57 protein-coding genes and 1 tRNA gene (1 of these 58 running past the window's edge) are annotated in these 56018 nt (G+C 64.8%); 48 read left to right on the forward strand and 10 right to left on the reverse strand.

Annotated elements, in window-relative coordinates; translation table 11 throughout:
• From QB898_RS07405 to azu, 22 genes are all read left to right on the forward strand, one after another.
• The coding region (locus QB898_RS07405) for a YwqG family protein (protein ID WP_279524430.1) at window positions 1-807 on the forward strand (807 nt) is incomplete at its 5' end.
• A 57-nt stretch (window positions 808-864) separates the two neighbouring features.
• Window positions 865-2691, forward strand: a complete 1827-nt coding sequence (locus QB898_RS07410) for an ABC transporter ATP-binding protein (protein ID WP_279524431.1) — start codon at window positions 865-867, stop codon at window positions 2689-2691.
• A 179-nt stretch (window positions 2692-2870) separates the two neighbouring features.
• Window positions 2871-4181, forward strand: a complete 1311-nt coding sequence (locus tag QB898_RS07415) for a THUMP domain-containing class I SAM-dependent RNA methyltransferase (protein WP_279524432.1) — start codon at window positions 2871-2873, stop codon at window positions 4179-4181.
• On the forward strand, window positions 4178-4657 hold the full coding sequence (locus QB898_RS07420) for a putative toxin-antitoxin system toxin component, PIN family (protein WP_279524433.1): 480 nt from the start codon (window positions 4178-4180) through the stop codon (window positions 4655-4657). Before QB898_RS07415 ends, QB898_RS07420 begins: the two co-directional genes overlap by 4 nt.
• 214 nt (window positions 4658-4871) lie before the next feature.
• Complete coding sequence (locus QB898_RS07425) at window positions 4872-5828, forward strand: hypothetical protein (protein WP_279524434.1); 957 nt, start codon at window positions 4872-4874, stop codon at window positions 5826-5828.
• A 308-nt stretch (window positions 5829-6136) separates the two neighbouring features.
• Window positions 6137-7387: a type II secretion system protein GspL gene (gspL, locus tag QB898_RS07430; protein WP_279524435.1), complete on the forward strand. Its 1251-nt coding sequence runs from the start codon at window positions 6137-6139 to the stop codon at window positions 7385-7387.
• The gene (gene gspM / locus QB898_RS07435; protein ID WP_279524436.1) at window positions 7384-7914 is read left to right on the forward strand and encodes a type II secretion system protein GspM; all 531 of its coding nucleotides are present in this window, start codon (window positions 7384-7386) and stop codon (window positions 7912-7914) included. Before gspL ends, gspM begins: the two co-directional genes overlap by 4 nt.
• The gene (gspN, locus tag QB898_RS07440; RefSeq protein ID WP_102283147.1) at window positions 7911-8822 is read left to right on the forward strand and encodes a type II secretion system protein N; all 912 of its coding nucleotides are present in this window, start codon (window positions 7911-7913) and stop codon (window positions 8820-8822) included. Before gspM ends, gspN begins: the two co-directional genes overlap by 4 nt.
• Before the next feature lie 359 nt (window positions 8823-9181).
• A complete protein-coding gene (locus QB898_RS07445; protein ID WP_279524437.1) occupies window positions 9182-9898 on the forward strand; it encodes a Bax inhibitor-1 family protein in 717 nt (238 codons plus the stop codon).
• Window positions 9899-10037: 139 nt separating this feature from the next.
• Complete coding sequence (locus tag QB898_RS07450) at window positions 10038-11000, forward strand: LysR family transcriptional regulator (protein ID WP_050716537.1); 963 nt, start codon at window positions 10038-10040, stop codon at window positions 10998-11000.
• An 82-nt stretch (window positions 11001-11082) separates the two neighbouring features.
• The gene (gene leuC, locus QB898_RS07455; RefSeq protein ID WP_050715676.1) at window positions 11083-12588 is read left to right on the forward strand and encodes a 3-isopropylmalate dehydratase large subunit; all 1506 of its coding nucleotides are present in this window, start codon (window positions 11083-11085) and stop codon (window positions 12586-12588) included.
• A 218-nt stretch (window positions 12589-12806) separates the two neighbouring features.
• A complete protein-coding gene (locus QB898_RS07460; protein ID WP_082203227.1) occupies window positions 12807-12944 on the forward strand; it encodes an entericidin A/B family lipoprotein in 138 nt (45 codons plus the stop codon).
• A 190-nt stretch (window positions 12945-13134) separates the two neighbouring features.
• The gene (locus tag QB898_RS07465; protein ID WP_279524438.1) at window positions 13135-13608 is read left to right on the forward strand and encodes a GNAT family N-acetyltransferase; all 474 of its coding nucleotides are present in this window, start codon (window positions 13135-13137) and stop codon (window positions 13606-13608) included.
• A 30-nt stretch (window positions 13609-13638) separates the two neighbouring features.
• Window positions 13639-14043, forward strand: a complete 405-nt coding sequence (locus QB898_RS07470; RefSeq protein ID WP_279524439.1) for a hypothetical protein — start codon at window positions 13639-13641, stop codon at window positions 14041-14043.
• 55 nt (window positions 14044-14098) lie between these two features.
• A complete protein-coding gene (gene leuD / locus QB898_RS07475; protein WP_279524440.1) occupies window positions 14099-14743 on the forward strand; it encodes a 3-isopropylmalate dehydratase small subunit in 645 nt (214 codons plus the stop codon).
• 208 nt (window positions 14744-14951) lie between these two features.
• Window positions 14952-16022 carry a 3-isopropylmalate dehydrogenase gene (leuB, locus tag QB898_RS07480; RefSeq protein ID WP_279524441.1) on the forward strand — a complete coding sequence of 357 codons (1071 nt, stop codon included), beginning with the start codon at window positions 14952-14954 and terminating at the stop codon, window positions 16020-16022.
• A gap of 8 nt (window positions 16023-16030) precedes the next feature.
• Complete coding sequence (locus QB898_RS07485; RefSeq protein ID WP_428982764.1) at window positions 16031-17089, forward strand: aldo/keto reductase; 1059 nt, start codon at window positions 16031-16033, stop codon at window positions 17087-17089.
• A 326-nt stretch (window positions 17090-17415) separates the two neighbouring features.
• Entirely contained in the window at window positions 17416-17913 is a 498-nt protein-coding gene (locus tag QB898_RS07490; RefSeq protein WP_050715681.1) for an aminoacyl-tRNA deacylase, read from the forward strand.
• 58 nt (window positions 17914-17971) lie between these two features.
• Entirely contained in the window at window positions 17972-18682 is a 711-nt protein-coding gene (locus QB898_RS07495; protein ID WP_279524443.1) for an AzlC family ABC transporter permease, read from the forward strand.
• Entirely contained in the window at window positions 18679-18978 is a 300-nt protein-coding gene (locus QB898_RS07500; protein ID WP_279524444.1) for an AzlD family protein, read from the forward strand. Before QB898_RS07495 ends, QB898_RS07500 begins: the two co-directional genes overlap by 4 nt.
• 116 nt (window positions 18979-19094) lie before the next feature.
• On the forward strand, window positions 19095-20474 hold the full coding sequence (locus QB898_RS07505; protein ID WP_279524445.1) for an NnrS family protein: 1380 nt from the start codon (window positions 19095-19097) through the stop codon (window positions 20472-20474).
• A gap of 160 nt (window positions 20475-20634) precedes the next feature.
• Entirely contained in the window at window positions 20635-21084 is a 450-nt protein-coding gene (azu, locus tag QB898_RS07510; protein ID WP_279524446.1) for an azurin, read from the forward strand.
• 317 nt (window positions 21085-21401) lie between these two features.
• On the opposite strand, the gene QB898_RS07515 is transcribed toward azu, so the two are convergent.
• Window positions 21402-22352, reverse strand: a complete 951-nt coding sequence (locus QB898_RS07515; protein WP_050715685.1) for a S49 family peptidase — start codon at window positions 22350-22352, stop codon at window positions 21402-21404.
• A gap of 355 nt (window positions 22353-22707) precedes the next feature.
• Here QB898_RS07515 and QB898_RS07520 point away from each other — a divergent pair.
• From QB898_RS07520 to ligA, 5 genes are all read left to right on the forward strand, one after another.
• Window positions 22708-22782: transfer RNA gene (locus QB898_RS07520), tRNA-Val, on the forward strand.
• A 72-nt stretch (window positions 22783-22854) separates the two neighbouring features.
• Window positions 22855-23511, forward strand: coding sequence for an HAD family hydrolase (locus QB898_RS07525; RefSeq protein ID WP_050716539.1), 657 nt, complete (start codon window positions 22855-22857; stop codon window positions 23509-23511).
• A 409-nt stretch (window positions 23512-23920) separates the two neighbouring features.
• The gene (gene hslV, locus QB898_RS07530; RefSeq protein WP_050716540.1) at window positions 23921-24466 is read left to right on the forward strand and encodes an ATP-dependent protease subunit HslV; all 546 of its coding nucleotides are present in this window, start codon (window positions 23921-23923) and stop codon (window positions 24464-24466) included.
• A gap of 128 nt (window positions 24467-24594) precedes the next feature.
• Window positions 24595-25944: an ATP-dependent protease ATPase subunit HslU gene (gene hslU / locus QB898_RS07535; protein WP_102283136.1), complete on the forward strand. Its 1350-nt coding sequence runs from the start codon at window positions 24595-24597 to the stop codon at window positions 25942-25944.
• A 206-nt stretch (window positions 25945-26150) separates the two neighbouring features.
• Complete coding sequence (gene ligA / locus QB898_RS07545; protein WP_279524447.1) at window positions 26151-28232, forward strand: NAD-dependent DNA ligase LigA; 2082 nt, start codon at window positions 26151-26153, stop codon at window positions 28230-28232.
• A 190-nt stretch (window positions 28233-28422) separates the two neighbouring features.
• On the opposite strand, the gene QB898_RS07550 is transcribed toward ligA, so the two are convergent.
• Complete coding sequence (locus QB898_RS07550; protein ID WP_279524448.1) at window positions 28423-30000, reverse strand: cobyric acid synthase; 1578 nt, start codon at window positions 29998-30000, stop codon at window positions 28423-28425.
• Window positions 30001-30552: 552 nt separating this feature from the next.
• On the opposite strand from QB898_RS07550, the gene QB898_RS07555 reads away from it, so the two are divergent.
• Entirely contained in the window at window positions 30553-31131 is a 579-nt protein-coding gene (locus QB898_RS07555; RefSeq protein WP_156304112.1) for a hypothetical protein, read from the forward strand.
• Here the strand turns inward: QB898_RS07555 and QB898_RS07560 are convergent.
• Entirely contained in the window at window positions 31106-31447 is a 342-nt protein-coding gene (locus tag QB898_RS07560; protein ID WP_082203229.1) for a flagellar biosynthetic protein FliO, read from the reverse strand. The two genes, QB898_RS07555 and QB898_RS07560, sit on opposite strands and share 26 nt — an antisense overlap.
• 596 nt (window positions 31448-32043) lie before the next feature.
• On the reverse strand, window positions 32044-33285 hold the full coding sequence (sctU, locus tag QB898_RS07565) for a type III secretion system export apparatus subunit SctU (protein WP_279524449.1): 1242 nt from the start codon (window positions 33283-33285) through the stop codon (window positions 32044-32046).
• Window positions 33286-33681: 396 nt separating this feature from the next.
• Between sctU and QB898_RS07570 the strand changes: the two genes are divergently transcribed.
• The 13 genes from QB898_RS07570 to coaD all read left to right on the forward strand — a co-directional run bounded on the left by QB898_RS07570 (window position 33682) and on the right by coaD (window position 46042).
• Window positions 33682-34422: a lytic transglycosylase domain-containing protein gene (locus QB898_RS07570; RefSeq protein ID WP_279524450.1), complete on the forward strand. Its 741-nt coding sequence runs from the start codon at window positions 33682-33684 to the stop codon at window positions 34420-34422.
• 17 nt (window positions 34423-34439) lie between these two features.
• Window positions 34440-36425, forward strand: coding sequence for an FHIPEP family type III secretion protein (locus tag QB898_RS07575; protein ID WP_279524451.1), 1986 nt, complete (start codon window positions 34440-34442; stop codon window positions 36423-36425).
• Window positions 36426-36490: 65 nt separating this feature from the next.
• On the forward strand, window positions 36491-38410 hold the full coding sequence (sctC, locus tag QB898_RS07580; RefSeq protein ID WP_172674049.1) for a type III secretion system outer membrane ring subunit SctC: 1920 nt from the start codon (window positions 36491-36493) through the stop codon (window positions 38408-38410).
• A 27-nt stretch (window positions 38411-38437) separates the two neighbouring features.
• A complete protein-coding gene (locus QB898_RS07585; protein WP_279524452.1) occupies window positions 38438-39547 on the forward strand; it encodes a SctD/MshK family protein in 1110 nt (369 codons plus the stop codon).
• 94 nt (window positions 39548-39641) lie between these two features.
• A complete protein-coding gene (locus tag QB898_RS07590) occupies window positions 39642-39944 on the forward strand; it encodes a hypothetical protein (protein WP_050715693.1) in 303 nt (100 codons plus the stop codon).
• A 20-nt stretch (window positions 39945-39964) separates the two neighbouring features.
• Window positions 39965-40375, forward strand: coding sequence for a hypothetical protein (locus tag QB898_RS07595; protein ID WP_279524453.1), 411 nt, complete (start codon window positions 39965-39967; stop codon window positions 40373-40375).
• A 65-nt stretch (window positions 40376-40440) separates the two neighbouring features.
• Window positions 40441-41214 (forward strand): type III secretion system inner membrane ring lipoprotein SctJ, encoded by a 774-nt coding sequence (gene sctJ / locus QB898_RS07600; protein WP_050715695.1) that lies wholly within the window; start codon window positions 40441-40443, stop codon window positions 41212-41214.
• 307 nt (window positions 41215-41521) lie between these two features.
• Window positions 41522-42151: a hypothetical protein gene (locus QB898_RS07605; RefSeq protein ID WP_279524454.1), complete on the forward strand. Its 630-nt coding sequence runs from the start codon at window positions 41522-41524 to the stop codon at window positions 42149-42151.
• 81 nt (window positions 42152-42232) lie between these two features.
• A complete protein-coding gene (locus QB898_RS07610; RefSeq protein ID WP_102283127.1) occupies window positions 42233-42886 on the forward strand; it encodes a FliH/SctL family protein in 654 nt (217 codons plus the stop codon).
• A 56-nt stretch (window positions 42887-42942) separates the two neighbouring features.
• Window positions 42943-44250: a FliI/YscN family ATPase gene (locus QB898_RS07615; RefSeq protein ID WP_102284457.1), complete on the forward strand. Its 1308-nt coding sequence runs from the start codon at window positions 42943-42945 to the stop codon at window positions 44248-44250.
• A gap of 4 nt (window positions 44251-44254) precedes the next feature.
• Window positions 44255-44770 (forward strand): hypothetical protein, encoded by a 516-nt coding sequence (locus tag QB898_RS07620; protein ID WP_050715698.1) that lies wholly within the window; start codon window positions 44255-44257, stop codon window positions 44768-44770.
• Between the two features lie 193 nt (window positions 44771-44963).
• Complete coding sequence (gene rsmD / locus QB898_RS07625) at window positions 44964-45545, forward strand: 16S rRNA (guanine(966)-N(2))-methyltransferase RsmD (protein WP_279524456.1); 582 nt, start codon at window positions 44964-44966, stop codon at window positions 45543-45545.
• Window positions 45542-46042, forward strand: a complete 501-nt coding sequence (coaD, locus tag QB898_RS07630) for a pantetheine-phosphate adenylyltransferase (RefSeq protein ID WP_102283125.1) — start codon at window positions 45542-45544, stop codon at window positions 46040-46042. The genes rsmD and coaD overlap by 4 nt, the downstream gene beginning before the upstream one ends.
• Before the next feature lie 93 nt (window positions 46043-46135).
• Here the strand turns inward: coaD and QB898_RS07635 are convergent, their stop codons facing one another.
• Window positions 46136-46897 (reverse strand): hypothetical protein, encoded by a 762-nt coding sequence (locus QB898_RS07635; RefSeq protein ID WP_279524457.1) that lies wholly within the window; start codon window positions 46895-46897, stop codon window positions 46136-46138.
• A 685-nt stretch (window positions 46898-47582) separates the two neighbouring features.
• Between QB898_RS07635 and QB898_RS07640 the strand changes: the two genes are divergently transcribed.
• From QB898_RS07640 to nqrM, 7 genes are all read left to right on the forward strand, one after another.
• Window positions 47583-47792: a hypothetical protein gene (locus tag QB898_RS07640; protein WP_279524458.1), complete on the forward strand. Its 210-nt coding sequence runs from the start codon at window positions 47583-47585 to the stop codon at window positions 47790-47792.
• A 183-nt stretch (window positions 47793-47975) separates the two neighbouring features.
• Window positions 47976-48542: a dCTP deaminase gene (gene dcd / locus QB898_RS07645; protein ID WP_279524459.1), complete on the forward strand. Its 567-nt coding sequence runs from the start codon at window positions 47976-47978 to the stop codon at window positions 48540-48542.
• A 122-nt stretch (window positions 48543-48664) separates the two neighbouring features.
• Window positions 48665-48979 (forward strand): energy transducer TonB family protein, encoded by a 315-nt coding sequence (locus QB898_RS07650; RefSeq protein WP_279524460.1) that lies wholly within the window; start codon window positions 48665-48667, stop codon window positions 48977-48979.
• Window positions 48980-49093: 114 nt separating this feature from the next.
• Complete coding sequence (locus tag QB898_RS07655) at window positions 49094-49723, forward strand: FecR family protein (RefSeq protein WP_279524461.1); 630 nt, start codon at window positions 49094-49096, stop codon at window positions 49721-49723.
• Window positions 49720-50322, forward strand: a complete 603-nt coding sequence (locus tag QB898_RS07660; protein ID WP_082203235.1) for an OmpA family protein — start codon at window positions 49720-49722, stop codon at window positions 50320-50322. The genes QB898_RS07655 and QB898_RS07660 overlap by 4 nt, the downstream gene beginning before the upstream one ends.
• Before the next feature lie 418 nt (window positions 50323-50740).
• A complete protein-coding gene (locus QB898_RS07665; RefSeq protein WP_279524462.1) occupies window positions 50741-51808 on the forward strand; it encodes an FAD:protein FMN transferase in 1068 nt (355 codons plus the stop codon).
• The gene (gene nqrM, locus QB898_RS07670; RefSeq protein WP_279524463.1) at window positions 51805-52017 is read left to right on the forward strand and encodes a (Na+)-NQR maturation NqrM; all 213 of its coding nucleotides are present in this window, start codon (window positions 51805-51807) and stop codon (window positions 52015-52017) included. The genes QB898_RS07665 and nqrM overlap by 4 nt, the downstream gene beginning before the upstream one ends.
• Before the next feature lie 694 nt (window positions 52018-52711).
• Here nqrM and QB898_RS07675 read toward each other — a convergent pair.
• The 5 genes from QB898_RS07675 to QB898_RS07695 all read right to left on the reverse strand — a co-directional run.
• Window positions 52712-53572: a pirin family protein gene (locus QB898_RS07675; RefSeq protein WP_279524464.1), complete on the reverse strand. Its 861-nt coding sequence runs from the start codon at window positions 53570-53572 to the stop codon at window positions 52712-52714.
• Window positions 53573-53630: 58 nt separating this feature from the next.
• Entirely contained in the window at window positions 53631-54332 is a 702-nt protein-coding gene (locus QB898_RS07680) for a nitrous oxide reductase accessory protein NosL (RefSeq protein ID WP_082203236.1), read from the reverse strand.
• Window positions 54333-54510: 178 nt separating this feature from the next.
• Window positions 54511-55011, reverse strand: coding sequence for a nitrous oxide reductase accessory protein NosL (locus QB898_RS07685; protein WP_233199999.1), 501 nt, complete (start codon window positions 55009-55011; stop codon window positions 54511-54513).
• Window positions 55012-55112: 101 nt separating this feature from the next.
• A complete protein-coding gene (locus tag QB898_RS07690; protein ID WP_199170939.1) occupies window positions 55113-55931 on the reverse strand; it encodes an ABC transporter permease in 819 nt (272 codons plus the stop codon).
• On the reverse strand, window positions 55928-56018 hold the final stretch of the coding sequence (locus QB898_RS07695; RefSeq protein WP_279524465.1) for an ABC transporter ATP-binding protein. The gene runs 929 nt beyond the window's last position; 91 of the gene's 1020 nt are visible here — the last part of the coding sequence; its start codon lies off the right edge, out of view — the gene reads right to left on this strand; the stop codon is at window positions 55928-55930. Before QB898_RS07695 ends, QB898_RS07690 begins: the two co-directional genes overlap by 4 nt.

Here is a 56018-nt window from a genome sequence, read left to right on the forward strand (position 1 = left end):
TGCGCGGAAATCACCCTGCTGCCTGCTGAACATTTGACGGTTTGGCAAAGCAAACTGGGCGGACAGCCCTATTGGCCGAAAGACATGGAATACCCGCGCAATGCGAAAGGCCGCCCGCTGCATTTACTGGCGCAAATCAATTTTGCCGAAACGCCGCCTTTGCCGGATTTTCCGGAAGAGGGGATTTTGCAGTTTTTCATCGTCCCCAATCCTGAAATACCGGATATGTGGGGCATGAACATTGACGATCCGGCCCGGCCGGACGGGTTTCGCGTCATCTATCACCCGGCTCCTTTGCTGGAAGCCGCCGGGCTGAGTCATGATTTCGGTTTTTTGAATGACCAACCCAAACCCGAATCAAAAAGCTGGTTCAGGAGATTGTTTGCGCCTTCTGAAATACAGTTTCAAATGCCATTCACAAGCCCTTGCGCCATGCGCTTTGATTTGCAGCAGAAATTTGCTTCGCTGGATGAACCCGGCCTGGAATTCACTGGTCAGGGAGTGCCGGAGGTGAATGAAAATTTCTTGCAGGATGCTTCCCGCGCAGCATCACTCAAGGATTTCCATGATATTTTCAATAGGACGCTTGAATGGGACGGCCACAGGCTTGGAGGTTATGGCAATTGTATTCAATATGATGAACGCAGAAATGGTTACTGCGATTACGTGTTGCTTCTGCAAATTGACGGCGATGATAAAAATGGCGTGATATGGGGAGATTGCGGCGCCTGCCATTTTTATATCCACCCGCGCGATTTGCGTCAGCGCGATTTTTCAAGAGTGCTTTATGAATGGCAGTGCTATTGAATGAGGCAGAGAAACAATGCTTTTCAGAACTGACATCTCCAATGCAAGGAAAACGCCATGAACGTCACTGAATCCGTGGACACGGCCGCCGAATCCGTCACGCCCCTGCGCCAGACCTGGCAGCGGCTCATGCGCAGCGCCGGGCCGCATGCGGCGGCCTTGCGGCGCAGCATCGCCGGGCTGGGGCTGGCGGCTGCGCTTCAGGGGCTGGCGCTGGCGTGCATGGCGCCGCTGTTTGTGGCGCTGCTGCCGGAAGCGGGCGATATGCCAAGTCGTGTGGCCAGCAGTGCGGCAGATGCCCGCTGGCGGCAGGCGCTGCCCTGGCTGTGGGCGCTGACGGCGCTGGGGCTGGCCGCGCATGTGCTGCGCTGGCGCGCGCAAGGCTTTGACTACACGGGGCAAATGGCCGAAGTGGGCCACCGCCTGCGCCTGCGCCTGGGCGAGCAGCTGCGGCGCATGCCCCTGTTGCAGTTGCAGGACAAGCGCACGGGCGAAGTCAATGCCGTGGTGCTGGGCAATGTGGACGAGCACCTGAACCACGCGCTCATCGTGTTCAACCTGCTGGCGCAAGCCGTCATCACGCCGCTGGCGGCGGGGCTGGCGCTGCTGGCCTGGGACTGGCGGCTGGGGCTGGCCATGCTGCTGGTGTTTCCGGCGCTGGCGCCGCTGTACCGCTGGCGCAGGCGGGCCTACGCGCGCGGCATGCGGGCGCTGGCCCAGGCCAATGCCCGTTGCAGCGGCGATGTGCTGGAGTACACGCAGGGCCTGCCCGTGCTGCGCGCCGCGCGCAGCGCCGGTGCGCGCGCGGCGCATTTGCAGCAAAGCTTCGCGCGGCTGGAGCAATTGCAAGCCGAAAGCCAGCGCAAGGGCAGCCAGCCCAATGTGCTGATTGCCAGCGTGGTGGAAGTGGGCCTGCTGCTGGTCATGGCCGCCGGCGTGAGCTGGGCCGTGCAGGGCAGCCTGAACGTGGCCGTGCTGGCCGCCGTGGCCGTGATGCTGGCGCGCTTTGCCGAGCCGCTTTCCAGCTTCATCAGCTTCACTTCCACGCTGGACTTGATGGAAACCGCGCTGGAGCGCATCGAAACCCTGCTGGCCGTGCCGCCGCTGCCCCAGCTTTCGCCCGGGCAAACGCCGTTGCGCTTTGACATCGCCTTTGAAGGCATTGACTTTGCCTACGCCAGCGGCGGCCCCAAAGTGCTTTCCGGCTTTAGCGCCACGCTGCCCGCGCACAGCATGACCGCCTTCGTCGGCCCCTCGGGCGGGGGCAAAACCACCGTCACCCGCCTGCTCATGCGCCACGCCGACGCGCAGGCGGGCAGCGTGCGCATTGGCGGCGTGGACGTGCGCCACATCGCGCCCGAAACGCTCAACCGCCTGATCTCCGTCGTCTTTCAGGACGTTTACCTGTTTGACGACACCGTGCTGGCCAACATCCGCATGGCCCGCCCCGAAGCCAGCGACGAAGAAGTCAGGCAGGCCGCCCGCGCCGCCCAGTGCCTGGACTTCATCGAGCGCCTGCCGCAAGGCTGGCACACGCGCATCGGCGAAGCAGGCGGGCGCTTGTCGGGCGGCGAGCGCCAGCGCATCAGCATCGCACGCGCCCTGCTCAAAAACGCGCCCATCGTCGTGCTGGATGAGCCGACGGCGGCGCTGGACACCGAAAGCGAATGCGCCGTGCAGCGCGCCATTGAAACCCTGGTGCAAGAGCGCACCGTCATCGTCATCGCGCACCGCCTGTCCACCATCGTGGGCGCGCGGCAAATCATCGTGATCGACCAGGGCCGCGCGCTGGAAGCGGGCGCGCACGAAGAGCTGCTGCAAAAAAACGGCCGCTACGCCGCCCTGTGGCGCGCCCAGCAGCAAGCCAAGCAGTGGCGGGCGTAGCTTTCAGGATGGGCCGTATCAGCTCCTGTATCCATAGCATGAGGTCCTAGTGGAATGTGCGCAAGGCAGGTTTAAGACCTACCTGAATTTGCTCCTGTTTTTGATAAAAAACGCGCCACGGCAATCCAGCCCGCCCGGCTGCCCGCGCGGCAGGCGGGGCTTGGCCTACCATGCCTTGCATGAGCGATGAAGCATTGACCCTCTTTCTGCCCTGCGCAGCAGGCGTGCAAGACTTTCTGGCCGATGAAGTGCACGGCCTGACCGGCCTGGCCGGGCAAGACCTGCTGATCGAGCGCGGCGGCATTTATGCGCGCGGCCGCTGGCGCGACGTGATGCGGCTGAACCTGCACAGCCGCCTGGCGCAGCGCGTGCTGCTGGAGCTGGCCCACGCGCCGTGCGAAAGCGAAGACGCGCTCTACGCGCTGGCGCGGCGCGTGCCCTGGGAAGACTGGTTTGGCACGCGCCACACCTTCCGCGTGGACGTCACCGCGCGCGGCAGCGCCTTCAAAAGCCTGCAATTTGCCGCCCTGCGCGTCAAAGACGCCGTTGCCGACCGCTTTCGCGAGCGCAGCGGCGCGCGCCCCAGCGTGCAAACGCAGCAGCCCGACGTGCGCATTCACCTGCACCTGGACGGCGCACACGCCAGCTTGCTGCTGGACACCAGCGGCGAGCCGCTTTTCAAACGCGGCTGGCGGCAAGACAAAGGCGACGCCCCGCTCAAGGAAACCCTGGCCGCCGCCATGCTGGCCGCCAGCGGCTGGTGGCAGCCCGCCCGGCGTGCAGTCGCCGCCCAGCCGCTGTATGACCCCTGCTGCGGCAGCGGCACCATCGTCATCGAAGCGGCGCAACTGGCGCTGGGCCTGCCGCCCGGCGGCCAGCGGCGCTTCGCCTTCGAGCGCCTGCCGCTTTTCAAACGCGACGAATGGCAAGCCATGAAAGACGAAGCCGAAGCCGCCGCCCGGCCCGCGCCTGCCGCGCCGCGCATCTTCGGCAGCGACGTGTCGCACCGCATGGTGGACTTCGCCCAGCGCAACGCCGAACGCGCCGGCGTGGCGCAAGCCGTGCAACTGCGCGGCGGCGACGCGCTCCAGCGCCAGCCGCCATGCGCCGAGCCGGGCCTCATCCTCATGAACCCGCCCTACGGCGAGCGCATCGCCGTCGCCGGCAAAGCTGGCGCCGGAAAAGAAACGGGCTGGAAAACAGGCCAGGGGCGCGAAACCTTCCAAACCGCCACCTTGCGCCGGGGCGATGAAAACAGCCCCGGCCAAGAAAGTGCCCACGACTTTTTCGAGCAACTCAGCCAGCACTGGAAAACCCACTTTGGCGGCTGGACCGCCTGGCTGCTCACGCCCGACACCCGCCTGAGCGCGCGCCTGCGCCTGAAAGAAAGCCGCCGCGTGCCCCTGTTCAACGGCCCCATCGAATGCCGCCTGCTGCGCTTTGAACTCACCGCCCGCCGCCCGGCCAACGCCCCCGGCCCCGCCGCATGAACCTGGTCATCGACACCAACTGGGCGCTGGACCTGCTGCTGTTTGACGAACCGGCCGCCGCCAGCGTGCGCGCCGCCTTGCAAACCGGGCAAGCGCGCTGGCTGGCCACGCAAGGCATGCGCAGCGAACTGGCCCGCGTGCTTACCTACGCCGCCTTGCAAAAGCAACTCGCCGCCCGCCACTGCGCCGCCGAACAAGTGCTGGCCGCCTTCGACAACCTGGCCCGCCTGCTGCCCGCCGCCCCGCGCGCGCCCGTGCTGTGCAGCGACGCCGACGACCAGCCCTTCATCGACCTGGCCCTGGCCCACCAGGCCACGCTGCTGACCAAAGACCGCCGCGTGCTCGCCACCGCCCGCCGCCTGGCCCCGCTGGGCGCACGCGTGGCGCAGCGGTGGAATGCGGTGAATGAAGCGCGAGGCCAAACGGCAAACAAATGCTTCCATTCGCAACAAATCTTGAAAAGCGGCGGCGTCTGACTGCCTGCCCGCATGCGGCGTCCAGCGCCTGCCTTCCCCCATTGCGCATGCCCTGGCAGGCGCCGTGTGCGCAGCTTTGGTCATGCCGGAACCAGGGTAAGTATGTGGCTGTATGCATGCACAGCCTGGTAACCGCACCAGCTTGCCATGCCAGCAGGAGAAGTCATCCAATCGGCTGCTTCAACTCTCTTGAACTTTCACGAAAGGAAACATCATGGCAGGCGGAAAAGGTGGATCGGGCGGCGCGGGTGGCGCAGGCGGCGGACGTGGCGCAGGCGGCAGCCGTGGCGCGGGCCGTGGACATTCTTCCGGTCATTCTTCGGGCGCCAGCCGGGGCAAGGCGGCCCGGTCGGCATCAAGGACGGCGGCGCGCAGCCCGGCCTCGCGAATCGGCGCTGCTTTCTCGCACGTGGCCAGCGCCGTCAAGGCCGCATTCAATTCAGTTGCGGACAGAGTTGCGCCCAAAGGCTCCTTTGCTGGCAGCCTGCTGGGGCGGCTTGCCACCAGGCTGGGGGTTCCCAGTTCCGTTGTTCACAGCCGGTTCGCCGATGTCGCCTACACCGCGCTGACCGCTGCCAGCCCGGCGTTGGCGCTGGCTGACGGTCTGGCCAGCACCCAAAAGAGCACGTTCGCCGGCGCCTTTTCCACAGGCGTGGCGCAATTGGCGGCCAGCAAAGGACTGCCCGGCTTTGCCGCCAGGGCGCTGGGCGATCTGGCGGCAGGCCAGCTGTCGCGCGCCCAAACGGGCCTGTCGCGCGGCGCGCTGGATGTGGCTCGCTCCATTCAGGAAGGCTTCGGCAGCGTGTTGCATGACGCCACGCGCTCCCTGGGCCACAGCTTTGCCAGCCACGTGGCTTCCAAGGTGGAAAGCGCCGTGCCCGGCGCCACCCAGGGGCTGGCCCGCGCAGGCACATCCGTCTGGCGCGCGGCCATGAGAGACGGCATGGAGCAAGTCCTTGGCAAGCAAGGGCGGCAGACCATGCAGGAAGAGCTTCCCATCCTGTTTGGCAACAGCGACATGAACCAGGTCACGCAAGCCCTGGCAGGCACGGGCGTGCCTGAAAACGACAAGGAGGCCCAGGCCATCAATGACCCGAATGCCTATGTGCAGCAGGAAATCGAACGCTTCCTGAGCGAGTTCATCGCGCAAATGGATGCCGCGCTGCGCTGAGCACGGCCTCGTCTTTTGTCCCCCGCACACAAGCCCCGCTGGCGCTGCATGGCCCGGCGGGGCTTGCCGGTTTCCGGGCCGGCGCAACCGGGTCGCCAGGCGGGAGGAAAGAAGGTTCTTGCTACTTCATCAATAGCAAACTTTTCCGGTAAATAAAGCGGCACAAGGCATTTTTCATGCCGTTGATTTGCTCCTTTTTTTTGATGTAAGGCGGCAAGCGGCTTCTCCTGCAAATGGCCAGGTTCATCCGCCGCTTGCGCCGTGCGCGGACTGTTGCTGGCATGGCCCCTCAATAGAATCGCCCGCCCATGAGCCTGCTTCTAGTCATGCTGCCGCCTGGCCCGCCGGGCGTTTATGCCTACGTCACCTCGCAAGACGGCCTGACGGTGGCCCGCCACGGCAGCGGCGTGGCCGCCACGCTGCTGCCGCCGGCCGGGCGCGGCGTGGAGGTGGTGGCCATCGCGCCTGCTGCGCGGCTGGCCTGGCAGCGCGTGGCGCTGCCCAAGGGCGTCGGCCCCGGATCGGCCCGCCTGCGCCCTGCGCTGGAAGGGTTGCTGGAAGACCGTTTGCTGGAAGACGCGGCGCGCCTGCATTTCGCGCTGGAGCCTTCGGCGCGCGGCGGCGGCGGCGAGTGCTGGGTGGCGCTGTGCGACCGCGCCTGGCTCAAGGCGCATTTGAGCGCGCTGGAAGCGGCGCAGCGCCCCGTCAGCCGCATCGTGCCCGAGGCCGCGCCGCAAGACGGCCCTGTTTCGCTGCTGATCACCGGCACGGCAGACCAGCCCCAGGCGCTGATCACGGGCGAGGGCGTGGAAGCTGGCGTGCAGGCGCTGCCTTTCACACCCGCCGCCCTGGCGCTGCTGCCGCAGGATGATGCGGGCCGCTTGCCTGAAGACGCCGCCGTGCAGGCCGAGCCTGCCGTGGCGCAAATGGCCGAGCGCCTGCTGGGCGGGGGCGTGGCGCTGCTGCCGCAGCCCGAGCGCCTGCTGCTGGCGGGCCGCAGCGCCTGGGACCTGGCCCAGCTCGATCTGGCGCAGAACACCCGCGCGCGCGCGGGCAAGCGGCTGGCTTCCTTGTGGCGCGCCTGGCTGCATGAGCGCGTGTGGCGGCCTGCCCGCTGGGGCCTGGCGCTGGCGCTGCTGGCCAATCTGGCCGGCCTGAACGCCTGGGCGTGGAACGAGCGCGCCAGCCTGCGCGACTTGCGCGCGCGCATCGACGCCGTGCTCACCGATACCTTCCCCCAGGTGCGGGCCGTGGTGGATGCGCCCGTGCAAATGGAGCGCGAAGTGGCCGCGCTGCGCCAGGCCACCGGCGCGCCTTCTGCGCGCGACATGGAGCCGATGCTGGCCGCGCTGGGCCAGGCCCTGCTGGCCCGTCCAGAGGCGGGCAGCCCCGCCGCCATTGAATACGACACGGGCGAACTCACCCTCAAGGGCCTGCAACTGGACGGCGCGGCTTTGCAGGATGCCGCCGCCCACCTGCGCCCGCTGGGCTATCAGGCCGAAGCCGTGGAAGGCGGCTTGCGCGTGAGTCAAGCCGCATCCGCCGGAGCGCAGCCATGAGCCGCAGCGGGAAGGCATCTGCCTTTGCGGCGCTGGCCGCATCCGCTGCGGCGGGCTGGGCCAGGCTGCACGCGCGCGAGCGCCGTCTGGTGCTGCTGGCTGCCGCCGTGGTTTTGGGCGCGCTGCTGTGGCAGCTGGCGCTGGCGCCTGCCGCGCGCACGCTGCGGCAGGCCGAAGGCGAGCGCGCTGCGCTTCAGGCGCGCTGGCAGCAGATGCAGCTGCTCAAGAGCGAGGCCGAAGCCTTGCAGGCCATGCCCCGGCTGGCCCCGGGCCAGGCCCAGCGCGCCTTGCAGGAATCGGTTGAGCAAACGCTGGGCGCGGCCGCGCGCCTGAGCATCACGGGCGACCGCGCCACGCTCACCCTCAAGGCCGCGCCCGCCGCCGCGCTGGCGCAGTGGCTGCAGCAGGCACGCGCCAACGCCCGCGCCGTGCCCACCCAGGCCCGCCTGACGCGCCCGGCGGGCAGCCCGCCCGGCAGCGCCGCCGTGTGGGACGGCTCCATCACCCTCGCCCTGCCGCCGGCATGAGCCGCCGCAAGCCGCGCTTCGCAGACTTTGCCCCGTCCGGGCATTCCGGCTTTGGGCATTCCGAATTTCCTTCGGGCTTCAGCCCCAGCCAGCTGGGCGCGGGCCGCGCCCGCCCGGCCTTGGCCCGCCCGCGCCCGCGCGCGCCGTGGCGCTCGGCCCTGGCCGGGGCTTTCATCGGGCTGGCCGTCACCCTCGTCTGGCAGGCGCCCGCCCGCTGGCTGGCTGCCGCCGTGCGCGCAGGCAGCGGCGGCATGGTGCAGCTGGCCGAGCCTTATGGCACCGTCTGGCGCGGCTCGGCCCGCCTCATGCTCGCAGGCGGCGAGGGCAGCCGTGGCCGCGTGGCGCTGCCAGGCCGCGTGCAGTGGCAGCTTTCTCCCGGCTGGCTGGCCGCCAGCGTGCGCCTTCAGGCCGATTGCTGCACGCCCCAGGGGCCGCTGGCCGCGCGCGTGCGCTGGCAGTGGGGCGGCGTGCAGGTGGCCGTGGAAGATGGCCAGTCCGCCTGGCCCGCCGCCCTCCTTGCCGGCCTGGGCACGCTGTGGAACACCGTGCAGCTGCAAGGCGACATCACGCTGCGCACGCACGGGCTTTCTTTTGGCTGGGTGCAGGGCCGCCTGCATCTGCAAGGGCAGGCCGGGGCCACGGCGCGGCAGGTGGCTTCGCGCCTTTCGCCCCTGAAGCCGCTAGGCTCCTACAGCGTCACCCTCACGGGCGGCGAAACGCCCTCGCTGAGCCTGTCCAGCCTGCCCGGCAGCGCGCTGCTGCTGTCTGGCAGCGGGCAGTGGGTCGGCCAGCGCCTGCGCTTTACCGGCCAGGCTGAAGCCACGCCGGGCACCGAGGCGCAGCTGCTCAACCTGCTCAACATCCTGGGCCGCCGCCAGGACAACAAGGCCGTCATCACCTTCGGGTAGCGCGGCGCGCGCGGCAAGGCTGGCCTGTGCTGTGCAGCCCAACCCGCCGCCTTTCATGGCCGCGCTTTGAACCGGCGCTGGCCGCGAATGAACGGGGCCAAGCCAGCAAGGGAGCGTGAAACGCGCCCCGTTATTCTTGCTCCTTTATCCATAGCAATATGTCCTAGTGGAAACTGCGCGGGACGGCATTTTGATACCCTTGAATTTGCTCCTGTTTCTGATGTAGCCTGGCAGGCTGCGGGGCCATCCGCAAGCCTGGCGCTTCCACCAGCCGCGCGCCGCCGCTGCGCGGCAGGGCGCAGGCGGCTGCATACAATGCCGCTCCCCTTTTGTTACCCCCTTTTTTGAGGAGATTGCGCATGAGCCTGAACGACCGATTTCTGAACGATTACGCCGCTGGCTCCGCTGGCGCGGATTTCGCCGCGCAGCGCAACCGCGTGCTGCGCAACACCTATTGGCTGCTGGCGCTGTCGCTCGTGCCGACGGTGCTGGGCGCGTGGCTGGGCATGGCCACGGGCATTGGCTATGTGTTCACGGGCTGGCTGCGGCTGGTGGTGTTTCTGGGCGGCGCGTTCGCCTTCATGTGGGCCATTCAGAAAAACCGCAATTCGGGCGCGGGCGTGGCGCTGCTGCTGGGCTTTACGTTCTTCATGGGCGTGATGCTCTCGAGCCTGCTGGGCTTTGTGCTGGGCATGAAAAACGGCGAGGCGGTGGTGATGACGGCCGTGGGCGGCACCGCCGGCGTGTTCGCCGTGATGGCGACGCTGGCCAGCGTGATCAAGCGCGATTTGTCCGGCCTGGGGCGCTGGCTGGCGGTGGGCGCTGCCATCACGTTTGTGGGCTTCATCGCCTGCGCGCTGCTGGCGGCGTTTTCCAGCAGCGCTTCGCTGCCCTTGCTGATGGGGCTGTGCGCGCTGTCCATCATCGTGTTCAGCCTGTACATGCTCTATGACATCAAGCGGATCATCGACGGCGGCGAGACGAACTACGTGATGGCCACGCTGGAGCTGTATCTGGACATCTACAACGTGTTCCAGTCCCTGCTGGTGCTGCTGGGCGTGGCGAACAACGACTGATTCGCCCCGGTCTGCAAAGCTGCGAAAGCCCGCTTCGGCGGGCTTTTTCTCGTCCCGTGCAAGGCATCGCGTAGCAAGATGGCTTTTTTATATCTAACAAAGAAATGTAGAATTGCCATCTCGTTTCGAGATGAATTCCATGACCGCCGTGCCCGATTCCGCCGCCGCGCATGACTTTGCCCGCCGCCTGGACTTCACCACGCTGCAACTGTTTGTGGCCGTGGGGGAGACGGGCAGCATCGGCCGCGCCGCCGCGCGCGAGGCGCTGGCCGCGTCAGCCGTGAGCAAGCGGCTTTCGGAGCTGGAGGCGCTGGCGGGCGTGCCGCTGCTGCTGCGCCACGCGCGCGGCGTGGCGCTCACGCCAGCGGGGCAAAGCCTGCTGCGCCACGCGCAAGAAGCGCTGTTCGGGCTGGAGAAGATGCAGGCGGCGCTGGGCGAATACGCCAGCGGCGCGCGCGGGCCGGTGCGCGTGCACGCCAGCATCTCGGCGGTGGTGCAGTTTCTGCCCGACGACCTGGGGCGCTTCGTGCGCGAAAACGCGGACGTGAAGATCGAGCTGCAAGAGCACTTGTCCGCCGACGTGGTGCGCGCCGTGCAGGAAGGCGCGGCGGACGTGGGCATCTGCAACGCCAGCGCCTTGCCGCCCGCGCCGGGCCGCGCCGCGCCGCTGCAATCGCGCCCCTACCGGCAAGACCGCCTGCTGCTGGCCGTGCCGCAGGGCCACCCGCTGGCCGGGCGCGATGAAGTGGCTTTTGCCGACACGCTGGCCTTTGACCACGTGGGGCTGCAAGCGGGCAGCTCCATCAGCCAGGCCATGCAGCAGGCGGCCCGCCGCGCCGGGCGGCCCGTGCGGCTGCGCGTGCGCGTCACGGGCCTGGCCGCCATGTGCCGCATGATTGACAACGGCCTGGGCGTGGGCCTGATGCCCGGGCGCGCCTTCGCGCTGCTGCGCGGCGTGGGCCAGGGCCGCCTGCTGGGCGTGCCGCTGGCTGACGCCTGGGCGCTGCGCCAGATTGCCCTGATTGCCCGCGACTTCGACAGCCTGCCCGCCCCCGCCCGCGCGCTGGTGGCGCACCTGGCGGCGGATGCGCCGCCCGCCTGAAAGCCTTTGCGCAAGCCCTTCAAGCCTTTCCTTCAAGCCTTTGCTTCCCCCGTTTTTTTGACACGCAAGAGAAAGAAAAACCATGACCCACGCCGCCCCCCGCACCCTGTATGACAAGCTCTGGGACGAGCACGTCGTCTCCACCGAAGAAGACGGCACCGCCATCCTCTACATCGACCGCCACCTGGTACACGAAGTCACCAGCCCGCAAGCCTTCGAGGGCCTGCGCGAGGCGGGGCGCAAGGTGTGGCGCATCAGCTCCATCGTCGCCACGGCCGACCACAACACGCCCACCACCGGCTGGGAAAAGGGCCTGGCCGGCATTGAAGACCCCATCAGCCGCGAGCAGGTCATGACGCTGGACGCCAACGTGCGCGCCAGCGGCGCGGCGGCCTACTTTCCCTTCCTGAGCCAGCGCCAGGGCATCGTGCACGTCATCGGCCCCGAAAACGGCGCCACGCTGCCGGGCATGACCGTGGTTTGCGGCGACAGCCACACCAGCACCCACGGCGCATTCGGCGCGCTGGCGCACGGCATCGGCACCAGCGAAGTCGAGCACGTCATGGCCACGCAAACGCTGCTGGCCAAAAAGGCCAAAAACATGCTCATCCGCGTGGAAGGCCAGGCCGCCCCCGGCATCACCGCCAAAGACATCGTGCTGGCCATCATCGGCAAGATCGGCACCGCAGGCGGCACGGGCTACACCATCGAATTTGCGGGCAGCGCCATCCGCGCCCTGAGCATGGAAGGGCGCATGACCGTGTGCAACATGGCCATTGAAGCGGGCGCGCGCGCCGGGCTGGTGGCCGTGGACGAAAAAACCATCGACTACTTCAAGGGCCGCTTGCTGGCCCCCGGCACCGACGCGGCCACCGGCCAGTTCACGGGCGGCCCTGAATGGGAGCAGGCCGTGGCCTACTGGCGCACCCTGCACTCCGACCCCGGCGCGCACTTTGACGCCGTGGTGGAGCTGGACGCCGCGCAAATCGTCCCGCAAGTCACCTGGGGCACCAGCCCCGAAATGGTGCTGGGCATAGACGGCTGCGTGCCCGACCCCGCGCAAGAAGCCAACGCCTCGCGGCGCGGCGCCATCGAGCGCGCGCTTGCCTACATGGGTCTGACGCCCGGCAAGGCGCTGCGCGACATCGCCATCGACAAAGTCTTCATTGGCAGCTGCACCAACAGCCGCATTGAAGACATGCGCGAAGCCGCCGCCGTCATCCGCCGCCTGGGCCGCAAGCTCGCGCCCAACGTCAAGCTGGCGATGGTTGTGCCCGGCTCCGGCCTGGTCAAAAGGCAGGCCGAAGCCGAAGGGCTGGACAAAGTGTTCACCGAAGCGGGCTTCGAGTGGCGCGAACCCGGATGCAGCATGTGCCTGGCCATGAACGCCGACCGCCTGGAGCCGGGCGAGCGCTGCGCCTCCACCAGCAACCGCAACTTTGAAGGCCGCCAGGGCGCGGGCGGGCGCACCCACCTCGTCAGCCCCGCCATGGCCGCCGCCGCCGCGCTGCACGGGCACTTCGTGGACATCCGCGAGCTGGGCGCAGACGACGCGCGCGCCGCGCCTCATGCCAGTGAAACGGTTTAAAAAGCAGAGCAAATTCAGGAGCCAGAAAACGGCGTCCGCGCACTGTTCACCAGGACATCACGCTATGGAAGCAGGAGCGAAATCAGCGCCAAAACCAGCGCGCCGGCCCAGCCCGGCCCAAAGGCACAATGCCCATGCCGCCGCACGAGAAGAAAGCTCCACGCAAGCCTCGCGCGCTCCCCGCGCGGCGGCACATCCACTCACCAAAGGAGAGAACCATGAAGAAAGCCACCCTCGCCCTCTTTGCCGCCCTGCTGGCCGCCCTCACGCTGGCCGGCTGCAACACCGTGCACGGCCTTGGCCAGGACGTGCAGGCGGGCGGCCGCGCCATCGAACGCGCCGCCGACCGCCACTGAACGGCGCGGCCTCTTGCCCGCGCCTCCTGGCGCAGCACGCAGGGCAAGGGGCCGTTTCTGTTCTTCGTTTCCGCTCTTCATTCCATAGCATGATGTCCTGGTGGACAGTGCGCGAGCGCCGTTTTCCCCTCTTTGGATTTGCTCCTTTTTTTAAGTCTTTCATGCGCAGTCCGGACCGAAGGAAACGCCCATGACCATCCGCCGCGCCCAAGCCCAAGACCAAAAACGCATAGGCGAGCTGCTGGATCAGGTGCACGATATTCACGCCCGGGCGCGGCCCGACATTTTCAAAATTGGCCGGAGAAAATATCCGGACGCCGAACTTGAAAAACGGCTGGCCGACGCGCAAAACCCCGTTTTTGTTTATGAAGACGAAAATGGCGCCGTGCAAGGCTATGCCTTTTGCGAACTGCAGGAAACGCAAGGCCACCCTTCACTGGCCAGCCGGCGGGTTTTGTATCTGGATGATTTGTGCGTGAACGCCGCCTGCCGTGGCCAGCATATTGGCAAAAGGCTTTATGAATATGTTCTTGAATATGCCCGCCGCGAGCAATGCGACAGTCTGACGCTGAATGTATGGCAGGCCAATGAAAGCGCGTCCGGGTTTTATCGCAAGCTGGGCCTTGCGCCGCTCAAAACGCTGATGGAGCAGCGCCTTTCCTGATTTTTTTTGATTTTCTGACGGAGTTTTCTCATGCGTTTTCATTTTCTGGTTTCAGCCGCCTTGCTGGCCGCCGCCCTGCCTTTGCAGGCCCAGGCCCAAAGCGGGCGCGCCTGCATGATCGAGTCGCCCATCCAGACGCTGGGCGCGCCCACGGTCATTACCGATTGCCTGCAAGGCCGCAAGGGCACAAGCCGCTCCGCCATCAAGGACCGCTGCGAAGGCGTGGCCTGGAACAACGCGGGCGGCATGGGCCGCAGTAACAGCGTCAATCTCACCTGGCTGCCCCAATGCCCCCGGCGCGATGCCGACGCCGTGTGCCGGGGCGCGTATGAAGGCGAATTCGACACCTGGCACTATGGCCGCAACGAGGGCCAGCTGGCCTCGCTGGCCGAAGAATGCGAGGCCGGCGGCGGCCAGTGGGAGGAGTTTGAATAAGGCCGGCCTGCCGCCTTTTGCCGTTTTTTTCCGTCTTCCGCACACTGCAAATCTCATGGACAAATTCACCCTTCACACCGGCATCGTCGCGCCCATGGACCGCGAAAACGTGGATACCGACGCCATCATCCCGAAGCAGTTTCTCAAGTCCATCAAGCGCACGGGCTTCGGCCCCAACCTGTTTGACGAATGGCGCTATCTGGACAAGGGCGAGCCGGGCATGGACCCCGCCAGCCGCCAGCCCAATCCTGACTTCGTGCTCAACCAGCCGCGCTACGCAGGCGCTTCCATCCTGCTGGCGCGGCGCAACTTCGGCTGCGGCTCCAGCCGCGAGCACGCGCCCTGGGCCATTGCGCAATACGGCTTTCGCGCGCTCATTGCCCCCAGCTATGCCGACATCTTCTTCAACAACTGCTTCAAAAACGGCCTGCTGCCCATCGTGCAACCCGAAGAAGTGGTCAGCCAGCTTTTTGCCGAAGTGGCCGCTACGCCCGGCTACCGCCTCACCATCGATCTGGAGCGCCAGCGCATCGTCAAGCCCGACGGCAGCGAAATCGCCTTTGACGTGCAGCCCTTCCGCAAATATTGCCTGCTGGGCGGGCTGGACGACATCGGCCTGACGCTGCGCCATCAAGACGACATCCGCGCCTTCGAGGCCCGCCGCCTGGCCGCCAAGCCCTGGCTGGCGCACACGCTCTGAAAGCCTGCCAGCAGAGTCATTTGCTCCCGGAACCATAGCGGCCTACGCTGATTTCACAAGGGCTGGAAAGGCGTGATGCCTTTTTTGCCCCTTTTTTTGAAGGCGTATCCGCCGCCAGCGCCCGCCAAATCAGCGCCAGCAGCTATGAAATCGGAAGCAAATGGCTTTCTTTCCCCTTTCCTCCACTCCTGAAAAGCGAAAGCGCCCCATGAAAATCGCCCTTCTGCCTGGCGACGGCATTGGCCCCGAAATCGTGGCCGAGGCTGTCAAAGTTCTCAAAGCCCTGGCCCTGCCCCTTGAAATGCAGGAAGCTGCCGTGGGCGGCGCGGCCTACGCCGCCTGCGGCCACCCGCTGCCCGAAGCCACGCTCAGGCTCGCGCAAGAGGCTGACGCCGTGCTCTTTGGCGCCGTGGGCGACCCCCGATACGACCAGCTGGAGCGCCATCTGCGGCCCGAGCAGGCCATCCTGGGCCTGCGCAAGGCGCTGGGGCTGTTTGCCAACCTGCGCCCGGCCATGTGCCACGCGCCGCTCACGCACGCCTCCAGCCTCAAGCCCGAACTCGTGGCGGGGCTGGACATCCTCATCATCCGCGAGCTGACGGGCGACATCTACTTCGGCCAGCCGCGCGGGCGCCGCAGCGCCCCCGACGGCCCCTTTGCCGGCAGCGAAGAAGCCTTTGACACCATGCGCTACAGCCGCCCCGAAATCGAGCGCATCGCCCACGTGGCCTTCCAGGCCGCGCAAAAGCGCCAGGGCCGCGTGACCAGCGTGGACAAGGCCAACGTGCTGGAAACCTCGCAACTGTGGCGCGACGTGGTGTGCGACGTGCACCGCCAATACCCCGGCGTGCAGCTCGATCACATGTACGTGGACAACGCCGCCATGCAGCTGGCGCGCGCGCCCCGGCAGTTTGACGTCATCGTCACCGGCAACCTCTTTGGCGACATCCTTAGCGACGAGGCCGCCATGCTCACCGGCAGCATCGGCATGCTGCCCTCGGCCAGCCTCAACGACAAAAAGCAGGGCCTGTACGAACCCAGCCACGGCAGCGCCCCCGACATTGCCGGCCAGGGCATCGCCAACCCGCTGGCCACCATCCTCAGCGCGGCCATGATGCTGCGCTTCAGCCTGAACCAGCCCGAAGCCGCCGCCCGCATTGAAGCGGCCGTGCAGTCCGTGCTCGCCCAGGGCCTGCGCACGCCCGACATTGCCAGCGAAGGCACGCGCAAAGTGGGCACGCGCGAAATGGGCGACGCCGTGGCGGCGGCGCTGGCATGAGCCGGCCCATGAAACCCCTGACGCCCATCGCCCTCGGCCCGCTGCGCGTGACCCCCATCTGCCTGGGCACCATGACCTTTGGCGAACAGGTGGGCGAGGCGGACGCGCATGCCATACTGGACCGCGCCGTGGAGCGCGGCGTGACCTTTCTCGACACGGCGGAGATGTACCCCGTGCCCCCCAGCGCCGCCACCGCCGGGGCGACGGAAACCTTCATGGGCCGCTGGCTGCGCCAGCGCCCCGGCATGCGCCAGCGCGTGACCCTGGCCACCAAAGTGGCCGGCCCCGCGCGGGACATGCCCTGGCTGCGCCCTGGCAAGGGCATGACGGCCGCCGACATCATCGCCTCCTGCGAAGGCTCGCTGCGCCGCCTGCAAACCGAAGTCATCGACCTCTACCAGATTCACTGGCCGGAGCGTCACGCGCCCCGCTTCGGGCAGATGTATTACGACCCGGCGCAAGAGAGCGCGCAAACGCCCATCCTGGAGCAGCTTCAGGCCCTGCAAAAGCTGGTGCAGGCGGGCAAAGTGCGGGCCATCGGCCTGTCCAACGAAACGCCCTACGGCGTGCACGAATTCGTGCGCCTGGCCGAGGCCCACGGCCTGCCCCGGCCCGTGAGCGTGCAAAACCCCTACTGCCTCACCAGCCGCGCCTACGACAACGGGCTGGACGAAACCTGCCACCGCCTGGGCGTGGGGCTGCTGGCCTACTCGCCGCTGGCCTTCGGCCTGCTGACGGGCAAATACGACGCCACCGGCTTTGGCGTGCCGCAAGCGCCCGCTGGCCGCATGAACGGCGAGCGCGCCAAAAGCCAGCGCTGGGGCCGCCCGCAGGCTTTTGAAGCCGCCCGCCGCTACAACCGCCTGGCGCGCGAAAACGGCCTCACGCCCACGCAAATGGCGCTGGCCTTCTGCTACCGCTCCTGGCGCGTGGCCAGCACCATCATCGGCGTGACCTCGCTGGCGCAACTGGACGAAGACCTCGACGCCTGGAGCGTGACGTTGCCGCCTGACCTGCTGCAAGCCATCGACGCCATCCGCCTTGAAATGCGCGACCCCGCCAGCTGAGAGACTGCCCGCCATCTGTCCGCAGGCGCAAAAGCGCGGACTCAAGGCGCTTTGCGGCGCGGCCAATCCTCGCCGGGCTGCCAGACCCGTCTGCGCCTTGCTGCCCATCCCGGCCTGCACTGTCGCCCCTCGCGGCAGGCCCCCTTCCACTGCATGGCATCAAAAACAAGAGCAAATTCAGAGGGGTAAAAAAACCGTTTCACGCAGATTCCACTAGGACCTCATGCTATGGATGAAATAGCAAAATACGCCTGCTTGCCCGCTGCTGCCAGCCCCCGCCCATTCCGCGCCGCGCGCCCCTTGCGGCCAGGCCATGAACCAGCGCCATGAAAAAAGAACGCCACGTCAGCCAGACGCCCGCCACCGTCTGGCTGCGCCAGCACGGCGTGCCCTACACCGGCCACGCCTATGACTACCAGCCCCACGGCGGCGCCCTGCAAGGCGCGGCGGCGCTGGGGCTGAGCGCGCACGCCGTGATCAAAACCCTCGTCATGCAAGACGAGCACGCCCGCCCGCTCATCGTCCTCATGCACGGCGACCGCAAAGTCTCCACCCGGCAGCTGGCGCGGCAAATTGGCGTCAAAACCGTGCAGCCATGCGAGCCTGCCGTGGCCGAACGCCACAGCGGCTACCAGGTTGGCGGCACTTCGCCTTTTGGCACGCGCCGCGCCATGCCTGTGTATGTCGAGCAAAGCATCCTGGAGCTGCCCCAAATCGCCATCAACGGCGGCCGCCGTGGCTTTATCGTGCAAATCAACCCGCAGGCCTGCGTGCAGGCGCTGGGCGCGCGGCCCGTGCATTGCGCCATCAGCCTGGACGAATGAGCCTGTTTTTGAATTTCATTTTCTTTGCATTTATTTTTCGCATTTCTTCGCATCGCATATGACTGAAAATGAATCATCCCGCCTGGAGTTTTTTCGCGGCGCGCGGGAAAGCGCGCCCATGCTGATTGGCCTGCTGCCTTTTGCCATGATTCTGGGCGTGCAAGGCGGGCAAAAAGGCATGAGCTGGCTGGAAATGCTGCTGATGACGGGAATGAATTTTGCCGGCGGCTCCGAATTTGCCGCCGTGAATTTATGGGCGCATCCGCAGCCCATATGGCTGATCGCCACCGTCACATTCATGATCAATTCGCGCCACATACTCATGGGCGCGGCGCTGGCGCCTTTTCTGCGCGATATGCCATTGAAAAAAGCGCTACCCGCCCTGTTTTTCATGTGCGATGAAAGCTGGGCAATGGGCCTGGCGGAAGTGCGGCGGCGGCAGGCGCTGGGGCTGCCTTCGTTCAATTTGCCGTTTTACGCGGGCGTTTGCGCCATTTTGTATTCCACCTGGATTGTTTTTGCGACCCTGGGCGCGGCGGTGGGGCCGCTGTTTGGCGACGTGGCGGCCTGGGGCTTTGGCATGGCGTTTCCCGCTGTTTTTCTGGTTTTGCTTCGCGGCATGTGGAAAGGATTTTCAGCGGCGCTTCCCTGGCTGGTGAGTCTGCTCGTGGCGGCGCTGACTTACCGGCTGGCGCCGGGCGCGTGGTATGTGCCGGCGGGGGCCTTGTCGGGCCTGGCGGTGGCGTATTTCCGCAGCGGTTCAAAATGATTTCGCTCGAATCCTTTCTGGTTTTTCTCAGCATGCTGGGCGTGACTTATTCCACGCGGCTGATGGGTTTTTTCGCCTTGCGCAATCGCACATTGAGCCAGCGCGCCGCCAGCGTCATGCAAGCCGCGCCCGGCTGCGTGCTGATTGCGGTGATCGCCCCTTATTTCGTTTCCGACAAGCCGCACGAGCTGATTGCCATTGCGCTGACGGCGGCGGCCGCCAGCCGCCTGCCCATGCTGCCCACGGTTTTGCTGGGCGTGGCTTCATCCGGCCTGCTGGGGCATTGGATGAAATAGCGTTTGAAAGCGCGGCAGAGCAGCCCGCCGCCCGACAATGCGGGGGTGATGGCGCGCGGGTTCGTGATTGCGCCTGCCGCGCTTGCCGGTTTCTTTGACTGTTGCTTTTTGCCACGATGCCTGCCGCTTCCCCAAACGTTTCTTCTGCGCTGCTTTCCCAAGGCGCCCGCCCGGCCCGTTTTTCAGCCCGCTTCTGGCAGCTGGCGCATCCTTTGTGGCTGTGCCCGTTCAGGCCGATGTTCGCGCTGGCGATGCTCTCCGGCTGGGGGCTGATGGCGGCCTGGGGGGCTTTTCTGTTTTGGGGCTGGCCGCTGCCTGCGGTGGCGGGCGGGCCGTTTGTGTGGCACGCACACGAGTTGCTGCTGGGTTTTACGCTGGCGGCGGCGGCGGGTTTTGCGTTGACAGGCGTGCCTGAATTCACGGATACGCCCGCCTTTGCCGCCGCGCCGGTGCGCTGGCTGGCGGGGCTGTGGCTGGCGGGGCGGGTGGCCTTTTGGTGCAGCGGCTGGTGGCCCGTGGCGGCCCTGGCGGCCTCGGCGTTGGCGCATTTGGCTTTCATGGCACTGCTGCTGGCGCTGCTGACGCCCCGGCTGTGGCGCGCGCCGGAGCGCAGGCATCTTTCATTCGCCTGGACGCTGGCGCTGATGATGGCGGCCACGGCCGGCTTTTATGCCGATGCCTTGCGCGGCGAGCCGCCCATGCGCTGGCTGCATGGGCTGCTGGGGGCGCTGATGGTGCTGATCATCGTGGCGATGAGCCGCATTTCCATGAGCATCGTCAATGCCAGCATTGACGACAGCGAGGCGGCGCGGCGCGCCGTGGAAAGCCGCCAGCAAGACCCGGAATACGAGGCCACGCGCGAAACGCGCCGCTACCTGGCCCGGCCGCCGCGCCGCAATCTGGCCATGCTGGCCATTGCCCTGTTTACCGCCGCCCAGTGGTGGGAGCCGGGCGCGCGCACCAGCGCCTGGCTGGCCCTGGCCGCCGCCTGCGCCGTGCTGAACCTGATGGGCGACTGGCACGTAGGCCGCCCGCTGCTGCGCCCCTGGCCGCTGATGCTGTATGCGGCTTACGCCTTCATGGCGGCGGGCTACGCGCTGACGGGTGTGGGGTTGCTGACGGGGCTGCCGCCGAATGCGGGGCTGCATTTGCTCACGGCAGGGGCGCTGGGGCTGTCGGTTTTTGTGGTGATGTGCATTGCGGGCTACACGCACAGCGGGCTGGAAAAAAACGGCCGCCCCTGGGTGCTGGCGGGCGCGGCCCTGGTGGCGGCCAGCGCCGTGCTGCGCGCCTGCGCCTACGCGCTGGATGCCACGGCGCTGCTGATGGGCGCGGCCGCCCTGCTGTGGTGCGCCGCCTTCGCGCTGATGAGCTGGCGCATGCTGCCCGTTTTCTGGCGCCCGCGCGCCGACGGGCAAGGCAGCTGCGATGGCGTGCTGGACACGCCGCAAGAGGCCGCTTTTGCGTCTGCGGGTTCAGCGCCGCAATCTCCATGATGGAGTCACGGGTTTTGGCGCGCCGCTCTCTGTATGGCGCGCGATGTTGCGAGACAGTCGCATCTGCGGCAAGGCAAATGATGCGCATGCGCCATAGAATGGGCGCTGAAACCGGGCCTGTCTGTCCGGTTTCGTTTTTCCACAGAAAGGACTATTCATCATGACCAAAACCGCCTTGCGCGCTCTCGCTGCCGCTGCTTTGATGGCAACCGCCGGCTTCGCCCATGCTGCCTGCGACGTCACCGTTGAAGCTGGCGACAACATGAAATACAACACGAAGGAAATTGCAGTCGATAAAAGCTGCAAGGAATTCAAGGTGCACCTCAAGCACGTGGGCAAGATGAACAAAGGCTCCATGGGCCACAACCTGGTCATCACCAAGACCGAAGACATGAAGGGCGTGATCGGCGACGGCATCAAGGCCGGCGCTCCTGAATACGTCAAGCCCAACGACGAACGCATCGTGGCCCACACCAAGATGCTGGGCGGCGGCGAAGAAGACACCATCACCGTGGACATATCCAAGGTCAAGACCGATGGCGACTACTCCTTCTTCTGCTCCTTCCCCGGCCACAGCAGCGTGATGAAGGGCAAGCTCAAGTTCTCCTGATCGCAGGCTGAGCTTTCCATCTCGCTCCCGATGAAAAACGCCCGGCTTCATGCCGGGCGTTTTTGTTGGCGCAAGCGGAGCGTCTGGCTGCGGGGCAGGGCGGCCTCCTCGTTCTGGTTCACTTTTGCCTCCCCCGCTTTTTCTGCACCCCTTTGCTGGCGGGCAAGCTCTGATCAGGATTCTAAAAACAGGAGCAAATTCAAACCCTTGAAAATGGCTTCAGCGCCCGCTCCACTAGGACATCATGCTATGGAACAAAGAGCAAAAACGGCCTCTGCTGAACCCATTCACGTCCAGGGCGCGCGCTGACAGCGCCTTCAGCGCAAAGCCACGCTGCGCAGGGCCGAGACGGCGCCTTGCCCGATGGCCGCACCCAGGCGGCGCGTCAGGCGCTCGAACACCTTTTCTTCCGGCGTGTAGTCCACCAGCTCCTCGGCCTTGACCACTTCGCGCGCCACGCCGTCCACGCTGCCCAGGCTGTCGGCCAGGCCCATGTCCACCGCCTGCTCGCCTGTCCAGAACAGGCCGCTGAAGGTGTCGGCCGTTTCCTTCAGGCGCTCGCCCCGGCCCTGCTTGACGGCGGCGATGAACTGCCGGTGTATCTGGTCCAGCAAGGTTTGCGCGTGCTGGCGCTGGGCGTCGCTCATGGGGCTGAAAGGGTCGAGAAAGCCCTTGTTGCCGCCCGCCGTCAAAAGCCGCCGCTCGATGCCCAGCTTTTCAAGGCTGCCAGTGAAGCCAAAGCCGTCCATCAGCACGCCAATGCTGCCCACCACGCTGGCCTTGTTCACGTAAATCTTGTCGGCGGCCGAGGCAATGTAGTAGGCGGCAGAAGCGCAGGTGTCTTCCACCACCGCGTAAACCGGCTTGTCATGCAATTCGCGCAGGCGGCGGATTTCGTCGTACACCAGCCCGGCCTGCACCGGGCTGCCGCCGGGCGAATCAATTTGCAGAACCAGCGCCTGCGCGCTTTCATCTTCCATCGCGCTGCGCAGTGCGGGCAGCAGCTGTTCGGCATTGTTTTCGCTGTCGCTGGAAATTTCGCCCCGGATGGAAATGACCGCCGTGTGCGGCCCCGCAGGCGCAGCGTTTTGCGACTGGCTGATCATCACGGCCGCCAATCCCGCGACAAGCAGCATCCATAGCAGCGTTTTGATCACGCGCCAGCGCCGCGCGGCCCGGCGCTCACGCGCGTCAGCCAGCAGCAGCTTCTCCAGCGCCCGCCTCTCCCATTCCGGTGAACGCGAGAGGATTTCGGTATCCGTTTTCATTGAAAGCCTTGAGAGTGAGCGAAAGCGCGGCAGTATGCCAGCCCGCCCGGCTGGCAAAAGCGGGGGCCGAGCTGCCTGCTTTTTTCAGGACCTGTTCATGATCTAGCCGTGAGAGGCAAAAGTGCTGAATCGGAATGGGCCGCAAGGCGCAAACGGCAGAAGAGCTTCGTGGCCCATTGAGAGATTCGCAATGTCCACGAACGTTTGTGGTTACGCTTTTTTCTCCGGGTCGTTTTCAAGGGGCCTGAATGCGCGCCTTCTTCTTGTTTGATGCGGCAGCCCGCCATGCCAGAGCGTGAAGCCTGGAGAAATCCGCTACAATCTCGCGCTTTACTGCCTACGCTGCAAGGCAGACGGGTGATTAGCTCAGCGGTAGAGCACTGCCTTCACACGGCAGGGGTCACATGTTCGATCCATGTATCACCCACCACATCACTCAGGCGCCTGGCTTTGCGGCCAGGCGCTTTTTTTGTGGCCCAGCGCCTGCTCTTTCAAGCTGCCCATGCCCCGCCGCTTTGACCTCATCTGCTTCGACTGGGACGGCACCCTGTTCGACTCCACCGCCCTCATCGTCCGCGCCATCCAGCAGGCCGTGGCGGATGTGGGCGGACAGCAGCCCAGCCGCGAAACCGCCGCCTACGTCATCGGCATGGCGCTGGCGCCCGCGCTGGCCCATGCCGCGCCTGATGTGCCGCCCGAAAAACACCCGCTGCTGGCCGAGCGCTACCGCCAGCACTACCTGGCGTGCCAAAACGACATCAGCCTCTTTGACGGCGTGCGCCCTCTTCTGGCCGAACTGAAGGCGCGCCACCACTGGCTGGCCGTGGCCACCGGCAAAAGCCGCCGGGGGCTGGATGGCGCGCTGCGCCTGGCCGGGCTGCAAGCGGCCTTCGACGGCTCCCGCACCGCTGACGAAACCGCAGGCAAGCCCAGCCCGCTCATGCTGCACGAGCTGATGCGCGAATTCGGCTGCGACCCCGGGCGCACGCTGATGATTGGCGATACCACGCACGATCTGCAAATGGCCCGCAACGCCGGCTGCTGCGCCGTGGCGGTGAGCTATGGCGCGCACGACAGCCCGGCTCTGGCCGCATTGGAGCCGCTGCATATCGCCCATTCCGTCTCCGGCCTGCGCCGCTGGCTGAGCCAAAACGCCTGACGCCGCCTCATGAAAAGCGGAGAGCGCTGCCTAATTCAGCTCCTATATCAATAGCGTTATGTCCTAGAGGACAATGCGCTAAACGGCATTTTGGCCCCTTTGAATTCGCTCTCTTTTTTAATGCTTTTCAGCCTGCGCGGCCAGCTGTTCCAACCGGGCCTGCGCTTGGGCAGTGAGAACCTGTTCAAAGTCTGTCTGTAGGCGCGAAAAATGCGGCTCCGGGTGGCCTGCCGCGTTGCAAATCTTCGCTGGGCCACAAGGCTCATCTGCACCTTGCAGCCCATCTCGAACCACACTTTTGCCCCTGACGGCCGGACTCCGAACAGGTTCTGAAAACGGGTTTCACGCTTGAATTGCCGCCTTCGCGCCTTCCCTTGTGAAATGCCTGCCTGCCCCCATTTCGCGCGGCATGCAACAGTTTCACGGCACCACCATTCTCAGCGTGCGCCGCCAGACTCCCGAAGGCTGGCAGGTCGCCCTCGGCGGCGACGGCCAGGTCACGCTCGGCAACATCGTCATCAAAGGCTCCGCCCGCAAAGTGCGCAAGCTCCATCACGGCAAAGTGCTGGCCGGCTTTGCCGGCGCCACGGCAGACGCCTTCACGCTGTTCGAGCGCTTTGAGGCCAAGCTGGAAAAACACCAGGGGCACCTCACCCGCGCCGCCATCGAACTCACCAAAGACTGGCGCACCGACCGCGTGCTGCGCCGCCTGGAGGCCATGCTGGCCGTGGCCGACCGCGAAGCCTCGCTCATCATCACCGGCAATGGCGACGTGCTCGAACCCGAGCAAGGCATCGTCGCCATCGGCTCCGGCGGCCCCTATGCCCACTCCGCCGCCAAGGCGCTGCTGAACAACACCGATCTGGGCGCAGAAGACATCGTGCGCAAATCGCTGGCCATTGCGGGCGAGCTTTGCATCTACACCAACATGCAGCACACCATCGAAACGCTTTGAATTCGCTCCTGGTTCCATAGCGATATACCCAATAGACACGTGCGCCAGAGGCTCTTTTCAGCCTCTGGATCTGCTCTTCTTTCTGAACCGAAGCCGCTGCGCTTCACCTCTTGTCCACAAGCTTTGCCATGTCTTCCATGACCCCGCAGGAAATCGTCTCCGAGCTGGACCGCCACATCGTCGGCCAGCAAGATGCCAAACGCGCCGTCGCCATTGCCTTGCGCAACCGCTGGCGCAGGCAGCAAGTGCCTGAAAAGCTGCGCGCCGAAATCACGCCCAAGAACATTCTCATGATCGGCCCCACCGGCGTGGGCAAAACCGAAATCGCCCGCCGCCTGGCGCGCCTGGCCAATGCGCCCTTCATCAAGGTGGAAGCCACCAAATTCACTGAAGTGGGCTACGTGGGCAAAGACGTGGACTCCATCATCCGCGACCTGGCCGAAATGGCCGTCAAGCAAACCCGCGAGCAGGCCATGCGCCAGCACCAGGCCCGCGCGCAAGACCTGGCCGAAGAGCGCGTGCTCGATGCCCTGCTGCCCGCCGCCCGCCCGGCTGACGGCGACGCCGCCAGCGAAAGCCACGCCGGCAGCCGCCCCGACAGCGCCACGCGCCAAATCTTTCGCAAAAAACTGCGCGAAGGCCAGCTTGACGACAAGGAAATCGAGCTGGAACTGGCCCAGCCCGGCCAAATGCTCGAAGTCGTCGGCCCGCCCGGCATGGAAGAAATGGCCGAGCAAATCCGCTCCGTCATGAGCCAGATGGGTGCGCCGCGCCTGAAAAAGCGCCGCGTGCGCATTGCCGAAGCCATGCGCCTGCTCACCGAAGAAGAAGCGCAAAAACTGCTGAACGAAGAAGACATCCGCGCCGAAGCCGTGCGCAACCTGGAGCAAAACGGCATCGTCTTCATCGACGAAATCGACAAAGTCGCCTCGCGCGGCGAAGGCGGCGGCACGGCCGACGTCTCGCGCCAGGGCGTGCAGCGTGATCTGCTGCCGCTGGTGGAAGGCGCCACCGTCAGCACCAAATACGGCATGGTCAAAACCGACCACATCCTCTTCATCGCCTCCGGCGCCTTTCACCTGGCCAAGCCCAGCGACCTGATCCCCGAGCTGCAAGGGCGCTTTCCCATCCGCGTGGAGCTTGGCTCGCTCACCGTGCAGGACTTTGAAGCCATCCTCACTCAAACCCACGCCAGCCTCGTGCGCCAATACCAGGCCCTGCTGGAAACCGAAGGCGTCACGCTCGACTTCCGGCCCGAAGGCATCGCCCGCCTCGCACAAATCGCCTGCGACGTCAATGAATCCACCGAAAACATCGGCGCACGCCGCCTGGCCACCGTGATGGAGCGCCTGCTCGACGAAGTCAGCTTCGCCGCCACCAGCTTGCAAGGCCAGACCATCACCATCGACGCCGCCTACGTGAACGAGCGCCTGGCCGCCCTGAGCAAAGACGAAGACCTCTCGCGCTTCATCCTTTGACCGCGCCCAGGGCGCGCGCCGCTCTGATATCAGGCTGTTCATGCACTTTGGGCAGTGCGTCTTCAAGGTATGCCCCAAGCGCTGGATTGAGGAGAGGGCTTTTGCCTGGCTGAATTGCTCACGCAGGCTTTCCATGGACTATGGAGTTGTGTTGCTTCTGATGAGCGCCCGCACAATCCAGCGCTTTCAGTCCATCTCCCCGTTCCATGCCCCAGCCTTCCGACATGCCCGCTGCCCAGGCCGCCGCCCTGCGCGAGCAGCTCAACCGCGCCGCCTGGCAGTACTACACGCTGGATGCGCCGCAAATTCCCGACGCCGAGTACGACCGCCTGTTTCGCGCGCTCCAGGCGCTGGAGGCAGCCCACCCCGAATTGCGCACGCCCGATTCGCCCACCCAGCGCGTGGGCGGCGCCGTGCTGGAAGGCTTTGCGCCCGTGCCGCACCGCGTGCCCATGCTCAGCATCCGCACCGAAACCGACACCAGCCCCGCCGGCGCGACCGCGTTTGACGCCCGCGTGCGCCGCGAGCTGAAGCTGGCCGACAACCTGCCGCCCGTGGCCTACGTGGCCGAGCCGAAGTTCGACGGCCTGGCCATCAGCCTGCGCTACGAAAACGGCGTGCTGGTGCAAGCGGCCACGCGCGGCGACGGCGCCACGGGCGAAGACGTCACGCAAAACATCCGCACCATCAGCCAAATCCCGCTGCGCCTGCTGGGCAGCGCCCCGCCCGTGCTGGAAGTGCGCGGCGAGGTGTACATGCGGCGCGATGACTTCGAGGCGCTTAACGAACGCCAGCGCGCGCGCATGGCCGCTGGCGAAAAAACAGCCAAGCCCTTCGCCAACCCGCGCAACGCCGCCGCCGGCGCGGTGCGCCAGCTGGACCCGCGCATTGCCGCGCAGCGCCCCTTGAGCTTTTACGCCTACGGCCTGGGCGAAATCACGCCGCCCGAAGCTGGCGGCCCCGCCTTTGAAACCCACTGGCAAGTGCTTGAGCAACTCAAAGCCTGGGGCTTGCCGGTGTCAGAGCTGGCGCGGCAGGCGCGCGGCGCTGCCGATCTGGCCGCCTTTCATGCCGAAGTGGCCGCGCAGCGCGACAGCCTGCCGTTTGACATTGACGGCGTGGTCTACAAAGTGGACTCGCTCGCGCAGCAGCGCCAACTGGGCTTTGTCACGCGCGAGCCGCGCTGGGCCGTGGCGCACAAATACCCCGCGCAAGAGCAAATGACCACCGTGCTGGCCATCGACGTGCAAGTGGGCCGCACCGGCAAGCTCACCCCCGTGGCCAAACTGGCCCCCGTCTTCGTCGGCGGCGTCACCGTCACCAACGCCACCTTGCACAACGAACTGGAAGCGCGCCGCAAAGACGTGCGCGTGGGCGACACCGTCATCGTCCGCCGCGCAGGCGACGTCATCCCCGAAGTGGTGAGCGTCGTGCCCGAGCGACGCCCCGCTGGCGCGCCCGAATTCACCATGCCCGCCCAGTGCCCCGTGTGCCACAGCCAGGCCGTGCGCGAAGAAGGCGAAGCCGATCACCGCTGCACCGGCGGCATCTCCTGCCCCGCCCAGCGCAAGCAAGCCCTGTGGCACTTTGCCAGCCGCCGCGCCATGAACGTGGAAGGGCTGGGCGACAAACTGGTCGAGCAGCTCGTGGACAGCGGCATCGTCCAAACCCTGCCCGACCTCTACAAACTGACCGAACAAAACCTCGCCGCGCTGGAGCGCATGGGCCAGCGCTCGGCCCGCAACCTGCTGGCCGCGCTGGAGCGCTCGCGCCAAAGCACGCTGGAGCGCTTTCTCTACGCCCTGGGCATACGCCACGTGGGCGAAAGCACCGCGCGCGACCTGGCCCGCCACTTCGGCGCGCTGCAAAGCGTGATGAACGCCAGCGAAGACGAATTGCTGCAAGTGCCCGATGTCGGCCCCATCGTCGCCCACAGCATCCGCACCTTCTTCGCCCAGCCGCACAACCGCGAAGTCGTGCAGCAGCTGCGTGAAGCCGGCATCACCTGGCCCGAAGGCCCGGCCGCCGCGCAAACCGCGCAAAGCGGGCAAGCGCAAACACTGGCAGGCCAAACCTTCGTGCTCACCGGCACGCTGCCCACCTTGAGCCGCGACGAAGCCAAAGCCCTGCTCGAAGCCGCCGGCGCCAAAGTCAGCGGCAGCGTGAGCAAAAAAACCAGCTACGTCGTCGCAGGCGAAGAAGCGGGCAGCAAACTGGAAAAAGCGCAGGCGCTGGGCGTCACCGTCATCGACGAAGCCGCCATGCGCGCCCTGCTGGCGGGCGGCTGAAAGCGGCCCTGCACGGGCGAGAAAAGCGGCCGGGGCAGGGCGGAACATAGAGGTTTTTTGCTCTTGTATCCATAGCATGACGTCCTAGTGGAACCTGCGCGAAACGGCTTTTTAGACCCCTTTAATTTGCTCCTGCTTTTGATTCCCTTTGATGCGCTTCCTGCCGCCGCGCCTGTGCCGCAGGCATGGCCTATGGCTCCTGAATCAGTTCTTGCAAAAAGCCGGGCGCAAAACTGTCGGCGACCACGGCGGCCAGGCGCTCGAACACCTCATCCAGCGGCCGGGCGCGCGCGCCAAACAGGGCGCGCAGCACGGCGGGGTCTTCAAACAGGCCGTGCAGGTACACGCCCAGCACGTTGCCAGCGGCGTTTTGCCAGGCCATGCCGGCCATGAGTTCGCGCGCCATCTCGCCACGCGCGGCCAGGGCCGGATGCGGCGCGGTCTGGCCGCAGTGAATTTCGTAGCCGCTGGCCTGCACGCCGCTCAAGGCGGCCCAGGGGCCTGACACCGCGCCAAAGCGGCAGCAGACGCGGCGCACGGTTTTGCGCGGCGCGAAAGTGGTCGCCAAAGGCAGCAGGCCCAGGCCGGGCACGCTGGAGCTGTTGCCTGAATCGCCGCCCGGGCCGCCGCTTTCCACGCCATGCGGGTCGCGCAGCTCGGCGCCCAGCATTTGCAGGCCGCCGCAAATGCCCAGCACGCGGCCGCCCGCGCGCGCATGGGCGGTGATGGCCGCGTCCAGCCCCTGCGCGCGCAGCCAGGCCAGATCGCTGGCCGTGGCTTTGCTGCCGGGCAGCACGATCCAGTCAGCGCCTTGCAGCTGCGCGGGCGCGCGCGCCCAGACCAGGCGCAGGCCGGGCACGTTTTTCAGGGGCTGGAATTCATCCAGATTGCTCAGGCGCGGCCAGGCGATGACGGCCACCGTCAGCGGCGGCGCGCCGGCGTGCCCGCTGCCGGGCGGCGCGCAGCGGTCGTCAAACACCCCGTCTTCTTCGGGCAGGCCGTGCTGGCGCTGCATGGCAATGGTGGCCACGGTGGGCACGCCCGTCAGGCATTCGAGCTGCTGCGGCGCGGGCGCGAGCAAGGCGGCATCGCCCCGGAATTTGTTGAGCACAAAGCCGCTGATGAGCGCGCGGTCGGCCTTGGGCAGCAGCGCCCAGGTGCCGTAAAGATGGGCGAAAGCGCCGCCCCGGTCCACATCGGCCACCAGCAGGCAGCGCGCGCCAGCGTGGCGGGCCACGCGCATGTTCACGATATCGCGCGGCATGAGGTTGATTTCGGCGGGCGAGCCTGCGCCTTCGATGACCAGCACGTCGTTTTCGGCCCGCAGCGCATCCAGCGCGGCGGCAATGTGCGGCCAGGCCACGGCCCCGCGCTCGCGCCAGGGCAGCGCCGTCAGCTGCGCGCTGGCCCGCCCCAGCAGCACGGCCTGGCTGCGCGTATCGGCCTCGGGCTTGAGCAGCAGCGGGTTCATGCGCACATCCGGCACGGCGCGCGCGGCCAGCGCCTGAAAGTACTGGGCCGAGCCGATTTCGCCCATTTCCGTGCCCATCTCTGCCGCGCCTGTTTCCGTATCGCTGGCTGCCAGGCCCGCCACCACGCGGGCGTTGTTGCTCATGTTCTGCGCCTTGAAGGGGGCCACTTTCAGACCCTGGTTGGCGTAGTGGCGGCACAGCGCCGTGGCCAGCCAGCTTTTGCCCGCGCCGCTGCTGGCGCCCAGCACCATCACGCAGCGCGCCAGCCGCAGGCGCTTGGAGTCTTGCTTGCTCATGGGAGCGGGAGGCTACCGCATGGCGGTGCGCCAGCCGCCGTACGGTTGGCAGCTCCATCGTGCCTGAAGCTTGCGCGTGTGTTGGGGATATCACGATAAATAGCGGAGGCACCCCCTGTAATCACCCTAGTAGCGCGCCGCAAGCCAAATCCGTAGGATCGGCTGATCTGTTTCAATCACATGAGTGCGGGCAAGCGTCATGAGCTATTCGTCTATTTTTCCTTCGCTACAGGCTGGCATCGGTAGTGCGGCTGGCTGGCCTTCCTCTGGTGGTTTGCGGCGCGAGCCTGGGGCCGCTGATGCGGCGGCCCGGTTCGGCTTCCACGCAGAAGCCGGGGCGGCGCGCGTGCTGTCGGCGCCGCCTTCCAGCGGCGAGAGCGTGGCACAGATGCAGGCCCGTTTCGTCGCCTGTTTGTTCGAGCCAAGCTGAAACGGCTGCCTGCCGTGGAGTCGCCCCGCCCGCCCCTTACGCTGCGTTCCCAGCCAGATTGGTCTGGCGCGGCAGAGGTTTTGATTGAAGGCTGCGCCCATTTGCCGACGCAAGATGAGCGCGTGCGCTGGCTGGAGCGCGTGTGTCTTTCATTGGGTGATTCTCTCTATCCGGCTTTCTTGCGCGTGTTGTGCCTGATTGGCGAGCAAGGCGACGCAAACGCGCAGCGCGTAGTGGCCGAAACGCTGGTGCATGCTCTTGAAAGCGGCCGCCTGCCATCAGGGCGGCATGCGGCTTGGGGGGCGACCTCATTGCATGCAGCGGGGTTTCGCGCGATGGATCCAATTGAATATTTATGCGCCTGGCATGCCCAGCCGGATGGACGCGGCGCACTGAATGCCACAGCTTTTGACCGCAACGCAAGGGCATTGCTGGGGCTGGTTTCCCATAGTGATTTGGCGCGCCGCCTGTATTGCGCCAAGATCAGGGCGGATGCCGAGGATCCGCTGGATGGCTCTTGGGCGCGCAACATCCGCCAGGCACTTCGCGCCATGGCAGATTGCTGGGAAAAAACCGGCGGCCTGCCGCCAGCGCGCGCTGCGGCAGAGGCTTCAGATGCGTTTCTCTCTGCGCTTCGGCGCAACGATGGCAAAGGCAGTGGCTTGTCGCAGCTGGTCAGCGAATGGAATCCGATGCGTTGAAAGGCGTTGCCGCCGCCGTGGCGGACCCGGCTGCTGCGGCAGGCGAGCGATCCAGCACGCTGATGCCGCCTTCGCTGACACCCAGCAGATAGTCCACATTGGCATGACGCACAACCACCAGCCGTTCATGTCCGCCTAGCGAAACAGCCTGTAGCACCCTGGGGGCTGCAACGCCTGCTGATGCGCCATGCGCCTGCATGCCGCGTTTGAGCAAACGCAGAAATATCCATGCCAGAGCCAACACGAAGGCCAATGCGGCCAACGTAACCAGCAAATCCAGGAGGAAACTGCCGGAAGGATCAGAAGAAGGGTTCATGGTTTAGGGGTTTCCAAAGACTGACTTCGAACGCGTTGCGGAGACAGCTTTTTTCATCAATACAGAATAAATGTGGGCGTTTGTGCCTGATTGAGACAGACCGCTGCACTCAAACACCGGTGGCGCGAGAGCAGGCTTTTCAGTTTTCGAAACCTGATCCATCCAAAAGCGGGAATTGCCGGCTTCACATCCTTCAGGAAGCAGAGCATTGCTGCCTTGAGTCAGGCGCGTTCAGCATGGGACGCTTCATGCTTTGAGTCGAGCGAAGCCATGAAAGCAGATTGAAATGGGCAAGATGCAGGCGGTTCGCAGTCTTATTTCGCTATTTTATCGATAGCAATACGTCCTAGTGCAAACTGCGCGGAGCGGCATTTTTGACCTTTGTATTTGCTCCTGTTTTTGCTGACGTATTGAAGGAGAGGGCGCGCGCAGTTAGCTTGAAGGTCATGCGTCATCTGCCGACTACGCCAGCCCGCTTTGAGGCTAATTCCAAGTGTGTGCTGGAAACCGCTGGAGAAGCTATTTCGCCAAGCAGACCGTGAACAGAACTCCTGGCGAGCACATGCGGTCTGCACAGCTTTTGTGAACAAGAGCGATCAGGCTGTTTTGGGCATGGGGGGACGCGGGCGTTTGCGGCGGCGGCCTGGCTGGGCTTCATCCGTTTCGGCGGCAGGTTGCGGCCTGTAGCCATAGTCCGTCAAGTCTTCGCCAGGCGGCGTGCGGCGCTTGGATTTTTGCTCTTCGCTGGGCGGGCTTATCAAACCGCTGGCAATGGCTTTAAGTTCCCTGCGCACATCTTGTGCCCAAAGGATGATGGTGGCAATGATGTCGAAAAGCTCGGCTGGAACGATGTCTCCCGTTTCCACGTCAGCCAGCAGTTGCCGCGCCAGCTTGACGTTGCGCAGCACCGGCACGCCGGACTCTGCTGCCGCCCGCCGCATGGCCAGGGCGTCGTCATCTTCGCCTTTGGCAATCACGGTGGGAACCGGGCAGCGTTCGCGGTCATAGTCGATGGCAATGGCCACGTGCGTTGGATTGACCACCAGAACGTGCGCGTTGGCGGCAGCATGCGAAGCGCCTTGCTGCGCCCATTCGTGCTGGATTTGCATGCGCTGCTGCTTGACGTGCGGATCGCCTTCGGCATCTTTCACTTCCTGGCGGATGTCGCGCATGCTCATGCGCATTTTCTTCATGAATGAATAGCGCTGCCATGCGGCGTCCATGGCGGAAACCAAGACAAATGAGCCGACGGCCCAGGCTACCAGCGTCCAGCTCGCATTCCACAGGGCTGATCCTATGGAGCGAGCGCCGCCGTGCACTAGCTCTGGCAACTGAGGCAGGATGGTCTTCATGCTCAGCCACGCGATCACTCCCACGACCGCGGTTTTCAGTATGGATTTGACGAATTCCACCAAGTTGTCCATGGAAAAAATTCGCTTGAAACCCTTGGCGGGGTTCATGTTTTCCATTTTTGGTTTGAGCTTTTCGATTGTCAGCACAGGGCCAGCCTGTAGAAATTCGATCAGCACGCCCACAATGGCAACAGGCATGGCCACCAGCCCTACCAGCACCAGCAGCGTTTGCAAGGCCATGTATCCTAGCCGGGGGGCAGCCGCGCTGAAGGGTTCATGCACCACGGCAAAACTGGCATCTACCAGCGCTGAAAGCCTGCCGCCTATCAGCGGCAGGGCCATGGCCGCCAGCGCCAGCAGCACCAGCAGGCCAGCGGTGGAAGTGACATCCTTGCTTTTGGAGATATCTCCTTTTTTGCGGGCATCCTGAAGCTTTTTGGGTGTCGGCTTCTCTGTTTTGTCGCCGCTGTCATCAGATCCGGACATACGTGAAACTCTAGAGGCTAAAGAAGGAAGAAGGCGGGCGCTTGTGCTTGTGGCTTCAAGGCCTGCATAGTCTGTTCGAATCAGCTTGCTGACGTCAAAGTAGATGTAACGAATACCGTTGGTTCAAGCCCACTGTTTTGCAACAAAAGCCTGAAGCCGGGCACGAGGCAGACCGAGACGGCCTTATCGTTCACTGCGCATAAGACACAGTGACATCGATGCTTAACTTGATACGTATGCATAACAATCACATGAAATTTGTTGCAATCTAACCAGCGCCAGCGGCAATACTCCAATGTTCAGATCAAGTGCACTTGCCATATGAAGGGACTTCACAACACAGCCAGCAGAGCCAATCGCACATGGTGGCGATGTGCCGCCACTCTAGCGGCTTGCTTGGTTGCGACGGGGGCCAATGCTGCGGTTCCGCAGCAAAAAGAAGCCTCACAAAAATCATGCGGGACGGGATGGGATCAATTGCTTGCGCCTGCACAGAGGGAGGAAGCCGCGCGTGAGCGAGGGTGCGATGTGCGGCTTGTTGCTGCGCCCGTGCCACAGGCAGAACAACTGGCGGCATATGAGCGCACTTTGCTCAATGGGCCAAGCGGCGCACTGGCTGCGCCAGCCAAGCTCGGCAAGCAACGTGTGGATCGGCGATACCGGCAAACAGGACCTGTGGCGGTACGCACTTCTTCTAGCGGCGCAGGGGCGGCTGTCGCTCTTTCTCCGTTGATTGACAGCGCTGCTCGTGCTCACGATATTGATCCGCTGCTTCTGCATGCTATTGCCCGCGTCGAATCCAGACATAACACAGGCGCGGTTTCTCATGCCGGAGCGCGCGGAGTCATGCAGGTCATAGTGCCTACCGCCGCTCGTTTTGGCGTCAGCAGCGCGCAGGCGCTGCATGACCCGCAGGTTAATTTGCTTGTCAGCGCCCGCTATCTTAAAACTTTGCAAATGCGCTTCAATAATCGCCTGCCGTTGGTTTTGGCTGCTTATAACGCTGGGGAGGGTGCGGTTGAGCGCTATGGCGGGCGGATTCCGCCTTATCGTGAAACCCAAGGATATGTCCGCCAAGTTTTGGCGGAATATGCGTTGCTGCGCAGCTTGGCCAGCCAGTCCGCTGTGCCACAGTGAGTGGGAGAGATTTCTCCGTGAGTCTTGCCAGTTATTTCCAGTCTGCTGCGGCCAACAGTAAAAGCGGCAGCCCCTTGTCCCGATATACCGACATAGCCCTGGTAGCAGGCATTGTGGCCATCATCGCATTGATGATCGTGCCATTGCCTAATTGGGCCATCGACATTCTGGTTGCCGTCAATATTTCCGGAGGCATTTTGCTTCTGCTGCTGGCAATTTATATTTCAAGTCCACTGGAGTTTTCGGTATTTCCCAGCGTTTTGCTTATCAGTACATTGTTCAGGCTGGCATTATCAATTGCCACGACGCGCATGATTCTTCTACATGGCGAGGCCGGACATATTATTCAAACTTTCGGGGACATGGTGGCGGGAGGCAACTTGGTGGTGGGGCTGGTAGTGTTTCTCATCATCACGGTGGTGCAGTTCATTGTCATTGCCAAAGGTTCGGAACGCGTGGCTGAAGTGGCTGCGCGTTTTTCACTGGACGCCATGCCTGGCAAGCAAATGTCCATCGATTCCGATCTGCGTTCAGGCTTGATTGACAAGGACGAGGCCCGCCGCCGCCGCCGTATGCTGGAAAACGAGAGCAAGCTGAATGGCAGCCTTGACGGCGCCATGAAGTTTGTTAAGGGCGATGCCATTGCGGGCATCATCATCATCATTATCAACTTGCTGGGCGGGTTGACTATTGGCGTTTTGCAGCAGGATATGACGTTGAGCGATGCCACCGTCAAATATTCCATTCTCACCATTGGCGACGGCATGGTGTCGCAGATTCCAGCTTTATTGGGCGCCATGTCTGCCGGTCTGCTGGTTACGCGCACGACGGATGACGAGCATGACAAGCACTTGGGCGATGCCATTGGCCGCCAGCTCACGGCCAAACCACGGGTGCTGCTGATGGGCGGCGGTTTGTGCGTGCTGTTTTCGGCTGTGCCAGGTTTCCCGACTGTTGTATTTATGGCGCTTGGGCTGGCTTTTTTTGCTGCAGGCTTCATGCTGACGCCTTCGCTGCGGGCGCGGTGGGAAAAGCTGGCGCAACCCACCTTGTCTGCAGTCATGCGCCGTTCGCCCACGGCTCCAGTGTTGATGAGCGCAGAAGCCGTGCAGGTGCGCCCGACGGTGCCCTTGTTGCTGGAAGTGCCGGTTGGACGGCTTGATGCGCAGGAAAGCCATTCATTGCTGGCTGGACTGGAGGGGGTGCTTGATCATTTTCAGTTGAACTTGGGTATGCGCCTGCCACGCATAGACGTACATGCCATGCGGCCAGATGAAGATAAGCCAGCTGTTTGGCGATTGCTGGCTTATGAAGTGCCCATTGCGGAAGGTGAATTGCAGCAGGAAGATACGGTACCGTCTCTGGTGAATGAGGTGCGCGAGTCTTTACGTCGACATGTCAATTTGTTCATGGGTACACAGGAGGCCAATTTGCTGCTGACCCGTGCGGCCATTGATTTGCCTGACGTGGTCAAGGAAACGCTGCGGGCCTTGCCTTTGGCGCGCGTGGCGGAGATATTGCGGCGCTTGGTTGAGGAAGAGGTGGCAATCCGCAATTTGCGGGATATTCTGGAGACTTTGGCGGATACCGCTCAGAGGGAAAAAGACGTTTATGCACTAACGGAGCTGACACGCATTGGCCTCAAGCGCCAGATTTCGCATCGCTATGCGCCGGATGGGCATTTGCGCGCTGTCTTGCTTGAGCCGGCGCTGGAGGAAATGCTCAGGAATGCCATTCGGCATAACAGCGGGGCGCAGCAGCTGGCGCTTGATCCGCTGGAAATGTCGCGCCTGATGACGCGCTTCCGGAATGTGGTGCAGGTTTTCAAGCCTGCAGCGATCGTGACGGCTGTGGACATACGCCGCCATGTACGCAAGCTGATTGAGCAAGACTGCTTTGATGTTCCCGTGCTGAGCTACCACGAGCTGCTGCCATCTCTGCAACTGGAGGCGCTACATCGCGTCAGCACGGAAGACGCTCCCTTGTTGGAAGCGGGTTCATAAGCAAATGCGCATATTTGTAAAATAAAGATCGCGTGTTTGGATTTCATATGTTTACAGGAGAGTTCATGGGTTTCATGCAACAAGGAAAAGCAACAAAGATCAATGCTGCCCGGCATTGGGCTGCCGCTCTGGCGCTGGCAGGTGCAGCTTGGGCAGGCGCGGGAGCGGCGTGGGCTGCATCTATTCCATTTGAAGGGCGTCAGGTTGAGATGACAGCACGGGAGCAGCCGGTAGCTTCCTTTCTGCAGGATTTTTTTGGCGCAGTGGACATTCCTGTGGCGGTCAGCTCAGGCGTCAGTGGCGCTATCAATGGCACCTTCCAGGGGCCTGCTGATCGCGTGTTCAACAACATCCTGCGCTCGTTTGGTCTGATGGCTTATTACGACGGCTCAGTTGTGCATGTTTTCACTCCCAGTGAAATTTCTACTCGAACCTTCCCTTTGAGTAGTGACAATGCGCGCACGGTTATCAAGACAGCTCAGGAAATGCAGTTGGTCGATAGCCGCAATACGCTGCGAGTCGGGCAGGGCGGCTCCCTGATTGCCACAGGCGCCAAGCGTTTCGTGGAAATGGTTGACGAACTGGCCACGGGACAGAAGAAGCAGACTGATGCACTTGCTCCTTTGGGCTTCAAGGTTTATTACCTGCGCTATGCATGGGCACAGGACGTAACGTCCCAGTATGGCGGCAAGGTGGTTGTGATTCCGGGCGTGGCCAGTATCCTGCGCTCGCTGCTGACGTCACAAACACAGCCTCAGGTGCTGGGCATGCGTGAGCAATATCTGCGTCCTACCGTGCCCGGTCTGCGTGGCCGAGGCATGGCCAATCAAGGCACTTTGGGGGCGGAAGGCGCCAGCCCTATGCTCGCGTCGGCAGACACTGTGCGGCGCGCTTGGGGTTCTGGGGGCGGCATCAATGTGACGTTCAACGAAACGGGAAATGACTTGGCTCCTCTGGTTACGCTGCCAGGGCAGGCTCGCGTGGAGGCGGATGCGAGACTGAATGCCATCATCGTGCGCGACGCGCCCGAACGGCTGCCGTATTACGACGAACTCATCAAATCGCTCGACGTGGAGCCGCAAGCCGTAGAAATCGAGGCCACCATCATCGACCTCAACACCGACCGTTTGCGCGAGCTGGGCATCAACTGGCGCTGGACGGATGATCGCGCGTCATTCCTGTTCGGCAATGGCACTGCCAGCGATACCCTGCTGCATGGCACCACGGCAACGGGCAGCATTACGCCCCAAGGCACCGGCGGGTTCTTGTCATTGGTGCTGGGCGGACGCAATCAATTTGTGGCGCGTATCAACGCCTTGCAGCAGCAGAAGGCAGCGCGCGTTGTATCCAGCCCGCAAATCATGACGCTCTCCAACGTAGAAGCCCTTTATGACACAACCAAGAGTTTCTATGTCAAGGTGCAGGGCCGCAATGAAGTGGATCTGTTCCGCGTAGAGGCTGGCACGACGCTGCGCGTCACGCCTCATGTGTTCAAGGAAGGCAACGACGTTCGCATCAAGCTGCTGGTGCAGATTGAAGACGGAGATTTTGACTTCGAGAGATCAGTGGATACCATGCCTACGGTGAACCGTTCGGCGATCAATACCCAGGCGCTTATCATGGCGGGCGAGAGTCTGCTGATCGGCGGCATGACGCGCGAAAAGTCCAGTGAAGGCGTCACCAAGGTGCCTTTCCTGGGGGATATTCCTGTGCTGGGCAACTTGTTCAAAACCACCGAACGCGGCGGTGAACACAAGGAGCGCTTGTTCCTGATTTCGCCCCGCCTGGTTCCGGCGCGCCGCGCCTTGTCCGGTACGGCTCCTGTCGGGCCGCAGCGGCCTGGCAACGCCGTTCAGGCGCCTCCCATGCCTGAGCTTGAACCCAAGCCGGATACGGCGCAGGAGAAAAAGGACGAGGCCGCCGCGCCGAAATCCAGATTCCTCATGCCCGCCAGCGGCGAAGCATCCATTGGTCAAACCTACTGACGTTCTACCAACTCAAGAGGCTCCAGCATGACAGCACCCCTGCTTTACGAACTGCGCGTTCTCAGTGGCCGCCAGCGTGGCGCCACGTTTCCGATCAAGCCAGGTGCGCCGTTGCGCATTGGACAGGACTGGTCCAGCGATGTTGTGCTGCGCGCGGACAGTGCCGCCGCCGCGCGGATCTCTTTGCTGGATGACGAATCCGCGCTGGAGCTGCAGGTGGAGAACGGCAGCTCGCAGGTAGAGGAAGTCAGCATTGATGCAGGCCAGAAAATGGCCGTGGGCCTGTATGTGCCGTTTTCCCTGGGCGACGTGCAATTGGCGGTAGGACAGGTGGGCGCGCCGCAATGGGGCGCACTGTTTGGCAACGCTACCCCGCAGCCGCTTGTGCCAGCTGAAACGCAAGGCAATGCCTTGCAGCCGATGCAGCCTGCCGCCGTAGCAAGCGCGCGTTGGGTGCGCCGCCTGTTGCAGGGCGGCGTGGCCCTGGTGGCAATTTCGGCTGGCGCACTGACCTTGAGCTGGGCCATGGATCGCCACCCGGGCACACCCGGCCAGCAGGTAGAGCAGATGCGCCAGAGCCTGCACCGCCTTGGCTATGCCACTCTGGATGTCGAAATCCGCGACGGTCAGCCTGTTGTCACGGGCTATCTCAATTCGGAAACCCAGCGCGCCGAGTTGGAGCAAGCCTTGGCGCGCACTTCCATGCGAAGCGTCCGTGTCATGCCGTGGATCAATGAACAAGTCACGCAAGGCGTGGCTGAAGTATTCCGGCTCAATGGCATTGCGGCGCAGGTCAAATCTGCCGGATCGGGCGTTGTGCAAGTCCACACACGCGAAGCCAACACTGAAAACCTGCAGCGTGCCGAAGCCGTAGCACGGCGTGATGTGCCAGGCCTGGTCAAGCTGGTGTCCGTCAATGACGCGCCACCTGCCGCAGCCAAGGCTTCTCCCGTGGCGGCGGATCCTGGCAAGCGCGTGGCGGCCATTGTTCCTGGCGACCCTGCCTATGTGGTCACGGCAGATGGCACGCGCTACTTCACGGGCGCAGTGTTGCCTACCGGGCATCGCATCCAGGCCATTCAGGCCAATCTTGTTCAGCTGGAGCGCGATGGGCAAATCAGCCAGCTGACCTTCTGAGCTTTTTCTTTGTTTTTCCGGCGCAGACCGTTTCCTTGGACCGGCGGTCATTGCGCTTCATGCTTCAGGTCCCTGTCTCACAAAGGAGAGCAACATGAGCAACAGCGTATCCCCTCTGTCCGTGCTGGCGACTTCGCCCCTGACCGGCTCGCAACGTCCGGGCGGCAAGTCCTCCAGCTGGTATGAAGCCATGGCTGAAGCCTGGGGCAAGACGCTCAATGCCAAGGCCAATGAGATTGAGGTCGCGTCCGATCAGCTGGCCGAAGGCAATGACCGTCCCGAACACATCACCCGCATGACGGCGCTGGCTCAACAGATGGGCTTCATGTCCAACAGCGCCCATACCTCGCTGCAATCTGTGGGCACGGCGCTCGAAACGATGGCTCGCAAGCAGTAAGGGCCGGGAGCAGAAACCGCATGAATGCACTGTCATCCCTGATCCCAGCCGAGCAGGCGCTGGCCGCAAGCCACAGCGCGGGCGGCGCGCCAGCTTCCGTGCAGGCGGGCTATGGCGTGTCGCTGACCGACTTGTCGGGCTTCAGCGACGCGCTGGCTCGCGCTGATGGCACGCTGCACCCGCATGCCACGGCGCCCGCCGCAGAAACCATGCAGGCGCTGTTCAGGCCGCTGGAGCACATCAATGCCGAGGCGGCTTCGCTGTCCAAGCATGCTGAAAGCGCCATGGCTGCGGGCAATGACCTCACGCCCGGCGAGATGGTCATGCTCACCGTGCGCTGCCACGAATTCCTGTTTCACAGCCAGCTGACCGCCAACGTGGCCAACCGCACGTCTGACGGCCTCCAGCAACTGTTCCGGCAACAGGCGTGATGCGCGCGCTTTCCCGTCCGGCGCGTCCGGCTGCCGCCCATTGGCGGTGGCTGGGCGCACCTTTGATGGCCTTGCTGCTGGCAGCCTGCTCCCAGCAGGAGCTGTATGGCCAGCTCAGCGAGCGCCAAGCCAATGAAATGGTGGCGGTGCTGCGCATCGCTGGCGTGAAAGCCGACAAGGTCGCAGCCCGGGACGGCAAGACCTTCACGGTCACCACCAACCCGGGTGATTTCTCCCGCGCCGTTGAAGTCCTGCACGACAGCGGTTTGCCGCGCGATAACTTCGACACCCTGGGTCAGGTTTTCAAGAAAGAAGGCTTTGTTTCCTCACCGCTGGAAGAGCGCGCGCGCTTCACGCATGCCCTTTCGCAGGAAATCTCCCACACCATCTCCAGTATTGATGGCGTGCTGCAGGCGCGCGTGCATGTCTCCGTGCCTGAGAAAAATCCGCTGTCAGACAAGCCCGCAACCGCCACCGCTTCGGTTTTCATCCGCCACCGTCCGGGGCTGGACATGACGCAGCAGGTCGGCAAGATCAAGGCGCTGGTGGTCAATGCCATTGAGGGCTTGCCTTATGACAACGTCACCGTCGTTCTCTTTCCCGCAGAATCCATGCCCGTCGTAGCCAAGCCAGCGGCTCCCGCGCCTGCTTCCATCTGGGGAACAGATAGCTTCAAGCCCGTTGTGGCCATCGGCGCAGGACTGGGCGTTGCCGCCCTTGTGCTGGCCTGGTTTCTGGGTTGGCGCCAGCGGCGTTCGGCCAGTTCAGGCCATGCCTTAACGGTGCGCAATAGGGCGTCTTCGGCGCCCCCGCCGTCCAAATCCGCGCATTCTTCCTGAGCGTTCCGGGTGGTTCGCTGTTTGGCATGAAGACACGAAGCCTCCGGGCCAGGCCACAGGCTCCAAGCCTGTGCCGCGCTGGCGGCTTCGTTTTCAGGCTGCCATGCGAGCCGTTTTCTTTCAATGCGCTGCTTCTTCAAAAAGAGGAGCGAATTTCAGGGGCGCAAAACAAGAAAGGTCCTAGTGCAATCGAGAGAACGTGCTATGAATGAAAGAGCAGAAACGCCTTCTTCCTTGCCTGAACTTCCCTCTGCTTGCCAGGCTTTGCCCATTGCTCCCAGACACCTTTTGGTCTCCTGCGACTGCCATGACTGAAACGCTTGCTGAACCCGCCGAAGACGCCATCCAGCCTTCCCTTTTTGCCAGCATGGCGGGGCGGCGGCGCCAGCGCCTGGCGGCTGCCCGCCTGCTGGCGGGCACGGGCGCGAGCTGGCGCACGATTGACGCCTGCCCCGCCTGGGCCACCGCCAGCGAAGGCGAACGCCAGCGCCTGGCCGCCTTCGTTGGCGCATGGTGGCTGGCTGATTCGCTGCGCGCCAGCATCGACGGCAAGCGCCTGGCCGCCGTGTGTGAAGTGCTGGGCGAAGACGGCCTCCAGCGCCTGTTGCGTGCCGAAAGCGGCGGTCTGGAGCTTGATGCAGCTCCGCCGCGCCCCGGCCTGACTGAAGCTAGCCAATGCGCTGACCAACTGCAGTCTTGCGGCCGCGCCCTGCTGCTGTGGGGTCTGCCCGCCGCGCTGCGCGCCCTGATGCCCGCCGCACTGGGCTGGCCCGCCCCTGAAGTCAATCAGCACCATGCTTTTGACGCCCACATCGACTGGGCGCGCCGCGCCATTGACACCGGCACGGCTGAAGCCGCGCGCTGCGTCCAGCCTGCCAGCCCGCCAGAAGAAGGCGAAGAAGGCGAAGAAGAGGCAGGCAATGCCGATGACGAATGAAGCAGGCGGCCCGCAAGCCGCCGCTTCAAAATCCGCCACCCGATAAGCCGCGCAAGGCGGCCCGCTTCCTGACCTCCCTTCATGAGCTACCTGCTTGCCCTGGATGACGCCTTCCCTGGCGCCATCGCCACCACTTCTCCCATTGTGCCCGCCAGCGAGCTGCCTGCGCTGCAAGACGCACTGGCCCTTTCCGCGCGTCTGACCCAGCTGCTGGCCACGCAGGAGCAGCAAGTCACCCAGGCTTGCGAAGAAGCCCGCGCCCAGGGGCGCGAAGAAGGGCTGGAACAAGGCCGCGCGCAGGCGCTGGAAAGCGGCGCGCAGGCATTGAGCGACACGCTGGAGAAAATCGCCCGCGAGCAAGCCGCCCAGCGCGAAGAACTGCGTGGTGCGCTCGTCACCCTGGCCTCATCCATGGTGCGTTGCATGGCGGCTGAACTCGCTCCGCCCGACGTGCTGGCCGCGCTGGCCGAGCGCGCTTTCGAGCACGTCGTGCCCGCGCAAAGCGTGCGCGTGCGCCTGGCCCCCGGCATGCTGGAGCCTGTGCAGACCCGCCTGGCCGCCCGCCAGCTGGCCTTGCCCGTGCAATGCCAGGCCGATGAGCGGCTGGGGCCGCTGGAATGCGTCATTGAATCGCCCACCGGCACGCTCATCGCCGGGCTGGAAGCCGTGCTCGACCGCACCGCCCAATCCCTTGAACTCTCGCGCCAGATGGCGCAGCAGCAGCGCGAATCGTGAGCAGCAACACCGCCCGCCCCCTGTTTGATGACGCCCTGGCCCAGGGCCTGCGCGTCATGCAGCCCCAAGTCGCCCGTGGCCGCGTGGCCCAGGCTTTTGGCACCACCTTGCGCGTCAGCGGCCTGCAAGCCGTCATTGGCCAGCAGTGCCTCATCCGCGATCCTGCACGCCCCCACGCCACTCCGCTGCGCGCCGAAGTCGTTGGCCTGCATGAGCACGAAGCCATCCTCGTGCCGCTGGGCCACCTGCAAGGCATCTCGATGGGCGCCGAAGTTGAAATCATGGAACGCGCCTCCCTCATCCCTATGGGAGAAGCCCTGCTGGGCCGCGTGCTCAACGCCTTTGGCGAGCCGCTCGATGGTCAGCCCCTGCCTGCCAGCGTGCCCCTGCGCTCCTTCTACAGCGAGCCGCCCAACCCGCTGCACCGCGCCCCGGTTGATAAACCCTTCATCACCGGCGTGCGCGCCATTGACGGCCTGCTCACCGTCGGCGAAGGCCAGCGCCTGGGCGTCTTCGCCATGGCCGGCGGCGGCAAATCCACCCTGCTGGGCATGCTGGCGCGGCAGGCGCGCAGCGACATCAACGTCATCGCCCTCGTGGGTGAGCGCGGCCGCGAAGTGCGCGAATTCCTGGAAGAAAGCCTCGGCCCCGAAGGCATGGCCCGCTCCGTCGTCGTCGTCTCCACCAGCGACCGCCCCGCGATGGAACGCCTGCGCGCCGCCCAGACTGCCACCGCCATTGCCGAAGGCTTTCGCGCCCAGGGCCAGCGCGTGCTGCTCATGATGGACTCCGTCACCCGCTACGCCCGCGCCCTGCGCGAAATCGGCCTCTCGGTAGGCGAGCCAGCCGTGCGCCGGGGCTTTCCGCCCAGCGTCTTTGCCGAGCTGCCGCGCCTGTTCGAGCGCGCCGGCAACGACGCCCACGGCTCCATCACCGCCTTCTACACCGTGCTGGCCGAAGACGAAGACAACACCGACCCCGTCGCCGAAGAAACCCGCTCCATTCTGGACGGCCACATCGTCCTCTCCCGCAAGCTCGGCCAGGCTGGCCACTACCCGGCCATTGACGTGCTGGCCAGCGCCAGCCGCGTCTTCACCCGCGTCACCAGCCGCGAGCACCAGCAGGCCGCCTTGCGCGTGCGCGCGCTCATGGCCAAACACGAAGAAATCCGCTTCCTGCTGCAAGTGGGCGAATACGCCCCCGGCAGCGACGCCCTGGCTGATGACGCCATTGCCGCCCAGCCCGCCATTGAAAACCTGCTGCGCCAGCGCCCTGACGAAGCCAGCGCCTTTGAAGACACCATCGGCCAGATGCAAGGCTTTGCCGCCTCCTCCGCGCGCAGCCGCGACATCCAGGTTGAATGACTGAATGAGCGGCGCCCAAGACCTGCCCCGCCAGCTTGAACAGGCCCGCCAGCTGGCCCGCCTGCGCCAGCTGCGCGAGCGCACCGCCCTGGCCGCCCTGCACGAAGCCGACAAAGCCCTCCTTCAGGCTGAAGAAGCGCTGGAGCGCCGCCGCGCCGCCCTGGCCCGCCTGAGCGAAGAGCGCGGCCAGCTCAGCCAGCGCATCGTCCATGAATGCGCTCCCGACCTGGGCCGCCTGGCCGCCTACATCGGTGCCATGACGGCCGACCTTGACGACCAAATCGAGCGCACCGAATACGCCATGCTGGACGACGAAGAAGCCCTCGACGAAGCCCGCAAGAGCCGCGAGCGCGCCCGCCAGGCCTGGCTGCGCGCCAGCGCCGCCGTCAATGCCGCCGAAACCCTCGTCACCGACACCCGCCGCGCCCACCGCCAGGCGCAAGAAGCCGTGCAAGAGCGAGAAGCCGAAGACGCCGCCAGCGCCGCCCACAGCCAAAGGCAGCAGCAGGAACGCGGTTAAAGACAGGCCATTATTAGCTCTTAAAACAAGAGCGTGACGTCCTAGTGGAAACTGCGCAAAGCGGCATTTCAGATGCCCTGAATTTGCTCCTGTTTTTGATGCCATCTGGCGCTGTTGGGGGAGAAGTCCCCCCGGCTCCGCCGCGCGGAAGGCTATGCTGCCGGGCCAAGTTTTGCTCACGCCTGCTGCACTCATGTCCACGCTCCCTCACCAGATCCGGCTCATTGGCGGCCAATGGAAGCGCACGCGCCTTGGCGTGCCCGGCATGCCCGGCCTGCGTCCCACGCCTGACCGCGTGCGGGAGACGCTGTTCAACTGGCTGGGGCAAGACTTGGCGGGCTGGCGGGCGCTGGATGCCTTCGCGGGCACGGGCGCGCTGGGGCTGGAGGCCGCCTCGCGCGGAGCGCAGAGTGTGCTGCTGGTGGAGCAGGACGCGCGGCTGGCCGCCGCCTTGCGCCAGCATCAGCAGCGCCTTTCGGCCAGCGCCGTGCAGGTGCTGCGCGGCGATGGCGTGGCGGCCCTGCACGGCCAGCCTGCGGGCAGCCTGGATGTGGTGTTTCTCGATCCGCCTTTTGCCGCCGCCAGCCTGTATGCGCCCGCACTGGCCGCCGCCGCCAAGGCTTTGCGCCCTGGCGGCTTTGTCTATCTGGAAGCAGACGCCTCATGGCAGGGCCGCCCCGAAGCCGCTTCATTCACGCTGCGCCGCCACCTGAAGGCGGGCGCGGTGCATGCCCATTTGTTCTGCAAGCCCCTGCCCACGGAGGAAAAACCATGAGCCGCCCTGTCATCGCCGTCTATCCCGGCACGTTCGATCCCATCACGCTGGGCCATGAAGACATCGCGCGCCGCGCGCGCGAGCTGTTTGACGAGGTCATCATCGCCGTGGCCATCGCCCATCACAAAAAAACTCTGTTCACCTTGGAAGAGCGGCTGGAGATGGCGCAGACGTCGGCCCGGCAATGGCCGGGCGTGCGGGCGGAGCCGTTCGAGGGGCTGATCAGCCACTTCGTGCAAGCCAAAGGCGGCAAGGCAATGGTGCGCGGGCTGCGCGCGGTCACTGACTTTGACTACGAGTTCCAGCTTGCGGGCATGAACGGCGTGCTGGCGCCGGAGGTGGAGACGGTGTTTCTCACGCCGGGCACGCGCTACCAGTTCGTCAGCAGCACCTTCGTGCGCGAAATCGCCCTGCTGGGCGGCGATGCCGAACAGTTTGTGGCCCCGCACGTGTGGCAGCGGCTACTGGAAAAACGGCGAAGCAGCGCCAAGCCCTGAGAACCCGTCTTCAAAAAATCAAGCGGCATGGTTGGTTCTCTTGCTTAAAAGATTGCGAACAGGTTTTTAGCGCGAATTGCGCCAAAGCCGTTTTTACCCTTCGTGAATTTGCTCTTGCTTTTGACGTGTGACGTTCCTGCGCCGCCGTGCCGCCAACGCGCCTGCCAGGCCCAGAGCGCCCGAAAGGGCGGCCAGCGCGCCTGTTGATGCGGAGGGCACGGCGGCAGGCTGCTGCGGCAAGGGGCGCAGCGTGATGCTGATCGTGTCCAGCGCGAAGATGCGTCCGACGAAATTCATGCCGAATGGCCCCGAAAAATAGGGTGTGTGCGGTGTGCCGGTGCCTGTCTGGGACGCGAATTCCACCTTGTCCACGTCGCTGTAATTCAGGTTCAGGAATGTGGGGCTGCCCGCCGCAAGCGTGACGGTCCGTGTATCAACCACCGTGCCAGCGCGCGAGGCGGTGATTTTGACTTGCAGGTTGTTGTGCCAGACGGGTGTGATGTAGAGACTGTGCAAGTCAAACCGCCTGCCGCCGCTGCCGGTGATGGAGCCGGTCAACCCGTCATTTGGCGTTGCAGGCGGCGTAAAGGGAACAACGGCCAGATTGCGAGGCGTTTGCGCGCCATCGGTGTAGCCGGAGCCCAGGTATTGCCCGGTGCCAAACGGGTCTTGCATGGTGTTATTGGCGCACTCGAGGTTGTTCCACACCAGGCCGCCGTAGCCTGCAGCAAAGGTGTAGTCGGTGCGGGCGTTGCTGTAGTCGCAGTTCAGCTCGTCAAAGTTGATGATGGCCGCTTGTGCTTGCGCGGCTGCGAACAGGGCTGAAGCGATGATCAGGCGTTGCTTGAGGTGCATGTTTTTCTTGAAAAAATGTAATTTTAAGAATGGGACAGCGGCGGAATGGCTTCCCTTCCTCAAATTTTTACGGGTTTTTTCATGAACTTCAAAGGCAGTCAATGGTCCCGCTGCGCGCCTGCGTTCACCAATATTCACGGCACGTGGCGGCGTTGGCGAAAAAAGCTTCGCCGGTTGCCTACGGCGGCCATGAGGCCGTAATTATTGCTCCTCTATTCATAGCGCGCAGTCCTAGTCAAACGGGCGCAGAGTCCGCTTTTATATGCTTTAAATTAGCTCCTATTTTTGATTTATGAGGCTGCTGTGCCGCCCATGTATCCGGCCTTGTCCGCTTTGTTGCAATTCAGGCTAAGCTGCCGGAAACCGTGCGGGCAAGTTTTTGTCGATGAAGGGGCAGAAAAGACGCGGCGGAAAAACCGGCGGAGATTGTCAGTGCAAGACCGAGAAACCTTCCCAGCTGTTTCAACCCGCAGCGCCGTCGAATGATATGAATAAATGGTTTTGACAAGGAGAAAATGCAATGAAAAAGCGTGTATGCGCCGCAGGCGCCTTATTTTTGGCATTGGCAATGGCGCTGCCATGCGCGCCGGCCCTGGCGCAGGAGCAGGCTCGCAAAACCGACCACGCCGAGCCAAAACCTGTCCAGCAGGGCACATTGACCAATGAAAAATTGCAACGTGACGCCATGATGGGGGTCGCTGCCAAGGCAGGCGTGCTGGGCTGCGAAAAAATCACTGGCGTGCAGCCATTCGTGACCCGCATGCCCTCGGGGGAGCCTGGCGCGCGCAGCTGGCAGGAAATGTGGGTGGTTCAGTGCGGGGCCGCCAAACACAATGTGGTGATTGATTTCAGGGAGAGCGGCATGAGCGCGGCGGATTGGACCATCCGCCAGTGAACCGCCGCCGCCGCTGGGCTGTGGCGAGGCGCTGGAGCCTGCTCATGATCTGGCCGCAGGCTGCGCTGAAGGGCCGCGCTTGTCCGTGCGCCGGAATGCAGAGCCAGCTCATGAGCAAGCGGCCTTCAGGCATCGCGCGGGCCTGCGGCAAAATGAATTTCCTTTTTGCCTCAGGTTTTTTTCATGAGCATCAAAAGCGACAAATGGATCCGCCGCATGGCCAAGGAGCACGGCATGATCGAGCCTTTCGAGCCGGGCCAGGTGCGGCAGGTGGACGGGCGCAAGATCGTCAGCTACGGCACTTCCAGCTATGGCTATGACATTCGCTGCGCGCCTGAATTCAAGATATTCACCAACATTCACAGCACGGTGGTGGATCCGAAGAACTTTGACGAAAAGAGCTTTGTCGATTTCGAGGGCGAGGTTTGCATCATTCCGCCCAACAGCTTTGCGCTGGCGCGCACCGTGGAATATTTCCGCATTCCGCGCAACGTGCTCACCATCTGCCTGGGCAAAAGCACTTACGCGCGCTGCGGAATCATCGTCAATGTGACCCCCTTCGAGCCGGAGTGGGAAGGCTACGTGACCCTGGAATTCAGCAACACCACGCCCTTGCCCGCCAAGATTTACGCAGGCGAAGGCTGCGCGCAGGTGCTCTTTTTTGAAAGCGATGAAGTATGCGAAACCTCTTACAAGGACCGGGGCGGCAAGTACCAGGGCCAGGTGGGCGTGACGCTGCCCAAGACCTGAAGCCGCCCATGCGCACGCTGGCCCTTCTTTTTTGTGTCAGCCTGCTGGCTGCTGCATGTGGCGCGCCGCCCCGTGCGGCGGATGCGTCAGCGCGCCAGCAGCCTTATCCAGCCTGCGCGCCCATGCCCACGTCCGCCGACCGGCAGGCCGCCTGGCAGCCTGTGCCGAAAGGGCAGGCGCGCGAGAACATTCCCCGTGTGCTGGTGAAGGTGCTGGTTGAAACGAATGGCTGCGCTTCCAGGGCCGAGATCAGGCAGTCCAGCGGCTACCCCTCGCTGGACAACTACGCCGTGCGCCGGCTTCTGGCCACGCGCTTTCTGCCCGGCACGCGCAACGGCACGCCCGATGCCATGTGGGTGACAGTGCCCTTTCTTTTTGCGCCCAGCGGCATGGGCGTGCCCACGTTCGTCGTGCACGACGCGCCGCCCAGGCCATAGCGCATGGCGCGCAGCGCGCCGCAATACGTTGCGATACGCCGTTTCACGCAGCGCCGTCAAGATGCCTGCGTTAGCATTCGTCCACTTTTTGCAACCAAATGGGAGAAAGCACTGATGTTCACGTTCCGAGCAATCGCGCGGCGCGGCTTGGCGGCCTGTTGCGGGCTGATGGCCGCCGCCGCCCTGGCGCAGCCCGCGTCCGCGCAGGAAGGCGCACGCCGCGTGCGCGAAGTGATCAACCTTGACACCGGCTTGGCGCAGCCCGCACCCGCGCAGGAAGGCGCCCCCCAGCGGCCTGAACCTGTGGCGCAGACTCAGGCGCCAGCGGCCGAGGCGGCTGACAGGGCTTTCGTCATCACGCCGGGTGATGGACGGCTGGGCACTTTCAAAACCGTGCAAGGCCAGGTCACGCTGGCGCAGGGCGACACGCGCCGCGCCGCCGTGGTGGGCGGCGCCCTGCTGCCCCAGGAGCGCCTGAGCACGGGCGCAGACGGCATCGCTGCTGTCACCTTGCGCGATGGCACCGTGCTCACGCTGGGGCCTGATTCGTCGCTGGATCTGGCCGAGTTCGATTTCAACTCCACCACGCAGGAAGGCAGCATGTGGGTCAAGCTCGCGCGCGGCAGCCTGCGCGTGATCACCGGGCTGATTGCCAAACTCCAGCCTGAAAAAGTCAAAGTCACCACGCCCACCGCCGTCATTGGCGTGCGCGGCACCGATTTCATTGTCGAGACCCGCCCATGAGGATTTCTCCGGATTCCCGCCCGGCCCTGTTGCCGCTTCTGCTGGCCGCAGCCGCGCTGCTGGCCGCCTGCGCTCCCGCCACCCGCGTCACCTTGCTGCCCCAGCCGGGCAGCGCCGTGGAAGTGCAAACGGGCGAGCGCCACGAGCGGCTGGATGAGGCTTACCAGACCCTGTCCGTGTCCACCCAGTCGGAAGTGGAGCGCGGCCACACCACGGCGCGCGCGGTGGAGCGGCGCATGGGCAAGCTGCTGGCCGCCGCGCCTGCGCCCGCGCAGCGTTACGCGCTGTACTTTCACACCGGCTCGGTGCAGCTCACGCCCGAATCCGAGGCCGAGCTGGACGCCGTGCTGGCCGAGGTGTCCAACCGCCCCGGCGCGGAAATCATCGTCACCGGCCACACCGACACCGTTGGCTCACTGACTGCCAATGACGAGCTTTCGCTCAACCGCGCCCGCCGCCTGCGGGAAGACATCATCGCCAAAGGCTTTCCCGCTGCCCGCATCGAGGCCGTGGGCCGTGGCGAGCGCGAGCTGCTCGTGCCCACTGAAGACGGCGTGGACGAGCCGCGCAACCGCCGCGTTGAAATCAAGGTGTACTGATCCGCACCGCAGCCACGGGCGAATGCGGACTGCCTGAATTTTGCTCCTTGATTGATAGCATGAGGTCCTAGTGGAATGGGCGCAAGGGCCATTTTCAAAGTCTTTGAATTGCTCCTGTTTTCAGTGCTTCAAGCAGCCCGGCTGGCGCGTGACGGCCTTTGAGCGCCGCGAAGGCTGCCACTGGCAAAGACGCCCATTCCCGCCGGGCTTCATCGCTTTTGCGCTACGGCCCGGCCTTGATTTCACGGATTGGGCCAGCAAGCGGCGTGAATGAAACCGTCAGCCGCGAATATGGGCGAATAAATATGGGCGGATGCATGCGTGGCTTAACGGCCGTCCCGGCAGCAGTGTCTGCGGCTGGGGGGCCGGAAGGCGCCTGGCCGCGCGCAAAATCAGCGGCTTTGGCAAAACATCATTCATGAATCCGCGCTGTTTTCTTCTTTGTCTGGCCTGCATGGCGGCGCTGGCGGGCTGCCAGCCGCAGCCTGCGTCCACCGCGTCCGTCGTGCGCATCGAGGGGCCGACGATGGGCAGCACCTACCACATCAGCTACGTGCCAGGCTCCGGCGGCCAGCCTGCCGCCGCGCAGGCGCAAGGGGCGGTGCAGGCGCTGCTGGGCGAGATTGACGCGGCCGTGTCCACCTACCGTGACGATTCGGATTTGGCGCGCTTTAACGCCGCGCCCGCGTCGGTGTGCATGGACATGCCTGACACGGCGCTTGAGCTGGCGCGGCACGCGCTGGCGCTGGCGCAGCAAAGCGAAGGCGCGTTTGACGTGACGCTGCTGCCCGTGCTGGAGGCCTGGGGCTTTCGCCACGGCGCGGCGGCGCGGCCCGCGCACGAGACGTCGCCCGCGCCCGCGCCAGCCGAGCTGGAGGCGGCGCGCGATCGCATGGGCATGCAGCATTTGCGCGTGCAGCCCGGCCAGTTGTGCAAGGACGCGCCCATCCGCGTGGAATTCAACAGCATCGCCGCCGGCTACGCGGTCGATCGCGTCGCCAGCTACTTTGCGCAGCAGGGCGTGGGCAGCTATCTGGTGGAAATCACGGGCGAGATGAAAGCCGTGGGCCTCAAGCCCGATGGCGCGCCCTGGCGCATTGCCATCGAGGCGCCGCTGGAAGGCGAGCGGCAGGCGCAGCGCATCGTGCAGCTCAACGGGCTGGCGCTGTCCACTTCCGGCGACTACCGCAACTGGCACGAGGTGGACGGCCAGCGGCAAAGCCACATCATTGATCCGCGCACGCTCGCGCCCGTGCGCCACCGCCTGGCCGCCGTCACGGTGGCCGCCCCTTCGGCGCTGGAGGCCGACGGCCTCTCCACCCTGTTCATGGCGCTGGGGCCGCAGCAGGGCTTTGACTACGCCCAGGCCAGGGGCATTGCGGCCTTGTTCGTCAGCCGCCGGGAAAATGGCGCAGGCTTCGCTACCCGGGCCACGGCGGCTTTTGACGCGGCCTTTGGCGCATCACCTCAAGGAGAAAAACCATGATCTGGCTCATCGCATTCATCGTCATGCTGCTCGTGGTGGCGGGCATGGCCATTGGCGTGATAGCGGGGCGCAAGCCCATCGGCGGCTCTTGCGGCGGCCTGGCTAACGCCGTGGGCATTGACCACGCCTGCACCTGCGGCAAAGCGCCCGGCTCCTGCGGCGGCGGGGCCGCGCCTTCAGAACAAAGGTCAGAAGCGCCGCCCGCGTGAGAGAGCCTGTTCAAGAGCGGGCCGCAAGGCGGGGCGGCCCGGCCAGCTGGCGGCCTGCGCCCTTCCCGGCTGGATGGCGGGCAGGCGCGAAAGCATGCTGAATGGCATCAAAACAGGAGCAAATTCAAGCCCCCAGAAATGGCGATTACGCCCATTCCACTAGGACGTAACGCTATGAAAGAAGGAGCTAATATGAGCGCTTCGTCAGCGCCGCCCCGGAAGGGAAAAGGCAGCGCGCAAGGCTTCTGAACGCCTGCTTGCCGTCGGTCCGCAGGCGCAAAAGCGCGGACTTGGGCGCTCTTGCGGCCCTGCGAACGCCTGCCGGATTGCAAGGCGCGCCTGCGCTTTGCGGGCCATCACTCAAGCCGCATCCCTCGCGCGGCCAGACTCTGAACGGGTTCCGAAGCGCCGCCCCCGGCCCCTTTCCTTCGCGGATGCGCTCCGCTCCGCCTCATTCATTTCTGCCGAGCGCAAACTCCCGCGCTGGCGCGAAAGGAGAGCAGGCGCAGCGCCAGATCCGCTCTTGAAATCAGAGCATCAGGTCTTGGCGGAATCAGCGGGAATACCCATTGATGGCCCGCCGAATTCGCTCCTGTTTTTTGATGGATGAAGCCCCCCCTGCCCGCTCCAGGAAAGCTGGCCGCCGGGCCGCGCGCCGGGGCCGGGGCGTCCGTTCACGGCCAGGCTGCGGGCGTCAATCCAGCGCGGGCAGCGCGCCGAAAGCGCCTTGCGCGAGGGCTTGCTGCATGTGGGCAAGCTGCTCGGGGGTGTTCATCACCAGGCCGTCCTGGCCGCTGATGGCTTCGTTCAGCGGCTGGGCGCTGACGAGGATGGCGCGCACATCTTCATCGCCTTCGGCGTGCAGGCCGGCTTCGTCGCCGAAGGCATCGAGCATGGCCGTTTGCAGCGGCCCCACGGGATGCAGCCAGTGGCTGATACGCAGCGTGCCCGTCAGGGTCAGGAGCACGGCGTACCAGCCGTTTTGCAGGGGCAGGTCGGTTTTCTGGCCGGCTTTGAGGGTCAGGTCCCACAGTTGCAGGGATTGCACGGTTTCGGCGGGGCCCAGCTGGCCTTGCCATTCACCGGCGATCAGGCGCAGGCTGCCTGTTTCGCCGGGCAGGCTCAAGGCAGGGATGCTTGCACTGCGGATGAGCTGGCAGTGCGGCTCGGTGAGCTTGTATTGGGCGGGCAGGTTGATCCAGAGGCTGACTTGCTCCAGCGGCGCGCCGGGCGAGGGGCGTTCTTCGCGCAGCAGGCCACGGCCCGCGCCGTTCCAGAGCACGTCGCCAGCGGCCAGCGTGTGGTCGTGCCCGGCGCTGTCACGCACGCGCAGGCCGCCCTGGAGCAGGAGGGTGACGCATTCAAGGCCGCAAAAGGCCTGCGCGCCGGTGCTGGCGCCCGCTGGCGCGCTGGCGCAGGCGGCGTGGGTGGCACGAATGGCGGCATTGGTCTGGCGGCCCATGCCGTCGTAGGTGAAGAAAAGCTGCTCTTCAAAGGCATTGCCTACGGGGTGGGGAGAGAGGGCGCGCGAGACGCCGACGACGACTTTTTTCATGGTGGCCGGAAAAATCGTGAGAGAAAAGGTGGAAAGAAACCGCCGCAGCGGCAGGAAATCAGGGCGCTGCGGCGGCAGCGCCGTGGCTGGCGTGGTTGTGCGGGCCGCCGCGCTCTTTGGACAGGGCCTCGAGAATTTGGGGCGTGATGCGCGCCCAGGGCAGCGCCTGGCCGCCGCGCTTGGCGGCAAAGCGTGCGGCGTCTTCCTCGCGGGCGAAGGCGGGCAGGTCGGGCGTGCGCATGGGGCCGCGCACTTCGGAGCCGTGCACGAACCAGGCTTGCTCCAGCGGCGTCCACTGGCCGCTGGCGGCATCGGTCACCCAACGCGATTGCACGTCGGCCTCGCTGCGGTTGGGGCTGTAGCGGCCGACGTTGGCCAGAAACAGCAGCAAATTGACGGGCGAGTCGAAATACTGCGCCGAGTGGTCGGTGTAGATGATCTGGGCGGCCCAGCGCGGGTTGCGGGCGGGGAACATGCCGCAAACGGGGCAGCGCGCGTCTGGCGGCACGGGACGCGGCGCTTCGGGCGGCAGGCCGCTGGCGGGGTCGTAAGGGGTGGGCGGGGCGACGATGCAGACTTCATCCAGCCCTTCGTCGCCCGCTGGCGGCTGCCCGGGCGCGGCGCGGCGCAGGGCCAGGCCCGCCGCGCCTGCCGCAGCCAGCGCGCCAGCGCCTGCCAGCCAGAGCCAGCGACGGCGTGTGAGGGGCGTTTTGGCAGAGGCGGCGGCAGCGGGCGGGGTCAGCAAAGGCGGCTGGCTCATGGCGGGCTGAAGAAGGGCGTGATATCAAGGACAGGAGCAAATTCGAGGGGGGTCAAAACCGGCTTTCGCGCCCATTCCACTAGGACCTCATGCTATGAATCAAGGAGCGAAATGGAGGGTAAAACCGGCCCTGCTTCCGGGCGTTTTTCAGGCGCTGTTCAGGCACATGGAGCGGCGCTCACATGCTGTTGTCCAGCCCGGAGCCGCCGCGCAGATCAATCATTTCGGGGGTGATTTCGTTCATGCGCAGCAGCTTGCCGCCGTATTCGGCGATGAACTTTTGCGCGTCTTCTTCGCTGCTGAAGGTGCCCAGGGTTTCGCCCATGGAGCCTTTGCGCTTGCTGCCCTGCACATAAAGGGCGGTGCGCGCGTCGATCCAGGCGCCTTTGGGGTTGTCCCAGTCGGCGCGGCCCATGTCTTGCACATAGACGGCGTTCACCTTGCGGATTTGCTCGGGCAGCAGCAGGGTGTTGAGCACTTCGATGGTGTCGCAGTAAAACCAGGGACGGTCTTCGCCCGCGTAGTGAATCTGGCCCTTGGGGCCGGGGTAGTCGGTGAGCAGCATGCCGTCCAGCTCGCAGGAGGTGGAGGCGGTGATTTCAACGGGTTCGGTGCTGACGGCCTGGCTGCCGGTTTCGTTGCTGCACGCCGCCAGCGGGGCGATGGCTGACAGGGCCATCAGGCCCAGCAGCACGCGGCGCTCGGAGCAGGCTTCATCACGGGCATGGGGCTGGCCGCAGCGGCAGGCGGCGTGAAGGGGGCGAAGGCGAAGGAAATCGCTCATGTCTTGAATCTCCATTTGGCAAGGGCCAAGGGTATGGCAATCCAGCCGGCCATGACGGCGGCCAGCACGTCCAGCCGCAGCAGCACGGGCGGCACCACGCTGACCAGCCCGTAGGCGCTGCGCACGTCTTCGGCGGAAAAGACGTTGAGGATGCGGAAAACGTCGGTCGGGTTCAGCAGCAGCAGGTAGGGGAAGATTTCGCCGCCGTAGCGCCCGGCAGTGCCCACCAGCACGCCCAGCAGCGCCAGGTCAAACACCAGCACGAACAAAAACCACAGGATGATGGCCGCGCCCGAAGCGCGCGTGCGGTCGCGCGCCAGCACCGAGATGAGCACGGCCAGGCTCAAAAAGGCCAGCCCCATGAGCAGCGCGCTGATCACGAAGCCCGAATAGTGAAAAAGCGCCCGCGTGCCGAACTGCCCCGCCAGCACCACGCCCACGGCGGCCAGCCCGGCCAGCATGGCCAGCGCCAGCGCCAGCGCCAGGCCCAGGTATTTGCCCAGCAGCAGCTCGCCGCGCGTGATGGGGTAGGCCAGCAGCAAGTCGAGCGAACCGCGCTCGCGCTCGCCCACGATGGCGTCAAAGCCCAGCAGCAGGGCAATGAGCGGCACGAGGTAGATGACGAGGCTGACCAGGCTGGTGATGGTGAATTCCAGCGAGCGCAGGCCCACCGTGCCCTGCTGCGCGCCGCCCGCGTAGGTGATGACGAGCGAGAACGCGGCGAACACCAGCGCCACGGCCAGCACCCAGCGGTTGCGCAGACGGTCGCGAAATTCCTTGGAGGCCAGGGTGAGAACTTGACGGGGCTGGATCATGCGGCTTCCTGTTGGGTTTGCGGGCGGGATTGCGGGCGGTTTTGCGCGCTGGCGGCCACGCCCGCGCCGCCTTCGCTGAAGAACATG

The sequence above is a fragment of the Ottowia cancrivicina genome, assembly GCF_029813755.1.
Taxonomy (GTDB): domain Bacteria; phylum Pseudomonadota; class Gammaproteobacteria; order Burkholderiales; family Burkholderiaceae_C; genus Ottowia; species Ottowia massiliensis.

Coding starts and splice junctions, on each gene's coding strand:
- QB898_RS07410 (WP_279524431.1), top strand. CDS start 865: ATGAACGTCACTGAATCCGTGGACACGGCCGCCGAATCCGTCACGCCC.
- QB898_RS07415 (WP_279524432.1), top strand. CDS start 2,871: ATGAGCGATGAAGCATTGACCCTCTTTCTGCCCTGCGCAGCAGGCGTG.
- QB898_RS07420 (WP_279524433.1), top strand. CDS start 4,178: ATGAACCTGGTCATCGACACCAACTGGGCGCTGGACCTGCTGCTGTTT.
- QB898_RS07425 (WP_279524434.1), top strand. CDS start 4,872: ATGGCAGGCGGAAAAGGTGGATCGGGCGGCGCGGGTGGCGCAGGCGGC.
- gspL (WP_279524435.1), top strand. CDS start 6,137: ATGAGCCTGCTTCTAGTCATGCTGCCGCCTGGCCCGCCGGGCGTTTAT.
- gspM (WP_279524436.1), top strand. CDS start 7,384: ATGAGCCGCAGCGGGAAGGCATCTGCCTTTGCGGCGCTGGCCGCATCC.
- gspN (WP_102283147.1), top strand. CDS start 7,911: ATGAGCCGCCGCAAGCCGCGCTTCGCAGACTTTGCCCCGTCCGGGCAT.
- QB898_RS07445 (WP_279524437.1), top strand. CDS start 9,182: ATGAGCCTGAACGACCGATTTCTGAACGATTACGCCGCTGGCTCCGCT.
- QB898_RS07450 (WP_050716537.1), top strand. CDS start 10,038: ATGACCGCCGTGCCCGATTCCGCCGCCGCGCATGACTTTGCCCGCCGC.
- leuC (WP_050715676.1), top strand. CDS start 11,083: ATGACCCACGCCGCCCCCCGCACCCTGTATGACAAGCTCTGGGACGAG.
- QB898_RS07460 (WP_082203227.1), top strand. CDS start 12,807: ATGAAGAAAGCCACCCTCGCCCTCTTTGCCGCCCTGCTGGCCGCCCTC.
- QB898_RS07465 (WP_279524438.1), top strand. CDS start 13,135: ATGACCATCCGCCGCGCCCAAGCCCAAGACCAAAAACGCATAGGCGAG.
- QB898_RS07470 (WP_279524439.1), top strand. CDS start 13,639: ATGCGTTTTCATTTTCTGGTTTCAGCCGCCTTGCTGGCCGCCGCCCTG.
- leuD (WP_279524440.1), top strand. CDS start 14,099: ATGGACAAATTCACCCTTCACACCGGCATCGTCGCGCCCATGGACCGC.
- leuB (WP_279524441.1), top strand. CDS start 14,952: ATGAAAATCGCCCTTCTGCCTGGCGACGGCATTGGCCCCGAAATCGTG.
- QB898_RS07485 (WP_428982764.1), top strand. CDS start 16,031: ATGAAACCCCTGACGCCCATCGCCCTCGGCCCGCTGCGCGTGACCCCC.
- QB898_RS07490 (WP_050715681.1), top strand. CDS start 17,416: ATGAAAAAAGAACGCCACGTCAGCCAGACGCCCGCCACCGTCTGGCTG.
- QB898_RS07495 (WP_279524443.1), top strand. CDS start 17,972: ATGACTGAAAATGAATCATCCCGCCTGGAGTTTTTTCGCGGCGCGCGG.
- QB898_RS07500 (WP_279524444.1), top strand. CDS start 18,679: ATGATTTCGCTCGAATCCTTTCTGGTTTTTCTCAGCATGCTGGGCGTG.
- QB898_RS07505 (WP_279524445.1), top strand. CDS start 19,095: ATGCCTGCCGCTTCCCCAAACGTTTCTTCTGCGCTGCTTTCCCAAGGC.
- azu (WP_279524446.1), top strand. CDS start 20,635: ATGACCAAAACCGCCTTGCGCGCTCTCGCTGCCGCTGCTTTGATGGCA.
- QB898_RS07515 (WP_050715685.1), bottom strand. CDS start 22,352: ATGAAAACGGATACCGAAATCCTCTCGCGTTCACCGGAATGGGAGAGG.
- QB898_RS07525 (WP_050716539.1), top strand. CDS start 22,855: ATGCCCCGCCGCTTTGACCTCATCTGCTTCGACTGGGACGGCACCCTG.
- hslV (WP_050716540.1), top strand. CDS start 23,921: ATGCAACAGTTTCACGGCACCACCATTCTCAGCGTGCGCCGCCAGACT.
- hslU (WP_102283136.1), top strand. CDS start 24,595: ATGTCTTCCATGACCCCGCAGGAAATCGTCTCCGAGCTGGACCGCCAC.
- ligA (WP_279524447.1), top strand. CDS start 26,151: ATGCCCCAGCCTTCCGACATGCCCGCTGCCCAGGCCGCCGCCCTGCGC.
- QB898_RS07550 (WP_279524448.1), bottom strand. CDS start 30,000: ATGAGCAAGCAAGACTCCAAGCGCCTGCGGCTGGCGCGCTGCGTGATG.
- QB898_RS07560 (WP_082203229.1), bottom strand. CDS start 31,447: ATGAACCCTTCTTCTGATCCTTCCGGCAGTTTCCTCCTGGATTTGCTG.
- sctU (WP_279524449.1), bottom strand. CDS start 33,285: ATGTCCGGATCTGATGACAGCGGCGACAAAACAGAGAAGCCGACACCC.
- sctC (WP_172674049.1), top strand. CDS start 36,491: ATGGGTTTCATGCAACAAGGAAAAGCAACAAAGATCAATGCTGCCCGG.
- QB898_RS07585 (WP_279524452.1), top strand. CDS start 38,438: ATGACAGCACCCCTGCTTTACGAACTGCGCGTTCTCAGTGGCCGCCAG.
- QB898_RS07590 (WP_050715693.1), top strand. CDS start 39,642: ATGAGCAACAGCGTATCCCCTCTGTCCGTGCTGGCGACTTCGCCCCTG.
- QB898_RS07595 (WP_279524453.1), top strand. CDS start 39,965: ATGAATGCACTGTCATCCCTGATCCCAGCCGAGCAGGCGCTGGCCGCA.
- sctJ (WP_050715695.1), top strand. CDS start 40,441: ATGGCCTTGCTGCTGGCAGCCTGCTCCCAGCAGGAGCTGTATGGCCAG.
- QB898_RS07605 (WP_279524454.1), top strand. CDS start 41,522: ATGACTGAAACGCTTGCTGAACCCGCCGAAGACGCCATCCAGCCTTCC.
- QB898_RS07610 (WP_102283127.1), top strand. CDS start 42,233: ATGAGCTACCTGCTTGCCCTGGATGACGCCTTCCCTGGCGCCATCGCC.
- QB898_RS07615 (WP_102284457.1), top strand. CDS start 42,943: ATGCAGCCCCAAGTCGCCCGTGGCCGCGTGGCCCAGGCTTTTGGCACC.
- QB898_RS07620 (WP_050715698.1), top strand. CDS start 44,255: ATGAGCGGCGCCCAAGACCTGCCCCGCCAGCTTGAACAGGCCCGCCAG.
- rsmD (WP_279524456.1), top strand. CDS start 44,964: ATGTCCACGCTCCCTCACCAGATCCGGCTCATTGGCGGCCAATGGAAG.
- coaD (WP_102283125.1), top strand. CDS start 45,542: ATGAGCCGCCCTGTCATCGCCGTCTATCCCGGCACGTTCGATCCCATC.
- QB898_RS07635 (WP_279524457.1), bottom strand. CDS start 46,897: ATGCACCTCAAGCAACGCCTGATCATCGCTTCAGCCCTGTTCGCAGCC.
- QB898_RS07640 (WP_279524458.1), top strand. CDS start 47,583: ATGATGGGGGTCGCTGCCAAGGCAGGCGTGCTGGGCTGCGAAAAAATC.
- dcd (WP_279524459.1), top strand. CDS start 47,976: ATGAGCATCAAAAGCGACAAATGGATCCGCCGCATGGCCAAGGAGCAC.
- QB898_RS07650 (WP_279524460.1), top strand. CDS start 48,665: ATGCCCACGTCCGCCGACCGGCAGGCCGCCTGGCAGCCTGTGCCGAAA.
- QB898_RS07655 (WP_279524461.1), top strand. CDS start 49,094: ATGTTCACGTTCCGAGCAATCGCGCGGCGCGGCTTGGCGGCCTGTTGC.
- QB898_RS07660 (WP_082203235.1), top strand. CDS start 49,720: ATGAGGATTTCTCCGGATTCCCGCCCGGCCCTGTTGCCGCTTCTGCTG.
- QB898_RS07665 (WP_279524462.1), top strand. CDS start 50,741: ATGAATCCGCGCTGTTTTCTTCTTTGTCTGGCCTGCATGGCGGCGCTG.
- nqrM (WP_279524463.1), top strand. CDS start 51,805: ATGATCTGGCTCATCGCATTCATCGTCATGCTGCTCGTGGTGGCGGGC.
- QB898_RS07675 (WP_279524464.1), bottom strand. CDS start 53,572: ATGAAAAAAGTCGTCGTCGGCGTCTCGCGCGCCCTCTCTCCCCACCCC.
- QB898_RS07680 (WP_082203236.1), bottom strand. CDS start 54,332: ATGAGCCAGCCGCCTTTGCTGACCCCGCCCGCTGCCGCCGCCTCTGCC.
- QB898_RS07685 (WP_233199999.1), bottom strand. CDS start 55,011: ATGGCCCTGTCAGCCATCGCCCCGCTGGCGGCGTGCAGCAACGAAACC.
- QB898_RS07690 (WP_199170939.1), bottom strand. CDS start 55,931: ATGATCCAGCCCCGTCAAGTTCTCACCCTGGCCTCCAAGGAATTTCGC.